General features: G+C 50.6%; 37 protein-coding genes and 5 pseudogenes. 22 read left to right on the forward strand and 20 right to left on the reverse strand.

Annotated features, from left to right (window positions below; translation table 11 throughout):
- The first annotated feature begins 7 nt into the window (after positions 1–7).
- The 3 genes and pseudogenes from GA0061070_RS17415 to GA0061070_RS17435 form a co-directional block, all read left to right on the forward strand.
- A complete protein-coding gene (locus tag GA0061070_RS17415; protein WP_090137323.1) occupies positions 8–1030 on the forward strand; it encodes an IS110-like element ISSm1 family transposase in 1023 nt (340 codons plus the stop codon).
- Between the two features lie 1203 nt (positions 1031–2233).
- On the forward strand, positions 2234–2479 hold the full coding sequence (locus GA0061070_RS17425) for a hypothetical protein (RefSeq protein ID WP_244153163.1): 246 nt from the start codon (positions 2234–2236) through the stop codon (positions 2477–2479).
- Positions 2480–2729: 250 nt separating this feature from the next.
- Positions 2730–2954: pseudogene (locus tag GA0061070_RS17435) on the forward strand (Tn3 family transposase); the annotation flags it as partial.
- A gap of 198 nt (positions 2955–3152) precedes the next feature.
- Here GA0061070_RS17435 and GA0061070_RS17440 read toward each other — a convergent pair.
- From GA0061070_RS17440 to GA0061070_RS17470, 7 genes are all read right to left on the reverse strand, one after another.
- Positions 3153–6893, reverse strand: coding sequence for a bifunctional nitrate reductase/sulfite reductase flavoprotein subunit alpha (locus GA0061070_RS17440; RefSeq protein WP_090137290.1), 3741 nt, complete (start codon positions 6891–6893; stop codon positions 3153–3155).
- 18 nt (positions 6894–6911) lie between these two features.
- The gene (nirB, locus tag GA0061070_RS17445) at positions 6912–9824 is read right to left on the reverse strand and encodes a nitrite reductase large subunit NirB (protein ID WP_090137291.1); all 2913 of its coding nucleotides are present in this window, start codon (positions 9822–9824) and stop codon (positions 6912–6914) included.
- Positions 9825–9858: 34 nt separating this feature from the next.
- Positions 9859–10653, reverse strand: a complete 795-nt coding sequence (locus GA0061070_RS17450) for an ABC transporter ATP-binding protein (protein WP_090137292.1) — start codon at positions 10651–10653, stop codon at positions 9859–9861.
- A gap of 10 nt (positions 10654–10663) precedes the next feature.
- Positions 10664–11548, reverse strand: a complete 885-nt coding sequence (gene ntrB, locus GA0061070_RS17455; RefSeq protein ID WP_090137293.1) for a nitrate ABC transporter permease — start codon at positions 11546–11548, stop codon at positions 10664–10666.
- A 10-nt stretch (positions 11549–11558) separates the two neighbouring features.
- Positions 11559–12815: a CmpA/NrtA family ABC transporter substrate-binding protein gene (locus tag GA0061070_RS17460; RefSeq protein ID WP_090137294.1), complete on the reverse strand. Its 1257-nt coding sequence runs from the start codon at positions 12813–12815 to the stop codon at positions 11559–11561.
- 282 nt (positions 12816–13097) lie between these two features.
- Positions 13098–14357 carry a nitrate regulatory protein gene (locus GA0061070_RS17465; RefSeq protein ID WP_090137295.1) on the reverse strand — a complete coding sequence of 420 codons (1260 nt, stop codon included), beginning with the start codon at positions 14355–14357 and terminating at the stop codon, positions 13098–13100.
- Positions 14358–14421: 64 nt separating this feature from the next.
- Positions 14422–15009: a TetR/AcrR family transcriptional regulator gene (locus tag GA0061070_RS17470; RefSeq protein ID WP_090137296.1), complete on the reverse strand. Its 588-nt coding sequence runs from the start codon at positions 15007–15009 to the stop codon at positions 14422–14424.
- 113 nt (positions 15010–15122) lie between these two features.
- Here GA0061070_RS17470 and GA0061070_RS17475 point away from each other — a divergent pair, with 113 nt between their 5' ends.
- Together GA0061070_RS17475 and GA0061070_RS17480 are read left to right on the forward strand one after the other, a co-directional pair.
- The gene (locus GA0061070_RS17475; protein ID WP_090137297.1) at positions 15123–15710 is read left to right on the forward strand and encodes an NAD(P)H-dependent oxidoreductase; all 588 of its coding nucleotides are present in this window, start codon (positions 15123–15125) and stop codon (positions 15708–15710) included.
- A gap of 479 nt (positions 15711–16189) precedes the next feature.
- A complete protein-coding gene (locus GA0061070_RS17480; protein WP_090137298.1) occupies positions 16190–17335 on the forward strand; it encodes a porin in 1146 nt (381 codons plus the stop codon).
- Between the two features lie 329 nt (positions 17336–17664).
- Here the strand turns inward: GA0061070_RS17480 and GA0061070_RS17485 are convergent, their stop codons facing one another.
- The 3 genes and pseudogenes from GA0061070_RS17485 to GA0061070_RS17490 form a co-directional block, all read right to left on the reverse strand.
- Positions 17665–18141, reverse strand: a complete 477-nt coding sequence (locus GA0061070_RS17485) for a DUF943 family protein (protein WP_090137299.1) — start codon at positions 18139–18141, stop codon at positions 17665–17667.
- A pseudogene (locus GA0061070_RS24840) lies at positions 18125–18217 on the reverse strand (DUF3289 family protein); the annotation flags it as partial. The gene GA0061070_RS17485 and the pseudogene GA0061070_RS24840, both read right to left, overlap by 17 nt.
- Entirely contained in the window at positions 18181–18456 is a 276-nt protein-coding gene (locus GA0061070_RS17490) for a hypothetical protein (protein ID WP_090137300.1), read from the reverse strand. The pseudogene GA0061070_RS24840 and the gene GA0061070_RS17490, both read right to left, overlap by 37 nt.
- A 271-nt stretch (positions 18457–18727) precedes the next feature.
- Here GA0061070_RS17490 and GA0061070_RS17495 point away from each other — a divergent pair, with 271 nt between their 5' ends.
- The 9 genes from GA0061070_RS17495 to GA0061070_RS17535 all read left to right on the forward strand — a co-directional run bounded on the left by GA0061070_RS17495 (position 18728) and on the right by GA0061070_RS17535 (position 30312).
- Complete coding sequence (locus tag GA0061070_RS17495) at positions 18728–19048, forward strand: PTS sugar transporter subunit IIB (protein ID WP_090137325.1); 321 nt, start codon at positions 18728–18730, stop codon at positions 19046–19048.
- 220 nt (positions 19049–19268) lie between these two features.
- Positions 19269–20627 carry a PTS N,N'-diacetylchitobiose transporter subunit IIC gene (chbC, locus tag GA0061070_RS17500; RefSeq protein WP_090137301.1) on the forward strand — a complete coding sequence of 453 codons (1359 nt, stop codon included), beginning with the start codon at positions 19269–19271 and terminating at the stop codon, positions 20625–20627.
- Positions 20628–20703: 76 nt separating this feature from the next.
- Positions 20704–21543: a transcriptional regulator ChbR gene (chbR, locus tag GA0061070_RS17505; RefSeq protein ID WP_090137302.1), complete on the forward strand. Its 840-nt coding sequence runs from the start codon at positions 20704–20706 to the stop codon at positions 21541–21543.
- A gap of 59 nt (positions 21544–21602) precedes the next feature.
- Complete coding sequence (locus GA0061070_RS17510) at positions 21603–22958, forward strand: 6-phospho-beta-glucosidase (protein WP_090137303.1); 1356 nt, start codon at positions 21603–21605, stop codon at positions 22956–22958.
- 9 nt (positions 22959–22967) lie between these two features.
- Entirely contained in the window at positions 22968–23729 is a 762-nt protein-coding gene (gene chbG, locus GA0061070_RS17515; RefSeq protein ID WP_090137304.1) for a chitin disaccharide deacetylase, read from the forward strand.
- Between the two features lie 192 nt (positions 23730–23921).
- Positions 23922–25061, forward strand: a complete 1140-nt coding sequence (locus tag GA0061070_RS17520) for an efflux RND transporter periplasmic adaptor subunit (RefSeq protein ID WP_090137305.1) — start codon at positions 23922–23924, stop codon at positions 25059–25061.
- Positions 25062–25063: 2 nt separating this feature from the next.
- A complete protein-coding gene (locus tag GA0061070_RS17525) occupies positions 25064–28228 on the forward strand; it encodes an efflux RND transporter permease subunit (RefSeq protein WP_090137306.1) in 3165 nt (1054 codons plus the stop codon).
- Position 28229: 1 nt separating this feature from the next.
- Positions 28230–29669, forward strand: a complete 1440-nt coding sequence (locus GA0061070_RS17530; RefSeq protein ID WP_090137307.1) for an efflux transporter outer membrane subunit — start codon at positions 28230–28232, stop codon at positions 29667–29669.
- 58 nt (positions 29670–29727) lie between these two features.
- Entirely contained in the window at positions 29728–30312 is a 585-nt protein-coding gene (locus tag GA0061070_RS17535) for a TetR/AcrR family transcriptional regulator (protein WP_090137308.1), read from the forward strand.
- A gap of 11 nt (positions 30313–30323) precedes the next feature.
- Here GA0061070_RS17535 and GA0061070_RS17540 read toward each other — a convergent pair whose 3' ends face one another.
- Complete coding sequence (locus GA0061070_RS17540) at positions 30324–30941, reverse strand: TetR/AcrR family transcriptional regulator (RefSeq protein ID WP_139109783.1); 618 nt, start codon at positions 30939–30941, stop codon at positions 30324–30326.
- An 86-nt stretch (positions 30942–31027) separates the two neighbouring features.
- Complete coding sequence (hxlB, locus tag GA0061070_RS17545) at positions 31028–31588, reverse strand: 6-phospho-3-hexuloisomerase (protein WP_090137310.1); 561 nt, start codon at positions 31586–31588, stop codon at positions 31028–31030.
- A 391-nt stretch (positions 31589–31979) separates the two neighbouring features.
- Between hxlB and GA0061070_RS17550 the strand changes: the two genes are divergently transcribed.
- Positions 31980–33320 (forward strand): carbohydrate porin, encoded by a 1341-nt coding sequence (locus tag GA0061070_RS17550; protein ID WP_090137311.1) that lies wholly within the window; start codon positions 31980–31982, stop codon positions 33318–33320.
- A 45-nt stretch (positions 33321–33365) separates the two neighbouring features.
- On the opposite strand, the gene GA0061070_RS17555 is transcribed toward GA0061070_RS17550, so the two are convergent.
- A complete protein-coding gene (locus GA0061070_RS17555; RefSeq protein WP_090137312.1) occupies positions 33366–33809 on the reverse strand; it encodes an ester cyclase in 444 nt (147 codons plus the stop codon).
- A gap of 118 nt (positions 33810–33927) precedes the next feature.
- Between GA0061070_RS17555 and GA0061070_RS17560 the strand changes: the two genes are divergently transcribed.
- Positions 33928–34854: a LysR family transcriptional regulator gene (locus GA0061070_RS17560; RefSeq protein ID WP_090137313.1), complete on the forward strand. Its 927-nt coding sequence runs from the start codon at positions 33928–33930 to the stop codon at positions 34852–34854.
- A gap of 209 nt (positions 34855–35063) precedes the next feature.
- Here the strand turns inward: GA0061070_RS17560 and GA0061070_RS17565 are convergent, their stop codons facing one another.
- Entirely contained in the window at positions 35064–35576 is a 513-nt protein-coding gene (locus tag GA0061070_RS17565) for a GNAT family N-acetyltransferase (protein WP_090137314.1), read from the reverse strand.
- A gap of 452 nt (positions 35577–36028) precedes the next feature.
- Between GA0061070_RS17565 and GA0061070_RS24850 the strand changes: the two genes are divergently transcribed.
- Both GA0061070_RS24850 and GA0061070_RS17570 read left to right on the forward strand, forming a co-directional pair.
- Positions 36029–36229, forward strand: a complete 201-nt coding sequence (locus GA0061070_RS24850) for a hypothetical protein (protein ID WP_139109784.1) — start codon at positions 36029–36031, stop codon at positions 36227–36229.
- 318 nt (positions 36230–36547) lie between these two features.
- The gene (locus GA0061070_RS17570) at positions 36548–36922 is read left to right on the forward strand and encodes a cytochrome b562 (protein WP_139109785.1); all 375 of its coding nucleotides are present in this window, start codon (positions 36548–36550) and stop codon (positions 36920–36922) included.
- Between the two features lie 36 nt (positions 36923–36958).
- Here the strand turns inward: GA0061070_RS17570 and GA0061070_RS17575 are convergent, their stop codons facing one another.
- The 3 genes from GA0061070_RS17575 to GA0061070_RS17585 all read right to left on the reverse strand — a co-directional run bounded on the left by GA0061070_RS17575 (position 36959) and on the right by GA0061070_RS17585 (position 41252).
- Positions 36959–37543 (reverse strand): cytochrome b/b6 domain-containing protein, encoded by a 585-nt coding sequence (locus GA0061070_RS17575; RefSeq protein ID WP_090137316.1) that lies wholly within the window; start codon positions 37541–37543, stop codon positions 36959–36961.
- Positions 37544–37691: 148 nt separating this feature from the next.
- Positions 37692–40187, reverse strand: a complete 2496-nt coding sequence (locus GA0061070_RS17580; RefSeq protein WP_090137317.1) for a cation-translocating P-type ATPase — start codon at positions 40185–40187, stop codon at positions 37692–37694.
- 132 nt (positions 40188–40319) lie between these two features.
- Positions 40320–41252, reverse strand: coding sequence for a cation diffusion facilitator family transporter (locus tag GA0061070_RS17585; RefSeq protein ID WP_090137318.1), 933 nt, complete (start codon positions 41250–41252; stop codon positions 40320–40322).
- Between the two features lie 248 nt (positions 41253–41500).
- Between GA0061070_RS17585 and GA0061070_RS25880 the strand changes: the two are divergent.
- From GA0061070_RS25880 to GA0061070_RS17600, 3 genes and pseudogenes are all read left to right on the forward strand, one after another.
- Positions 41501–41980, forward strand: a pseudogene (locus tag GA0061070_RS25880) (integrase core domain-containing protein); the annotation flags it as partial.
- A 629-nt stretch (positions 41981–42609) separates the two neighbouring features.
- Positions 42610–43080: a helix-turn-helix transcriptional regulator gene (locus GA0061070_RS17595; protein WP_090137320.1), complete on the forward strand. Its 471-nt coding sequence runs from the start codon at positions 42610–42612 to the stop codon at positions 43078–43080.
- Positions 43081–43746: 666 nt separating this feature from the next.
- Positions 43747–44202, forward strand: a complete 456-nt coding sequence (locus GA0061070_RS17600; protein ID WP_090137321.1) for a ferritin family protein — start codon at positions 43747–43749, stop codon at positions 44200–44202.
- Between the two features lie 158 nt (positions 44203–44360).
- Here GA0061070_RS17600 and GA0061070_RS17605 read toward each other — a convergent pair whose 3' ends face one another.
- Complete coding sequence (locus tag GA0061070_RS17605; protein ID WP_090137322.1) at positions 44361–44666, reverse strand: hypothetical protein; 306 nt, start codon at positions 44664–44666, stop codon at positions 44361–44363.
- A gap of 88 nt (positions 44667–44754) precedes the next feature.
- A pseudogene (locus GA0061070_RS17610) lies at positions 44755–44934 on the reverse strand (ATP-binding cassette domain-containing protein); the annotation flags it as partial.
- On the opposite strand from GA0061070_RS17610, the pseudogene GA0061070_RS25575 reads away from it, so the two are divergent.
- Positions 44932–45138 (forward strand): annotated as a pseudogene (locus tag GA0061070_RS25575) (integrase core domain-containing protein); the annotation flags it as partial. The pseudogenes GA0061070_RS17610 and GA0061070_RS25575 overlap by 3 nt on opposite strands.
- Positions 45139–45293: 155 nt before the next feature.
- Here GA0061070_RS25575 and GA0061070_RS17620 read toward each other — a convergent pair.
- Positions 45294–45553, reverse strand: a 260-nt coding sequence (locus GA0061070_RS17620) for an ATP-binding protein (protein WP_167353591.1), incomplete at its 5' end; no start/stop codon positions are given.

Below are 45553 nucleotides of genomic sequence, written 5' to 3' on the forward strand. Positions count from 1 at the left end.
ATTCGTTATGACCATCACGACAGTCGGTATAGATCTTGCTAAAAATGTGTTCGCTGTTCACGGTGTTGACCAGAATGGCAAAACCGTTCTGATTAAATCCAGAGTAACCCGCACCGCTCTTCCCGGGCTGATTGCTGGTTTGCCGCCCTGTGTTATCGGAATGGAGGCCTGTTCCGGAGCTCATTACTGGGCAAGACTGTTCCGGCAGTATGGTCATGAGCCCCGTCTGATGGCCGCGAAATTTGTATCGCCTTACCGCATGGCCGGTAAATCAGGGAAAAATGATGCAGCTGATGCTCAGGCTATCTGCGAAGCAGTCTGCCGACCACATATGCGGTTTGTGCCAGTTAAGGATGAAAGCCAGCAGGCGATGCAGTGCCTGCATCGCACTCGTCAGGGATTTATCGAAGAGAAAACAGCAACGTATAATCGTCTGCGAGGATTGATATCTGAATTCGGTGTCATCGCGCCACAAAGTACGGATGCATTGCGACACATGGTGTCTGCACAGAAGAATTCTTTACCACTTCAGGTTCAGCAATGTGTTGATGATTTGCTGGAGCACGTTGCTCGCATCGAAGCCAACATAGCTGAATATGACCGAATTTTGTCCCGAATGGCCAAAACAGATCATCGCAGTCAGCAGCTGATGGAACTGAAAGGCGTTGGCCCCACAACGGCCTGTGCGCTGGTCGCCAGCATCGGTAATGCACATGATTTTAAGAATGGGCGCCAGCTGGCAGCCTGGCTGGGTCTTACGCCATCGCAGTACAGCAGCGGCGGAAAGTCGAAACTTGGCAGGATAACGAAAGCTGGTAATTCGTATCTGAGAACACTTCTGGTTCAGGGTGCCCGCTCGGTACTGATCGGGGCAGAGAAAAGGACTGATTCATTCAGTCGTTGGGTCTGCTCACTGGTCGAACGCAGAGGATACTGGCGCGCTGTTGTTGCCATCGCTGCCAAAAATGCAAGACTATGCTGGGCATCATTGCATTACGGTGATGATTTCAGGCTGTACTCAGCCGGTTAAAGCACAAAGCAGCAGCTTAACCATCTGACCTGCAACTCGTTGATGATAAAGGGTTAGACCCCGTGAGGTATATCTGATTATTGTACAGGATATTCGTATCCGCTTAACGAACAAGAGCCTCACGCGCGTCTTTCATCATGGCCCGAATCGATGACGATTCATCATGGCCGTTTATAGTACCGCAGTCTCTTCCCTTTATTTTTACTGTAGTGCAGACAGAAACCATAAAAACCGGCGTTGACATGCCGGGGAAGCCCTTATAGTACAAAAATTTCCGATCTCCAAACTGACCCCAACTTAGGGTTGTACGCCGGAACCCCAGATTTTCCGCAACCAGTAACGGCGGGTATTGTCACGTAAACGACAGGTTGGGTGACAATGATTAAAACGACGGTTCTAATGCTGAAATCTGTCAAATAACCCGTCATTTATTCAGCGTCATGCAAATCAGATGTTTTTTTGCTTTAGTGACGGAATTTTCTGGGGTTCCGGCGTAGAACCCCAACTTCATTATTTTTTCCCAGGTTCGTACCTGGAAACGATCCAAATTATGACCACTGTAAAAACCGCAGTTGTTCCCCATGCAGAGTCCGGCCAAAATGTAACAGCCAGACAACCAAACGTAATAACTGATACACCGATTACCAGGAGGCTAAAGAAAAAGCGAATTTGCCATTTCATCCATTTTCTTAAGAAACTCATCTTATTATCCGCATAATTGCTTCTGCTATCGCTTCGTCTGAGGACAAGAGCCGTATTAATGCCGGGTTCCGGCCTATAATGGGTTCTACTAAGAAATACATCATTTCCATCTGTTCAGAGTACAGTGCATGATAATACATCCCGTTTTGCTGCTTAAGGCGGTTAGCAACACATCATATCAGCGATGATGTTTTTCCTCTTGTAGACCTCATATATGCACTTTATGAATCGTTGGTCTTCAGTTGATAGTTCTGTGCAGACATCCTTATACTTATCGAAAAGACATGAACTGTACCATGAAGCTCTTTCTACCCCAGAGCGCACATCTTCCAGAGTGCTCCCACTGTTTTGCTTAACGCCGTTTACTGCACGGTCAAGAGCTACGGCTGCACTCCTGTCTGTTTCTAACCTGGATTTAATTATCGAAGATATAGACATTGTCGGTTTTCCTTTTCCATGTTAAATATTGCATTAAATGTACTATATCATGAGGGATTTATTTTGAAAAAATGGATTTTATCTATCATCTCACTTGTCGTTTCCTTTGTTTTATTTGTTTTTGTTATCTTTGAATTTTCATTCCGCTTTTTGACTGCTGATAATGTTATTGCTTTTATGGGGAAGTTGGGATTTTTAGGGTTTAGAGTTTCATTTGATTCTTGGGTTATTTTTTTGATTTTATTGTCCATCTTGGGATCTTTGTTTGTTTCTGGTTTTGTTTTCTATAAACTTAATAAGGATAAGTAATGCGTTTTCTTTCGTCCTTTTTTAAGGAAATACTAGAGGATTTAACTGTCTACACAGTGATTATATTCCTTTTTATTTTTTACTATTTTGTTGTTCCCGATTTTTGGTTTTTATGTAGTTTGCTAACAATATTAATTGCCGGTGCTATTAAGGTTTATCGTGCACATAAGAAAAATAGTTTTAAAAATAATCGATAATTATCATTTCCAGGGAGGTTTGCAAAAATCTAAACAGGCCTTACCTGATGAAAACTAACGCAGTGGTGCTGTGGAACACGCTTTATATGCAGGAAGCCCTGAGCTGGATGCGCACTAATGGAGAAGAAACCGGGGATGAAAATATCGCCCGGTTATCTCCACTGATGCACGGGCATATCGATATGCTGGGGCATTATACGTTCACGCTACCGGAGGATATTTTGAAGGGAGAACTGAAAGCGTTAAATTTCAATTTAAACAATGAATTAGCTTCTTAGCGTACGTTTTCGTTCCATTGGTCCTCAAACCCCATAGAGCGCGATCATTTTGCGAATGGTCAGTTTCTCCCGCAGGATCCGAGGGCCAGACATATACAATACTCATCAATTAAGATGCATTTATAATACATCTTAAAATTACTCCGTTGCACCTCATTTTTCGGACGAGATCCAGCACCTGGCTCCTCTGAACGGCCACTAATAAACATCCCTCTGGTAGCGTTTTTCTCGTGCCAGTGCTGCCACCCAGTCGTTGGCCTCATCGGCGCACATACCGCCAAAAGTTTGCGCCACCTGCTTTAACGCCGTATCGACATCTTTCGCCATGTGGCTGGCATCGCCACAGACATAAAAACAGGCACCGTCGCACAGCCAGCGCCACAGCTCCGCCCCCTCTTCTACCATGCGATGCTGGACATAGATTTTTTCCGCCTGATCGCGGGAAAACGCCGTGCTCAAGCGGTGCAGAACGCCGTCGCGCTGCCAGGCTTCCAGTTCATCCTGATACCAGAAATCCGTCGCTGCATGCTGCTCGCCAAAGAATAACCAGTTGCGCCCTGCGGCAGCAGTGGCCTGTCGTTCCTGTAAGAAACCGCGAAACGGCGCGATACCGGTGCCCGCCCCCACCATAATCACCGCCGTTTGCGGGTTGGCAGGCAGACGGAAGTGTGGTGACGAGTGAATAAACACCGCCGCACTGGCCGCGCGATCAGCAAGAAACGTAGAGCAGACACCGCCACGCTGATTTCCTTCGCCATAACGCACCGTCGCGACCGTCAGCGCTACTTGCTGCGGTGAAACCTGCGGGCTGGAGGAGATAGAATAGAAGCGCGGCTGTAAACGGCGCAGCACTGACAACCACGCCTGTGCCGGGGCGCGAACCGGGGACATAAGCAGCAGATCGCTAAGCTGGTGTTTCCACAGCCACTGCGGCAGCGCGGTCGGGTTGTCGAGCACTGTCTTGAGCGCTGCGTTGCCGGTTTGTTCGCAGACAAACCGCATGATTTCCGGGGTGATGCGCGTGATATCAATCTCGTTGGTCAGCGCTTCACGCAGTGTCATTTCGCCCTTATCGCTTAGTTGCACTGGCGTTTGCGCGTCCAGCTCCAGCAGGCGCAGTACCTTATCAACCTGCTGTGGGCAGTTGATCGGCCAGACGCCGAGCGCATCGCCCGCTTCGTAGTGCATACCGCTACCTTGCAAATCAAAAACAAGCTGGCGGATCTCTTTTTGCGCCAGCGGCGCATTCAGCCGCTGGTTTACCACCAGCGGAACGGTTAACGGATGATGGCGGCTAAAGCCGGGTTTTTGTTGCGTTTCGCTGGCTTCCGCGCTTACTTCACCGAGCAGCGCGCGCTGCACCGCATTCAGCCACTGCTGCGCTGGCGCATTATCGCCTGCATCGCATTCATGACGCGCCACCAGCCGCTGTGCCCCCAGCGCTGCCAGTCGGGCATCAAGCTTACGGCCAAAGCCGCAAAACCGGTCGTAGCTGGCGTCGCCAAAGGCCAGCACGGAAAAAGCGGTACCGGTGAGTTCAGGCGCGCTGTCGCTGTCCAGTGCCGTCCATAGCGCCGCGCCGTTGTCCGGCGGATCGCCATCGCCAAAAGTACTGACAACCAATAACACATGCGAGGCAGCGGTAATATCAGTCACGCCGACGCTCTCCATCCCACGCAGTTTTACCGCCTGTCCGGCATCGAGAAAATGCCCGGCGCAGCGGCGGGCAAAGGCCTGCGCATTGCCAGTCATCGACGCCCACAGCACCAGCAGCACACCCGGCGTGGCTTGCGCTGTTACGGTGGTTTTTTCGCTCACCACCGGCTGCTGCACGCTGCGCGTCAGTGCGACGGCGGCATGTTTCAGTTCCGGTTGCAGTGAAATGGGATCGACGGCGTCGCTGGTCACCGCGTTGATCGCCAGCTTGTCGCCAAACAGATCATTCCAGTGAAACGGCGCAAAACAGTTGCCAGGGCTGACCCGATCGGTGATCACCGCAGGCAACGTCGCCAACCCGCGTCGGGAGCGAATATCCACAAGCTCGCCCGCACGGATATTAAGCCGTTCGGCATCCTGTGGTGCGATTTCAACAAACGGACCAGGGTTGAGCTGGTTGAGCATCGGGATCTTGCCGGTTTTCGTCAGAGTATGCCATTGGTGCTGGACGCGCCCGGTATTCAGCACCAACGGAAATTCGTCGTCCGGCATCTCCACTGGTGCCAGATCCGGGCGGGCGAAGAATTGTGCCTTGCCGCTGGCGGTGGCGAAACGCACCCGCGCCGTGGTGGAGTGCTGAAGATAACGAATCGGGTGGCGTTGCTCTGTGTCACCCGGCGGGCACGGCCATTGCAGCGGCATGTCACGCAGCCGCGCATGGCTGGCGCCGCGAATGTCATAGCCGGTATCCGGGTTATACGACTGGCGGATCTCGTCGAAGACGTCGGCGGCGCTGGTATAGGCAAATCCATTGGCATAACCCATTTCACAGGCCACGCGGGCAATAATTTGCCAGTCGGCCAGCGCCTCGCCCGGCGGCAAAACCACCTGCTGCATCAGCGTCATGGTGCGTTCAGAGTTGATCATTACTCCTTCGGCTTCCGCCCACAGTGCGCCCGGCAGCAAAATATCGGCATAGCGGTTGGTTTCGGTATCGAGAAACACATCCTGGGTGATCACCAGTTCCGCCTGTTGCAGCGCGGCAATCACCCTCTGGCGATTGGGCACCGTGGCAACTGGATTGGTGCAGATTATCCAGCAGGCTTTAATTTTCCCGGCGCGCATCTCGTCGAACATCGACACCGTGCCGTGGCCGCTGTCGCTGCGCAGTGAACCCGGCGGACGCTGCCAGAGCTGCTCGACAAAAGCCCTGTCTTTTTCCACCAGCAGCGAGCGCTGGCCTGGCAATCCGGCTCCCATATAGCCTACTTCGCGCCCGCCCATCGCGTTTGGCTGCCCGGTCAGCGAGAACGGACCGCTGCCGGGGCGGCAAATCGCCCCCGTCGCCAGATGCAGATTGCACAGCGCATTGGTACTCCATGTGCCGTGGGTGCTCTGGTTCAGCCCCATTGTCCAGCAACTCATCCACTCGGTGGCTTCGCCAATCCACTGCGCCGCCTGGCAAATGTCCGCCTCCGCAAGCCCGGTACGTTCAGCCACCTGCTGCGGTAAATAGTCCTGCAAGAAATCCGGCATCGCCTGCCAGCCTTCGGTGCAATGTTCAATAAACGCCTCGTCGATCTGGCCGTTCTGCACCAACAAGCCGAGTAAACCGTTCAGCAAAGCGAGGTCGGTGCCGGGTTTGATCTGTAAAAATAGCGAGGCTTTCTCCGCCGTGGCGGTACGGCGGGGATCGACGACAATCAGCTTTGCGCCTGCTTTGACCCTGTCCATCATGCGCAGGAACAGGATCGGGTGGCAGTCGGCCATGTTAGCGCCGATCACCAGAAAGAGATCGGCACGATCAAAATCGTCATAAGATCCTGGTGGCCCGTCAGCCCCCAGCGACAGTTTATAGCCGCTGGCGGCGCTGGCCATGCACAGGCGCGAATTGGACTCGATATGTTGCGTGCCGATAAACCCCTTTGCCAGCTTGTTCGCCAGATACTGCGCTTCCAGTGACATTTGCCCGGACACATACAGCGCCAGCGCATCAGGGCCGTGATTATCGATAATGGCGCGCAGCCGTTGGGCGGTTTGCGTGATGGCGCTGTCGATGCCGACCGGCACCGGCTCCTGCTGGCGCGACGTACGCAGCCATGCACGATCCAGCCTGCCCGCCGCAGTAATCGCCTGCGCGCAGCTTTTGCCTTTGGTGCATAAACGCCCCTGATTGGTGGGGTGCGTTTTATCCCCCACCACATTGATAATGCGCTGGTTTTCCACTTTCATAACCAGCCCGCAGCCTACCCCGCAATAAGGGCATACACTTTTTAGCTCCATTTTTGCCCCCGTTGCGGCTTATGACGCTTCGGCAATCGCCGGGAAAGTGCTCGCAGTCAGCGGCTGGCGATGAACCCAGATATGCCCGTCGATAATGTTGACCGGCCAGACCCGTACCCGCAGCGAGTCATCGTCGAGGCTAATGCCGTCACATAGCCGGAAACGCTGTTTGTAGAGCGGCGAAATCACGATTGGCTCGCCCTCTTTATCGCCGACCAAACCGCGCGCCAGCACATTGGCTTCGCTGCCCGGCTCGCGGTTATCCAGCGCAAAAATCTGCATGTCGCTGGCGGGCAGATGGAACAGTGCAATCTGCTGCTGCCCAAGGCGCGCGGCAACCCCGCTATTGGCCGGAATATCCGCCACCGCGCCAACATGAACCCATTCGGCTTCGGCATGCGGTAGCGTTGTCGCCTGCACGGGTTTTTCCTCGCTTCTGGCCGGGCGGATCTGCCCGCGCTCCGGCACCATCACCACCGCTTCATCCGGGCTCTCACTGTTGAGGAAGCCCCGGAACAACAGACGGTTTTCTGCACTATCCAGCGTGGTTTTCCATTCGCACTGGTAAGCGTCCACTACCTGTTGCATTTCACGCTCCAGCTCCGCGCCAATCTCCAGGCTGTCATGCAGGATCACTTGTTGTAAGTACGCAAGCCCACCTTCCATATTGTCGAGCCAGGTGCTGGTACGTTGCAGGCGATCGGCGGTGCGGATATAGAACATCAATACGCGGTCGATGGTGCGGATCAGCGCCTCGCTGTCGAGATCGCTGACGAACAAGTCCGCATGGCGCGGCTTCATGCCGCCATTGCCGCAAACATACAGATTCCAGCCTTTATCGGTAGCGATCACGCCAATGTCTTTGCCCTGCGCTTCAGCGCATTCGCGGGTACAACCAGAAACAGCCATTTTTATTTTGTGTGGCGAGCGCAGTCCCTTGTAGCGGTTCTCCAGTGTAATCGCCATGCCGGTGGAATCCTGTACGCCATAGCGGCACCAGGTGGAACCGACGCAGGATTTCACCGTGCGCAGGGATTTGCCGTACGCGTGGCCGGTTTCAAACCCGGCGGCGATTAGCGTCTCCCAGATAGCTGGCAGTTGCTCCAGCCGCGCGCCAAACAGATCCACCCGCTGGCCACCGGTGATTTTGGTGTAGAGGTTATAGCGCTGCGCCACTTCGCCAATGGCGATCAAGCCCTGCGGCGTGATTTCGCCTGCCGGAATACGTGGCACCACCGAATAAGTGCCATCTTTCTGGATATTGGCGAAGAAGCGGTCGTTGGTATCCTGCAACGGCAGATGCTGCGGTTTGAGTAGGTAATCATTCCAGCAGGAGGCCAGCAGGGAACCAACCAGCGGTTTGCACACTTCACAGCCGTGGCCTTTACCAAAGCGGCTAATCAGCTCATCGAAGCTGCGGATCTCGTGCAGGCGGATCAGGTGATAAAGCTCCTGGCGCGACCAGGCAAAATGCTCGCAGAGATCTTTTTTCACCTCGACGCCAAGCTGTTGCAGCTCGTACTCCATCACCTGTTTCAGCAACGGCACGCAGCCGCCGCAGCCGGTTCCGGCTTTGGTACAGCTTTTTATCGCCCCCAGTTCGGTGCAGCCGCTGGCGACCGCCGCGGCAATGTCGCCTTTACTGACGTTGTGGCAGGAGCAGATTTGCGCACTGGCTGCCAGCGCCGCCACACCAAGGCCTTTCGGCGCATCGCCGGAACGGGCGGGTAAAATCAGCGTTTCCGGCTGCGCAGGCAGCGCCATACCGTTGAGCATCATTTGTAGCAGCATGCTGTAATCGGCGCTGTCGCCAATCAATACCGCGCCGAGCAGCCGTTTGCCGTCGGCGGAAACGACAATTTTCTTGTAGATCTCACGCGGGCCATCGGTCCACTGATAACTCTGGCAGCCTTCCGTTTTACCGTGCGCATCGCCGAGCGATGCCACTTCAACACCGAGCAACTTCAGTTTGGTGCTCATGTCCGCGCCGGTAAACGGCGTGTTGCGCGCGGCCAGCGTGTCCGCCACGCTGCGCGCCATCTGGTAACCGGGCGCCACAAGGCCGAAAATTTGCCCGTTCCACAATGCGCACTCGCCAATGGCGAAAATAGACTCGTCGGAAGTGCGGCACTGGTCATCAATCACGATGCCACCACGCGGCCCTTTTTGCAGTTGTGCGCTCTCCGCCAGCTCATCGCGCGGGCGAATACCGGCCGAGAAGAGCAGCAGATCGGTTTCCAGCCAGCTACCGTCGGCAAAGCAGAGGCGATGCTGCGCCTGCTCGCCATCAACGATCTCCCGCGTCTCTTTACGGGTATGCACCTGCACGCCAAGTGCTTCAATCTTGCGTTGCAGCATCATTGCGCCGCCGTCATCAAGCTGTACCGCCATCAGGCGCGGAGCAAACTCTACAACGTGGGTTTCCAGCCCTAACTGACGCAGCGCGTTGGCCGCTTCCAGTCCCAGCAATCCGCCGCCGATCACCACGCCGCGTGTAGCCTTTTTCGCCTGCACGGCAATAGCGTCCAGATCGTCAAGAGTGCGGTAAACCAGGCAGCCAGGACGGTTATTGCCGCTGATCGGCGGTACGAAAGCGTAAGAACCGGTGGCGAGCACCAGCGTATCGTAATGCGTTTCTCCACCCTGTTCATCGCTCAAACAGCGACGTTCGCGATCGATAGCGACAATTTTACAGCCGCTGCGCAGGGTGATGCCGCTGTCGGCAAAAAAACAGTCACTGACCAGCGAGAGCGATTCGGCGCTGCGCCCGGCGAAGTATTCCGAGAGGTGGACACGGTCATAAGCGGGCAGACGCTCTTCGCCGAACACCACAATGTCGTAGTGCTGATGCAGCTCGCGTTCCACCAGTTGTTGCAGAAAATAGTGGCTGACCATGCCGTGCCCAATGACGGCTAAAACCGGCTTTTTCATCATCTGAATCCTTATCGAACGAGTGACAGAGACATCAGGCCGCTTTCGGCTGCTTCTCGTACAGAAATTGCAAAACCTGCTGGCGGTAGCGCTGATACTGTGCGTCATCGGCCAGCGCCACGCGCGAACGCGGATGTTCCAGCGCCACTTCCATAATTTCGCCGACCGTTGCCGCCGGGCCGTTGGTCATCATCATTACCCGATCGGAGAGCAGTACCGCTTCGTCGACGTCATGCGTGATCAGCACAATGGTGGTGCGCAGACGCTGCTGGATCTCCATCACCGCATCCTGCAAATGGGCGCGGGTTAAGGCGTCCAGCGCGCCAAAGGGTTCGTCCATCAGTAATACAGCGGGTTTCATCGCCAGCGCGCGGGCGATGCCGACGCGCTGCTTCATGCCACCGGAGATTTCGTGCGGGCGCTTGTCCCAGGCGTGGCTCATCTGTACCAGATCGAGGTTGTGCATGATCCACTCGTGCATTTCGGCTTTGCTCATTTCGCCGTGAAAAACCTGGCGAACGGCCAGCGCTACGTTGTCATAGGTGGTGAGCCACGGCAGCAGCGAGTGGTTCTGAAACACCACGCCGCGCTCCGGCCCTGGACCGTCGATTTCGCGGTTATTGCACAGCAGGCCACCGTTGGTCGGCCGCGTCAGACCGGCAATCAGGTTTAATAACGTTGATTTTCCACAACCGGAGTGGCCAATCAGGCTCAGGGTTTCACCGGCGTGGATATCAAAGCTGACACTATCCAGCGCGAGAAACTCGCCGCTGCTGGTGTTGAATCGCTGGCTGACCTGCTGAACCTGAATAATCGGATTGGTACGCATCGTGGCCTCCTTAGCGGCTGGTATAGTTAAAACGGCTGGCAATCCACATCAGCCCCTGCTCCAGCAGCAGGCCGATCACGCCAATCACCACGATGGCAATAATGATGTTTTGCACATTGAGGTTGTTCCATTCGTTCCAGATCCAGAAACCGATACCGATGCCGCCGGTCAGCATTTCTGCTGCCACAATCACCAGCCAGGCAATGCCAATGGATAAACGCATGCCGGTGAGAATGCCGGGCAGCGCGGCGGGCAGCAGAATTTTGCGCATAATGGCGAACTCCGAAAGCTTCAGTACCCGCGCTACGTTCAGGTAATCCTGCGGGATCTGTCGCACGCCTTCGGCGGTGTTGAGGATCATCGGCCAGATCGAGCAGATAAAAATCGTCCAGCTTGAGGCCGGTTCCGCGCGCTGAAACAGCAGCAAACCAATCGGCAGCCAGGCCAGCGGACTGACCGGACGCAACAGTGAGATCAGCGGGTTGAGCATGTTGGCGACAAAACGGAAACGGCCAATCAAAAAGCCCGCCGGAATGCCAACCAGCGCCGCGAGCCCAAAACCTACCGCCACGCGCTGCAACGAGGCCAGCACGTTCCAGCCAATGCCCTGATCGTTCGGCCCGGCGATATAAAACGGATCGGCAAAGATCGCCAGCGCCGCCTGCCAGGTTTGCCACGGTGTGGGAAAGTTTTTGCTGTTGAGCGCCGCCACCTGCCACAGGCAAATCAACAGGCCAATTCCGAGCAGCCCCGGCAGTACGCGCTGCATTAGCGGGCGTAACAGCGGTGAATGGCGTACTACCGGTTTAGTGGGCAGCGTTACAATTTCGGCTTCCACACGTGGCTGCGCCGTCTCTTCGCGGGGAATGGGGATAATTTGCGCCTGGTTTTTCATTAGCGACCTCCTATTTCTTTACGCTAAAGCCGCTGGCATAAGCAGCAGGGTTGCTACCATCCCAGCGAATGCCATCGATCAGGACGCTGCTGCGCATGTCGCTGTCCGGCAGCGGGACGTTGCCGACAGCGGCAGCAGCCTGTTTGTAGATGTCGATACGGTTAACCTTACGGGCGACACCGAGGTAATCCGGGTCGCTGGCGAGCAGCCCCCAGCGCTTATGCTGAGTGAGGAACCACATGCCGTCGGAGAGCCACGGATAGTTGACGGAGCCGTCGTGGAAGAAGCGCATCGCGTGTTCATCCTTCCAGCTTTTACCCAGGCCGTTTTCGTACTGCCCGAGCATGCGCCCGAGAATGGTTTCCTCTTTGGTGTTGAGGTAAGCGCGCTCGGCAATCACCTGCGCCGTTTCACGGCGGTTATCGTCGGAGGCGTCAATCCAGCGCGAAGCCTCAAGAATGGCAGCGGTCAGCGCGCGGGCGCTGTTGGGGTTTTTAGCTACCCAGTCTGCGCGGGTACCAAGCACTTTTTCCGGATGATCAGGCCAAATATCCTGCGTGGTGGCGGCAGTAAAACCGATGTCATCACTGATGGCGCGCTGGTTCCACGGTTCGCCCACGCAGTAGCCGACCATGTTGCCGATCTTCATGTTCATCACCATTTGCGGCGGTGGCACCACCACGCTGCGAATGTCGTTGAGCGGATTGATGCCCGCGCTGGCTAGCCAGTAGTTGAGCCACATGGCGTGCGTGCCGGTGGGAAAGGTCTGGGCAAAGGTGTAAGTGCCCGCCGGGCTGGCGGTGATATATTTTTGCAGCGAGGCTAAGTCGTTAACGCCCGCCTCGTGCAACTGGTTCGCCAGCGTGATCCCCTGCCCGTTCTGGTTGATGGTCATCAGCGCCGCCATCTCGGTTTGCGGCCCGGAAAGCCCCATTTGCAGGCCATAAAGCTGGCCGTAGAGAATGTGCGACGCGTTCAGTTCTCCGGAAACCAACTTGTCGCGTACGGCGGCCCAACTGGCTTCTTTGCTCGGCACAATGGTGATGCCATATTTTTTGTCGAAACCTTTAACGGCGGCCATTACCACCGAGGCGCAATCCGTCAGCGGGATAAAACCGACACGAATTTCAGTCAGTTCCGGCGCATCCGAGCCTGCGGCCCATGCGCGATTGATCCCCCCTGGCAGTAACAGGCTGCTGCCCAGCGCCGCGCTGCCCAGTAAAAACTGCCGACGGGAAACCGTCATACCTTTGTTGCCATCGCTCATTGCCACCCTCTTGCTCACCGTTGCGGATGCAAAAAAAAACGGCGTCCATAAGCCGGTGCAAAGCTGCACGCTTATGGACGCCGTTGTCCGGTTGACGCGGCACCGACCGCCGTTGGCCGATAGTGCGTCTATGTTAATTTCTCAATAAATAAAGCAAACGCTGTGCCAGAATAAGTGGTATCGCTTCAACAGGCGTAATTCCACACTTTGTGTAAAATTCACTCGTTTGCCGGGCGCGTTTTCGCACTGCCGGAGAGCATATTTCGCACCCCGGATGTGCAGCTACTCCTTAGGTGGTAGCGGGAAAACATCCGCGACCGCCAGCATCGCACCAGCTATCTCCACCAGCTTTTTGTTCTGATTCATCGCCATGCTGCGCAGGGTTTTATAGGCCTCTTCTTCACTGAGCTGGCGATGCTGCATCAGCAGGCTTTTGGCGCGCTCAATCTGTTTGCGTTCGTTGAGCGTTTCCCGCAGCGCCGCCAGTTCGGTATCCAGCGCCTGTAAGCGGCGAGACTGCTGCTGCACCAGCGTTAAGAGTGAACGCCCGAGCTGTGGGCGTACGCCGCCGCTCTCCAGCCAGCCATGATTGTCGATAAACACCGAATAGCGGCTCTCTTCTTCCGGCTGCGGCATCAGGCTTTCGATATCGGCCTGTTGTTGATGGCTGGCCTGTTCAGCGGCAGCAATGCGTGCGCGGCAGTGCGCCATCAGCGTCTCCGCCAGCGTATCTTCCTCCTGCTTCATTGCATCAATACGTTGAGTGGCGAGCGCAAACCAACGCAAACCGCTGTCCGCTGCAAATCCTTCGCGCCCGCTACAGGCAATGCGCCGCAGACGCTCAAACTGGCTGTCGGTCTGCACCTGTTGCCAGCGCAACCGGTGTTGCTCATCGGCAAAATCCGCAAAGGTGGCGAAGCAGCGCTCCTGGCGCTCAATCAGATCGAGTAACTTTTGCCGAGTTTCTTCGCTGAATTGACCGGCGGCAAAGGCGGCGGCGGCAATGGCCCGCTCTTGCCCGGCAAACTCCTTCCCCTGCATAAAACTGAACATGGCGATCAGCGCGCGCGAGATGTCCGGTTCGGCGGCGGTATCGGTGAGTTCAAACACCAGCGACAGCAAATGGCGAATGATGTCGTTAAAGAAGCTCATCGCCTGCGGCAGCGGCAGTTTGCGTTGGCGAATTTGCTGGCGCAGTGCGGGCAGCAGGCTGAGCGCGTAGATCACGCTGGCAACGTGGCTGAACAGGCGGCTGGCCTGCGGGCTGGCTGCAATCTGGCTCTCCAGCGTGTCGAGTTGCGCCAGCAACGGCGCCTGTGCCCCGGCAACATCGCGCTCGCGCAGGGAAAGCTCATCAGCAAACTGCCCTTCGCCCGCGCAAAGAAACATATTCGAGGTGCCGCGCTCGCGTTGCAGCATATGCACCAACTGGCTGATTTTGCCTACCAGTTCACCGCGTTGCAGCAGATAACGCAGGCTGTTCAGTTCACACTGGCGTGATGCCAGCAAAAAACGAATGGTGGTTGATGAGTTGGCAATCATGCGCGTGCTCCCCGGAAGTCATGCCGGATTAATGCAAGCAACGCGCCAGGACGGAAAGTACAGGTTATACGCTTGCCTGAACCATCGCTATAATCACCGCTTTCAGTTCATCTTTAGCTTGCGCTTCGGTTATTGCACCCTGTACCGCCGCCCATGACACCCCTTCCGCCGCGCCGAGCATGGCCCACAATGCCGCATCACGTAATGGTTGCGCGCAAAATGGCGCGAACAGTGCGCGGCACTTCTCAATGAAATCGGCGGCATATTCCCGGCGGATTTTCTCCAGCTCCGGCGTGCCCGCAAGCGCCGCCAGTACACTGGGCATTTCACGCCCTTGCAGCAGTACGCATTCGATATAGGCGGTGGCGATCACCGCCGCCCGTGGCGCCAGTTCAGCTTTGGCAGTGCGCAGTGCATCGTCCATTTTTTGGTTCTGCCGCTGATCGTATTCACGATACAACGCGGCCAGCAGGCCGGAGCGGCTGGTGAAATGGTCGTAAACCACGGGCTTGGTGACACCGGCGAGTTCAGCAAGATGGCTGAGTGTCAGCGCTTCCGTGCCTTTATCGTGAATGATTTGCCAGGCCACCGCCACCAGTTGGCTAAAACGTGCTTCCCGCGTGAGTCGCTGACGTGTACCAGTTGCGGTCATCCTCTTTCTCCGTTGACAAGGTTATATACCAAAGGTAACTTACCATGAGTAGGTTACCAATGGTATATAAGATTACGTCCGTTCATCGCCGATGGCAACTGAGGAGGTTTCGTATGCACGCTTTGATCGTGGTATCGCACCCGCTGGAGAGTTCATTAACACACGCTCTGGCGCAGGCGGTCGCCGAAGGTATTCGCCAACAGGGACAACACAGCGTTGAAATCGCCGACCTGGCACGAGAAGGGTTTGACCCGCGCTTTTCACCAGCGGATGTCGCTGCCTTCAACCAAACCGCGCCGCTGCCCGCCGATGTGCTCGCCGAACAGGCGCGTATTGCTGGCGCCGATGCGCTGGTGCTGGTGTTTCCCATTTACTGGTGGACGATGCCGGGGCTGTTAAAGGGCTGGATCGATCGCGTCTTTAGCAACGGTTGGGCCTATGCCGATAGCGGCGAAGGCAAAGTGATGAAAAAGCTCGGCCATTTGCCGATTCACCTCGTGGCGCTGGGTGGTGCCGATCGCCAAACCTTCGAAAAGCATGGTTATGCCCAATCCTGGAACACGCAAATTGCGCACGGTATTTTTGATTACTGCGGCGCACCGGTGCTGACCAATGCCACGCTGATGCTGCCGGATCCCCGCTGCGCGGAAGCGGCTTTGCAGCAGGCAAGGGAGATTGGCCGCAACGTCTTTAACCGCTGAGTTTTAGCCGCCGCTCTCCGGCGGCTAAATATTTATTTCAGTATTGATGGTGTTGATTTAACAGAACGCTGCGTAATAAACGGGGACGAATAATTATTCCACCAGCTCCACTGCGAAATTTTTCAGGCAAAAAAAACCGAACATGACTGTTCGGCAACATATTTCAAGCGCGTTAGTACTAGCAGATCTCATTATTGTCCGCACGTTTTACTCTCAGTCAGGAACAAAACGCTTAACAATCTGTGCCTTTTTTATGGGTGAATATCATTATTAGCAAAATGAGCTTTTTTGCCTTAAAACGATAAAAATTACCGCCAGACATGTATTTAGACAAATATAAAGAAAAGAAACCAGGCGTTACGTTTATATACATTTAAATAAATTAAGCGCACAAATCCATAATTTTTAAAACAGAACTGTCATATTCGCAAATTATTATGCCCGCGCTAATAGTGAGTAGCATTCCCGAGGAAAAATAAATGAATATTAAATTAAAAATGCTGACAGCCTCGATCGGTGCAGCAGTGGCAATGATGTCTTTCGCAGCACAAGCAGAAATTACTCTGCTGAAACAGGATCCACAGGCTGGCGACCCGCTGAGCCGACTGAACTTTACCGTCGGTGGCTCGATCCGCCCGCAGTTCGACAACGCCATGGGCAACAGTGACAAAGGCTCGTACAAACGTAACGGCTATGATGGCGGTACCCGTTTTCGTTTCGCCTCCGACTACTATCTGTTTGATGATATTAGCTGGATTAACTATTACGAACTCGGCGTGAACATTCCGGCGCTTTTTGACTGGGATAATCACTATGCCACAGGCACACGGAATACGACCCGCCGTATGCTCTACACCGGACTGAAAAGCAAAACCTGGGGTACGCTCACCTACGGTCAGCAGAACAGTATCTATTACGATGTCGTGGGTGTGAAAACCGATGTCTGGGATTACGACATGAAGGCCCAGGCACCGGGCAATGGTATCAACGGCGACTACGATGGCTCTTATCGCTCACGTAATATGCTCAAATATAAGAAGACCGTTGGCGACGTGGATATTTATGCTGCTTATCTGTTCGATGATTCAGACTATCTGCCAGGCAACGGCACGCGTTACAAACGTAGAGGCGGCGGTTCGCTGGGTGTCGATTATCATCTGACCGACACCCTGACATGGGGTACGGCGTGGAACTACACCCGTGCGGAAATGCGCCTGCCATCAACGGACGACAGCAAAACCTACGATCAGAATATCCTCGGTACCGCATTGAGCTGGACGCCGGATAACTGGACCTTCTCCTTTGGCGGCGGCTGGTACCAGAACTTCCTGCTGACCAAAAAATCCGACGTGCAAAACTACTTCGCGGGCGATGCGTGGGGGATTGAATACTTTGCCGGTTATAAAATCCCGGTTGGCCAGTACGCGCTTAAATATATTCAGCCGTACGTAATGGGCGACCGTCTGCAATATACCACTGGCCGCGACTATCAACGTATTGATAACGGCGTCGGTGTGACTTTCCAACTGGATTATGGTTTCCGTGTCGATTATGAACACGTGTTTACCTCCAGCACCGACAACCTGAGCGATATGAATATCGTGCGTCTGCGCTACGACTTTTGATCCTCGCCCCCGCGCGCCAGTGCGGGGGTTTTCCCCATCAACATTTTTCCGCATACAGGTGTACTCGCCTCGCGCATTGACCTCCTCTCATGTACTTCCCCTGTCGCAAATTTTCCGGCCGATAATTCCTCAAACTGTGAAGGTGAATATAGCACCAGGTAAACCACAGACAATTTTAGTAAGCAGCGCAATACCCCAGAACAGAAGCGTGCCGTATACTTGCTTCCGACACAGAAAAAAAGTCCTCCCGCTTCGCGGGACAGTTATTGCAGGAAGCACTAAGAGCCTATCCCAGTAGTTGGGAATTTTACTATATTTCAGACAGGGGATTATTTAAACTCGAATTCATCTGTGAATTTAACTATATCGCCGTTTTTTTGTAGCTGATATTTGCCATCATATGTTGTGAAGATCACACCCAAATTCTTGCTATTGCTGACAGAGAAAGTCGCATCTTTATCAATACAGTTTAGCGGTGGCGGCATATCATCAAAGCATAGTCTGTTATAACCATCAGTTTCTTTATATCCCTCACCAAATAGCCAGAAAATAATAGTAAAAGAACCAGAGGATGATGGTTTGGGGATATTATACTTCCCTTTCAGGATAGATTTATTTTCAAGCCACCAGTTAATTTTTCCTTTATCTGTTGGCGGGAAACTCCTGACTAAAACATAGCTATGATTACCATTGTCATGAACTGCGACAATCTCCACTGGACGTAGTAATAGCCAAATCCAGTAACTAGCCAATACACAGCCAGCCAGAGTGATAAAAGCAATAATTTTATTAGTTTTTACTTTCATTACGACCTCCTATAATTTCCATAGTGGCTTCCATATTGGTCATGAATGGCCTGAAACCAAACTGATTGTAACGCCTGCGCCGTCCCATAGCAGGGCATCCAGCAGTTCACCTTTAAGATTGTCGAGGAATTGCAGCGGATCGGTGAACAACATCACAAACGCATCCCACAGTGCTAACACTTCCTCTTTCGACGCCTGGAAGAATTTATTCAGTTCGGGGAATTTTTGCGCCAGGCGCCCGGTTATGCTGATCCACCCCGAAACCTTGTTCCAGGCATGAGCCTGTACATAAATTTGTGGAATTATTCCGTGCACAATATTCCCAAAGCGCCCGACAGCGACACTATTTCCCCTGCCGCAAATTTTCCGGCCGCTAATTCCTCAAAATGTGAAGGTGAACATAGCGCAAGGTCAACCACAGACAATTTTAGTGAGTAGAGAAATATCCCCAGCCAGACGCGTACCGTATACTTGTTTCGTGCACGGAAAAAAATCCTCCCGCTTCGCGGGGTAGCCATTGCAGGAAGCGCTAACGCAGCCTGAATCCGATCTGGCCTACAAAGAATCGCATTTTGAGGGACGCATGATGGAAAAAAAACGTATTTATCTGTTTTGTTCAGCGGGTATGTCAACGTCGCTGCTGGTGTCTAAGATGCGTGCGCAGGCGGAAAAGTATGAAGTACCGGTCATTATTGAAGCATTTTCTGAATCACTGGCCGGGGAAAAGGGACCACAGGCGGATGTTGTATTGCTCGGCCCGCAAATTGCGTGGAAGTTAGCGGACATTCAACAGTTGCTGCCAAATAAACCAGTCGAAGTGATTGACTCGCTGCTGTACGGCAAAGTCGATGGTCTGGGCGTGCTGAAAGCGGCCGTCGCCGCCATTAAACAAGCCGCCAATAGTTAAACTCACTTATTACTGAGTTCTTTTCTCACACTGCGCCGCAATAACCTGTTGCGGTATTTAAGGGCCTGGCCCAGTAGGCGTATATTGTTGCAGCCAGTTTGGACACGGACAGCGCGCAACAACCGGAGCGTACACGCAGTACGTGAGGATGTGAGTACTGCCCAGGACCAAAATGGCAAATAAAATAGCCTAATGGGCCAGGCTCTAAAGGTATTTTTCTATGAGTCATGCGATTACTTCACTTGAAAAGATACTTCTTCCTTTTGCGGTTAAATTAGGCAAACAGCCTCACGTTAATGCAATTAAAAATGGCTTTATTCGCTTAATGCCATTAACGCTCACGGGTGCGATGTTTGTATTAATTAATAACGTATTTTTAAGTTTTGGCGAAGGATCCTTTTTCTATTCGTTAGGTATCCGCCTAGATGCCTCCACCATTGAAACGCTCAACGGTTTAAAAGGCATTGGCGGCAACGTCTATAACGGCACGCTGGGCATTATGTCGTTAATGGCACCGTTCTTTATTGGTATGGCGCTGGCGGAAGAACGCAAGGTCGATGCGCTGGCTGCCGGATTATTATCCATTGCCGCTTTTATGACCGTCACACCTTATAGCGTCGGCGAAGCTTATGCCGTTGGCGCAAACTGGTTAGGTGGGGCGAATATTATTTCCGGGATGATTATTGGCCTGGTGGTCGCCGAATTGTTTACTTTTATTGTGCGCCGTAACTGGGTGATAACCTTGCCGGAGAGCGTGCCCGCTTCAGTGGCTCGTTCATTTTCCGCGCTGATCCCAGGCTTTATTATTCTGTCGCTGATGGGCATTGTCGCCTGGGCGCTGACGCATTTCGGCACCAACTTCCACCAACTGATTATGAATACCATCTCCACGCCGCTGGCGTCACTCGGCAGTATTGTCGGCTGGGTGTACGTGCTGTTTGTGCCGCTGCTGTGGTTCTTTGGTATTCACGGTTCGCTGGCGCTGACCGCACTGGACAGCGGCATTATGACGCCGTGGGCGCTGGAAAATATCGCTATTTATCAGCAGTACGGCTCCGTCGATGCGGCGCTGGCCGCCGGCAAAACGTTCCATGTCTGGGCCAAGCCGATGCTGGATTCGTATATCTTTCTGGGCGGTAGCGGCGCGACGCTCGGGCTGATTATCGCCATCTTCTTAGCCTCCCGGCGAGCGGACTATCGCCAGGTGGCGAAACTGGCGCTACCTTCCGGCCTGTTCCAGATTAACGAACCGATACTGTTCGGCCTGCCGATTATCATGAACCCGGTAATGTTTATCCCGTTTATTCTGGTACAGCCGATCCTCGCCGCCATCACCCTGTTGGCCTATTACAGCGGCATTATTCCCCCCATCACCAACATCGCACCGTGGACGATGCCAACCGGGCTGGGTGCTTTCTTCAATACCAACGGCAGTATTGCCGCATTACTGCTCGCACTCTTCAACTTAGTGATTGCCACGCTGGTGTATCTGCCTTTTGTGGTGGTCGCCAACAAAGCGCAGAATGTGATTGATCAGCAAGAGAGCGAAGAAGATATCACCGCAGCGCTGAAGTTCTGAAGCCTGGGCGGTGGCTTGAGGAAAGTGCGCTTATCCTTAAGGCACCGCCCGTTGTAAAACGCGTAAGGAGTTAACAATGCAGCCACAGATCAACACCCAGGGAATTAAAACGGTTCACGAGCAACAGCTCTTCAACGGTAAAAATTTCCATGTGTTTATCTACAACAAAACGGAGAGCGCAAGTGGCCTGCATCAGCATGATTACTATGAGTTTACGCTGGTTCTCACCGGCCGTTACTATCAGGTGATCAACGGAAAACGCGTGCTGCTGGAGCGCGGCGATTTTGTATTTATCCCGCTCGGCTCGCATCACCAGAGTTTTTACGCGTTCGGTGCGACGCGCATTCTGAATGTCGGCATCAGCAAGCAGTTCTTTGAACAGCACTATCTGGCGCTGCTACCCTTCTGCTTTGTCGCTTCGCAGGCCTATCGTACCAGCAATGCCTTTATGGCCTATGTCGAAACGGTCATCGCCTCGCTGAATTTCCGCGAAAACGGGCTGGATGAGTTTATCGAATCTGTCACCTTTTACGTGATTAACCGACTGCGCCACTACCGTGAAGAGCCGGTTATTGATGACGTTCCGCAATGGCTGAAAACCACCGTTGAAACAATGCATGATAAAACGCAGTTTGGCGAAAATGCGCTGGAAAATATGATCCAGTTGGCCAGCAAATCCCAGGAGTATCTGACCCGCGCCACCCGCCGCTATTACCGCAAAACGCCGATGCAGATTATTAATGAAATCCGCATCGATTTTGCGAAAAAACAGTTGGAAATGACCAACTATTCGGTGACGGATATTGCCTGGGAGGCTGGCTACAGCAGCCCCAGCTTGTTTATTAAAACCTTTAAGAAAATGACCTCATTTACGCCCAATAACTATCGCAAGCGATTAACGGAAATCAATCAGTAACGATGACGGGCGCTTTTCATTGCCCGCTGTCATTTATGACCGAATTCAAGGGAGGATTTATGAGCCAGAAATTAAAAGTCGTCACCATTGGCGGTGGGAGCAGCTACACCCCGGAATTACTGGAAGGTTTTATTAAGCGCTACCATGAATTACCAGTGTCTGAATTATGGCTGGTCGATGTTGAAGAGGGGCAAGAGAAGCTGGATATTATTTTTGCTCTCTGCCAACGCATGGTAAAAAAGGCGGGTGTACCGCTGAAAGTTTATAAAACGCTGAACCGCCGGGAAGCGTTGCGGGACGCGGATTTTGTCACCACGCAGCTACGCGTCGGCCAGTTGAAAGCGCGCGAACTCGATGAGCGCATTCCGCTCAGCCACGGTTATCTGGGGCAGGAGACCAACGGCGCAGGCGGTTTGTTTAAAGGGCTGCGCACCATTCCGGTGATCTTCGACATTATTAAAGATGTGGAAGCGATTTGCCCGAACGCGTGGGTTATCAATTTCACCAACCCGGCAGGAATGGTCACCGAAGCCGTTTATCGCCATACCGGTTTTAAACGTTTTATTGGTGTATGCAATATCCCCATCAGCATGAAAATGTTTATCCGCGACGTGCTGGGCCTTACCGACAGCGATGCGCTGGCGATCGATCTGTTTGGCCTTAACCATATGGTGTTTATCAAAGATGTGCTGGTCAACGGCACGTCGCGCTTTGCCGAACTGCTCGACGGTGTGGCTTCCGGCAGGTTGAAAGCCTCGACGGTGAAAAACATTTTCGACCTGCCGTTTAGCGAAGGGTTGATCCGCGCACTCAATCTGCTGCCCTGCTCTTACCTGCTCTATTACTTCAAGCAGAAAGAGATGCTGGCAATTGAGATGGGTGAATATTACAAAGGTGGCGTACGGGCGCAGGTGGTGCAGCAGGTTGAGAAGCAACTATTTGAGCTTTATAAAGATCCTGCCCTCAAAGACAAACCGAAGGAGCTGGAGCAGCGCGGCGGCGCATACTACTCCGATGCTGCCTGTGAAGTGATCAACGCCATCTATAACGATAAGCAGGCCGAGCACTATGTAAACATTCCACATCACGGGCACGTAAAAAATATCCCGCCGGAGTGGGCAGTCGAGATGACCTGCATTCTCGGGCGCAATGGCGCGATGCCCCATCCGCGCGTGACGCAATTTGACGAAAAAGTGCTTGGGCTGATTCATACCATTAAAGGTTTCGAAGTGGCAGCCAGCAAGGCGGCGCTGAGCGGTGAGTTTAACGATGTGCTGTTGGCGCTCAATCTCAGCCCGCTGGTGCATTCAGATCGCGATGCGGAACTACTGGCACGTGAAATGCTGCTGGCGCATGAAAAGTGGCTACCCAATTTTGCAGAGTGCATCGGCAAACTGAAAACATCACAGTATTAAGGGACGGCTATGGAACGCTTATTGATTGTTAACGCGGATGATTTTGGTCTCAGCAAAGGACAAAACTACGGCATTGTCGAAAGCTTTCGTCACGGTGTAGTGACATCCACTACCGCCCTGGTCAACGCCGCAGCAATTGAGCATGCGGCGCAACTGAGCCGTGAATTGCCGACGCTTGCGGTAGGTATGCACTTTGTACTGACGTTGGGCCAGCCTTTAACGCCAATGCCCGGCCTTGCCCGACAGGGCGAATTGGGGAAATGGATCTGGCAGATGGCCGAAGCCGATACGCTACCGCACGCAGAAATCGCCGAAGAACTTGAGAGCCAGTACCAGCGCTTTGTCGCGCTTTTTGGCCGCGAACCGACGCATCTGGACAGCCATCATCATGTGCATATGATCCCGCAGATCTTCCCAATTGTGGCGCAGTTTGCCGCTGCGCATGGGCTGCCGCTGCGCCTCGATCGCCCGGCGTTATCACTGTTCAGTGATTTATCGGCCAGGCTTCATAGTACAGCGGGTTTCAGCAGTGGCTTTTATGGCGAGTCGATTTCTGACGCGCTCTTTTTGCAGGAGCTGGATGCCTCGGCAGCACGCGGAGAGGATTCGCTGGAGATAATGTGCCATCCGTCGTTTGTCGATAACATCATCCGTCAGAGCAGCTATTGCTTTCCGCGTTTAACCGAACTGGAGGTGCTGACCTCGCTATCGCTGAAATATGCCATTGCCGAACGCGGCTACCGGCTCGGCAACTTTCGCGATCTGGCATAACGCCCTTTGCGGCGCGCGCTGCGCCGCATTTTCCCGCGTATTGCTGGCGCTTGCATGCCGCACCCACGGCATGCAAGCGTATCTGTCTGTAAGCAAATATCCTTTATATCTTCACTTTTCCTCGTATATTTTTTTGCCTTCGTTTTGCTATCCTCCAGAATGAGAATGAACGTTCATTACCGAGGTTTGCAAATGGCATTGAAAAGAATAATGGTGGCCGTGCTGGCATGTCTGATTGTCGCCTGTGACCAAAAACCGGAAACAAATGTGGGTGCGATGGCTACGCAGGTTGGCGTGGTCACGCTGAAGGCCGAGCCGGTAACGCTATTCAGTGACCTGACAGGGCGCGTCACCGGCACCATGGTTTCTGATGTTCGCCCGCAAGTCGAAGGCATCATCAAAAAACGGTTATTTAAAGAAGGAGATGATGTCGTTGCGGGCCAGGTGCTATACGAGATTGATCCGGCAACGTACCAGGCAAGCTACGATGAAGCCGTCGCTCAGTTGCAGAATGCATTGGCGATTGTTAACAGCAGCAAACTGAAAGCTGAGCGTTACGCCGCACTGGTGAAAGAGAATGGCGTATCGCGTCAGGATGCAGACGACGCCATGGCAACCTACAAACAAAACGTGGCTTCCGTTGCGCAGTATCGCGCCGCCGTGGAGAGCGCCAAAATCAACCTCGATTACACCAAAGTCAGAGCGCCGATTTCCGGTCGCATCGGTATTTCCTCTGTTACGCCTGGCGCACTGGTCACCGCCAGCCAGACCACGGCGTTGGCAACTATTCGTACCCTCGATCCGATTTACGTCGATTTGACGCAATCGAGCACGCAACTGCTGAAACTGAAAAAACAGCAGTTGCAGAACAGCGATAACACGGTTCCCGTTACCGTGACGCTGGAAGACGGTAGTCAGTATCAGCATCCCGGTAAACTGGAGCTGACCGAAGTCTCTGTTGATGAGTCCACCGGCAGCGTGACACTGCGTGCCGTCTTCCCGAACCCGGAACACGATTTGCTGCCGGGCATGTTTGTGCGCGCCACCGTCAGTAACGGCGTGCGCAGCGAAGCGATCCTTGCGCCACAGCAAGGGATCACGCGTGATGCCAAAGGCAACGGCACTGCGCTGGTGGTGAATAAAGAGAATAAAGTGGAAAGCCGCGAGGTAGTTACCGACCGGGTGATAGGCAATAAATGGCTGATAACTCAAGGGCTACAGAGCGGCGACCGGTTAATTACTGAAGGCACCAGCAAAGTGCAGGCCGGTATGACAGTGAAAGCGGTGGAAGTCGGCGCTACCGAATCCAGTGATGGAAACGGAGGGAAGTAATTATGCTGGCTCAGTTTTTCATCCGTCGCCCGGTCTTTGCCTGGGTTATCTCGATCGTCATTATGCTGCTTGGCATTATCAGCATTAATAACCTGCCGATTGCGCAGTACCCCGATGTTGCGCCACCGCAGGTCAGTATCTCAGCCACCTATACTGGTGCGTCTGCGGAAACGCTGGAAAACAGTGTAACACAGGTGATTGAGCAACAACTGACCGGTCTGGACGGCATGCTCTATTTCTCCTCCACCAGTACTGCGTCTACAGGCCAGGTCAAAATCACCGTCACCTTCCAGCAGGGTACCGACCCGGATATTGCGCAGGTGCAGGTGCAGAACAAAGTCCAGCAGGCGGAAAGCCGCTTACCGAACGCGGTTACCTCGCAAGGCGTGACCGTGGAAAAAGCGCAAAGCGACTTTCTGCTGGTAATGGCGCTGTATGACAAGAGCAACAAAAGTACTTCCTCGGATGTCTCTGACTACCTGGTGAGCAATTTACAGGATGTGTTGGCGCGTGTTAATGGCGTGGGCCGCGTGCAGGTGTTTGGCTCGGAATATGCCATGCGTATCTGGATGGATCCGAACAAGCTGGCCGCTTACACGCTGATGCCTTCCGATGTGGAAAGCGCGCTGGAAAACCAGAATACCCAGGTCTCATCCGGGCAGTTAGGCGCGCAACCGGCAAGCGGCGAGCAGCAACTGGTCGCTACCGTGCGTTCGCGTTCGCGTCTGCAAACGCCGGAACAGTTCCGCAATATTGTGTTGAAAACCGAAACCGATGGTTCCGTTGTCCGCTTAAGTGATGTCGCCCGGGTTGAAATGGGCAGCGAGGATTACAGTGCCAACGTGCTGGCCAACGGCCACCCGGCCGCGGGTATCGCCATTCAGTTGGCCTCCGGCGCGAACGCTTTATCAACCGCTGAACGGGTTAAAAACACCATCAATGAGTTCCGCAGTTCTATGCCTGCCGGTTATGCCATCGACTACCCACTCGACAGCACCGACTTCGTCAAAATTTCCATTGAGGAAGTGGTGAAAACCCTCGCCGAAGCGATCGCCCTTGTGGTGGTGGTGATGTTCCTGTTCCTGCAAAACCTGCGCACCACCTTGATCCCGGCGATTGCCGTACCGGTGGTTCTGCTGGGAACCTTCGGCGTGCTGGCGGCCTTCGGCTATTCCATCAACACCCTGACGATGTTCGGGATAGTGCTCGCCATCGGCTTGTTGGTCGATGACGCCATCGTGGTGGTGGAAAACGTCGAGCGTGTGATGCGAGTGGAAGGGCTGCCGCCACGGCAAGCGACAGAAAAATCGATGAAGGAGATCACGGCGGCACTGATTGGTATTGCTATGGTGCTCTCCGCCGTGTTCCTGCCGATGACCTTCTTCAGCGGTTCCACGGGGGTGATTTACCGCCAGTTCTCTATCACCATCGTCTCGTCAATGGTGCTGTCGGTGATCATCGCGTTAACACTCACCCCAGCCCTGTGCGCCACGCTGTTGAAACCGCACAATCATGAAAATGCCGGTAAAGGTTTCTTCGGCTGGTTCAACCGCAACTATGAGAAATTACAGGAACGTTACCACCAGCGCGTAGCGAAAGTCCTGCATGGCCCCGGCCGTTATCTGGCGCTGTACAGTGTGCTGTTAATCGGCTGCGCAGTGATGTACGTGCGTCTGCCGACAGGCTTCCTGCCGACCGAGGATCAGGGCTACATCATGGTGCAGTACATGCTGGCTCCCGGTGCGACAGAGAACCGTACTCTCGAAGTGCGTAAACAGATCCAGAACTACTTCCAGACCAAAGAGAAAAATAACGTTAACGTCAGCATGCTGGTTGATGGCTTCAGCTTTGCGGGTAGCGGGCAGAACACCGGGGTGGGCTTTATCTCGCTCAAAAGCTGGGATCTGCGTAAAGGCGCAGAGAACAGCGCCGATGCGATCGCCAAGCGGGCAATGATGAATCTCTCCTCGATCCGTGATGCACAGATCTTTGTGCTGACACCGCCGTCGGTAAGAGGCCTGGGCCAGTCGAACGGTTTCACCTTTGAGTTGCAGGCACGCGGCGGCACCGACCGCGATACGTTGCTGAAACTGCGTAACCAGTTGCTGGCCGAAGCGGCGAAGGAGCCGACGCTATCCAGCGTACGCCCGAACTCACTGCCGGACTTACCGCAAGTGCAGGTTGACGTGGATGACGTGAAAGCGCAGTCGTTGGGTGTCTCTATCAGCGATATCAACAGTACTCTCAGTTCGGCTATTGGCGGAACGTATGTGAATGACTTCTCGGATCGTGGACGGGTGAAAAAAGTCTACATCCAGGGAGATTCAGCCTTCCGCAGCAAACCAGAGGATATCGATAGTTGGTTCGTTCGCGGCACCGACAGCGATGGCAACAGCACCATGGTGCCGTTCTCGTCGTTTGCTTCTGCACACTGGATTTATGGCGCGGATGCGCTCTCTCGCTATAACGGCCTCTCTTCCTATGAGATTCAGGGGCAGGCCTCGCCCGGCAGCAGTTCCGGGGAAGCGATGAACACCATGGAAAAACTGGCCAACGCCCTGCCAGGCGGGGCCACCACCTATGCATGGAGCGACCTCTCCTACCAGGAACGCCTGGCCGGGAATCAGGCGATGTCGCTGTATGGTATTTCGCTGATTGTCGTCTTCCTCTGCCTGGCAGCGCTGTATGAAAGCTGGTCAGTGCCCTTCTCCGTCATGATGGTCGTTCCGCTCGGGGTGTTTGGTTCTCTGTTAGCCATCACGCTGCGTGGGCTGGAGAACGATGTCTACTTCCAGGTGGGGCTACTGACCATCATCGGCTTGTCGGCGAAGAACGCCATTCTGATCGTGGAATTCGCGGAGGAAAACTACCGGCGAGGCGAAAATCTGATGGCAGCAGCGATTCACGCGGCCACCACACGTTTACGCCCGATCATCATGACATCGCTGGCGTTCACTGCGGGTGTTTTGCCGCTGGCTATCTCAACCGGGGCTGGCGCTAACAGCCGAATCGCTATCGGGACGGGGATAATCGGGGGGACAATCGCCGCCACCTTGTTGGCTATTTTCCTTGTTCTTCTGTTCTTCGTGCTGGTCAGACGCGTATTCCCTTCCGTGCCGGAGGAGTACAAAGCAGTGCGCGAAACAACAGAAAAATCAGGAGAATAAGATGTCAGCAAGAATTTTGGCAGCATGCGTACCGTTTCTGTTGGCGGGCTGTATTTCGCTGGATCCCCACTATGACAGGCCAACTGCGCCAGTCAGCGGCCGGCTTCCTGCCGGGGAGGCCTATGCCTCCCTGAAAGACACCCAGGGGAATAGCTATCGTGATATCGACTGGCAGCAGTACATTCTTGATGCCCGCCTGCGCCAGGTGGTGGCGATGGCGCTCGACAGCAGTCGCGACCTGCGGGAAGCGGTCGCCAGCGTGAAATCCGCGCGAGCGCAGTATGGCGAAGAGCGTTCTTATCTCTTCCCGACCATTAATGCCGGGCTGAGCGGCACCCGTTCCCGTTCGCTCAACAACAGCGGCACCGGGAATCAGACCGCCCTGACTTCCAGTTATGAAGGCAATGCCAGCACCAGTTCCTTTGAAGTGGATCTGTTTGGCAAAAACCAGAGCCTGACGCGCGAGCAGTATGAAACCTGGCTGGGTACTGTCGAAGGGGCGCGCAGCACGCGCCTGACGGTGCTCTACAACACGGTGGATTACTGGCTGACGCTGGCGGCGGATAAAAGCAACCTGGTGATTGCGAAAGAGACAGCCGAAAGCGCGCGGCAATCGATGGAAGTCACCCAGACGCAACTTCGTCACGGCACTGCGTCAATGGTAGATGTCTCTTCCGCCGCCACGACATATCATTCTGCGCTCGCCGATGTGGCGAAATATCAGACCAGCGTGGCGCAGGATAAAAACGCCCTTGATCTGGTGGTTGGGCAGACCGTGCCGGATAACCTGATCCCGGAAAACATCGATGCGGTGGCGAATGCGTTCAAAGAGATCCCGGCGGGCATCTCTTCCGACGTGCTGCTTAATCGTCCGGACGTGCTGGAAGCCGAGCATAATCTGAAATCAGCCAATGCCAGCATTGGCGCGGCACGGGCGAATTTCTTCCCGAGCATCTCGCTGACCGTCAGCGGCGGCGCGGCAAGCAGCGATCTGTCGTCGCTGTTTAAACGCGGCGCCGGGGTGTGGTCTTTCTCGCCAAGTATTTCGCTGCCCATTTTTACCGGCGGCTATAACATTTCGCAGTTGAACTACACCAAAGCGCAGAAGGAGTACTATGTAGCGGCCTATGAGAAATCAGTACAGACGGCCTTCCAGGAAGTGGCTGATGCGCTGGCGCGTCGCGGCACAATTAACGATCAACTTACCGCGCAGAAAAATAATACCAAAGCGGCCGAAGAGTATTATCGGCTGGCGTATCTTCGCTACCGCAATGGTGTGGACACCTGGTTGAACGCACTTGATGCGCAGCGCACGTTATACACGGCCAGAACCTCACTGGTCAGCGTACAGCAGGAGTATTACACCAATCTGATTACGCTGTATAAAGTGATGGGCGGCGGTACTGCGTTGAAGGAAAAAACGGCAGAACTACAACAGTAAAAGCCTCCCCCGCCAGGCTCTAAACTGTCGGGGGCATTCTATTAACCGGAGCAGGAAGATGGATCAAGGGACGAATCAACAACACAACTGCACGCGCAAGCAGCAGATCATTGAAGCGGCAAAGGTGTGTTTCAGCGAGCACGGCTTTCATGGATGCAGTATGGCCGAGTTATTCAGCCAGTCGGGTTATGGTGCTGGTCAACTTTATCGTGATTTTCACAGTAAAGAGGCGCTGATTAATGAGGTGGTAAAAAGTGTCGCTACGGAATGGCGAGCGTTTTTATTTCGCCAGCTACGGTCTGATACGACGCTGAGCGATCTTCTTAATATTGACTCCGCTTTCTGGTCCGGCTGGAGTCAGCGCGAACACTCGCTGTTGCTGGAAAGTTATTCGGAAGCATCAAGAAATGAACAGGTGCGAAAAATATTAACAGACGAAGAAGAACAGACTATTAATTCTCTGGCCGGGAACAGTGAGATCCTGAATAGCGAAACGCAGCAACCGTTTAGTCGGGCGCAAATTCGCCTTCTGCTGACTATTATCGATGGTTTTATTTGTCGTGTGGTTTACGATCAGCAACTCAATGAAAATGAGCTGCTGCGTCTTAATGCGCTGATTTTTGATAGCCAGCCGATCGCCTGAAAGAAATGGATTTATTTCGCATGTATCAACTTATGTACAATTGCATTAATCATCTGGCGTAATTCATCATCGATGACATAGCCTTTTCTGCCGCACTGCACTATGACGCCATCCAGCAGTAGTGTGATGACATAATGTCGGGTACGAATAATCGACTCATCCATCTCTGGATGTTGCTGTTTTTCACGCCGAACAATATCATCCTGCAAGGCGTTGTGAGCCTGCACTACCAGTTTTTTATAACGCGGGTTGCGGGTTGCAGCGGATGCAATATCCATCAACATGAAGATATTGTCCTGCAAATCAGCAAAAAAATCTGACGTCTGGAATATATCCAGCGGCTGATTCTCATCACGCCTGGGTTTGTCATCCATATGACTTTTCATATTATTAACAATATCGCTCACCAACGCTTCAATGATGCTGTCTTTATTTTCAAAATAGCGATAGATAAGCCCGGCACTGACATTAGCACAGGCGGCGATATTTTTAATAGAGGCATTGTGAAAGCCTTTTTCTATCATGCAGGTTCTGGCGGCACGGAGTATAAGTTCGTGACGATTCATTGTCTGGCTCCGAAAATAAATACCATCATATAATGAAATACTAATAACGCCAAGCCAGCGCAAAACAAGACCATGAAATTACGACAGTCATCACGCAAATAATCGGAAGCGGAAAAATGAATTAACGAAGCGCAACGCGCTCCGTGACATTATTCAAAATCAGCATGCCGTTTAAACATACTGTGGCTGGATTCGCCAAGCTGCGCCATCAGTTCAAGAATAATCGCGTCACAGGTGATGAAACAGAGCTGCTCGAAAGCGGAACCCATCGGCTGAGAAAACGCGCCTTCAGCGCGAGCATTCTCCGTCTTTGCTGTGCCCGGCAAGGCCAGTACGCAGGTTGCCAGACGGCCAATGGAAGAGTCGGCCTTCAGGGTGATCAGCGCCACATCAACCCCGCTTTCCACCGCTTTTTGCGCCAGGCTTTTCAGGCTACCGGTTTCACCGCTGCCGGAAGCAAGAATCAATAAATCCCCCGCTTTACTGTGAGGCGAGGAAATTTCCCCTACTACGCTGACGGAAAAACCAAGGTGCAAAAGCCGATTAGCGAAACCACGGATAGCAATGCCGCTCCGCCCGGCGCCCTGCAAAAAGATATGACCCGCTTTTCTGATATGCGCGATGAGCCGATCAGCTTGCGCGTTATCAATGCCCTGCGCGTTTTGCGCCAGTTCATTTAAAATATTGCGGATGTTTTGCTGCACGCCCACTTTCTTGCCTCCTGAAGCCGATGCAATACCTCACCACGGCAAAGAGCATAGCGGGATTTACGCAGAAAATAAGCAGCGAAGCGTAAATCTTCCGCTACCTTGATGCCATCGTGGTTATTTTTCTGCCCTCGAAAAATATCATCTGATTTAATGATATGCCGGACAGAAGGCGCGTTATTTCTCTTTTTCCGCCAGGTTGAGGGCTATTTCGGTAGCACCTCCGAAAAGTCATTCACTAAAAACTGCAAATGAAAATACTGTGAAGTTAATTTTGTGCTGACGATCATGTTTTTTTGGCAAGATTATTTTACTCGCACAAATTTATAAAATTCAGAATTTTCAGTTATTACACTCAAAACTCCTGACAACCTCCTTGCCTAAGAATAAAACCATGAAATATATAAAAACAGTGGTGAAACAACCCGTAATATCCGCTTTATCCGGAGCCTTATTCCTTTGTATGCAGCCCAGCCTTGCTCATGCTGCTGACGCCTTCAGCGCCGATTCCCCGTGGATGTTTGGCGACTGGGGCGGCACCCGCAGCGAGTTACAGAAAGAGGGTGTCGATTTCCAGGTGAATTACACCATGGAAGCTGCATCAAACCTGGCTGGTGGCTATAACACCTCAACGACGGCGCACTACAGCGATCAGCAGGCGTTCGGCGTTAATCTCGATCTGCAAAAACTACTCAACTGGCAGGATACCGAGTTCCAGTTAACCATCACCAACCGTGACGGGCAGAATATCGCCGATCAGGTGGCCGATCCGCGTACCGGCATGCTCTCTTCCCCGCAGGAAGTGTATGGACGTGGGCAGACCTGGCGTCTGACACAGTTCTGGCTACGTAAAGGCTTCTTTGACGATGTACTGGATGTGAAAGCCGGCCGCGTGACCGTTGGCGAAGATTTCGATAATTTCGACAGTAAGTTCCAGAACCTGGCGTTCGGCAGCGGCCAGGCGGGTAACTGGCGCGGCGATCACTGGTACAACTGGCCGGTATCCCAGTGGGGCGGCCGCGTGCGTATTAATTTCACGCCGGAAGTCTTTATGCAGGTCGGTTTCTACAACCAGAACCCGTATAACTACGATCGCGGCGACGGTTTCCGTTTTGAATTCAGCCCGACAGAAGGCAACCTTGTTCCGGTAGAATTGGGCTGGAAACCGCTACTCGGCGCGGACAAACTGCCGGGGAATTACCGTATTGGTTACTACTACTCTTCGACCAACGATAATGTTTACGGCTCATGGCGCGATGGCAGTTATCAGGATACCGCCCACTCTTACGGCGGCTATATCCTCGCCCAGCAACAACTGACCGCGCAGGGCGGCTCCAGCGATCGCGGTATTACGCTAACCGTTCAGGCGGTAATGAACGACCACAAAACATCAAAAACTGACAACTATCAGTCGATTGCACTGACGTGGAAAGGGCCGTTTGACGCGCGTCCGCAGGATGAAATTGGTGTCGGCGCAGGCCGTATCCATATCAACTCCTCTTACACCCGCATGCTCGGCGACCAGAACCACTTCAATGGTGAGACGGACTATAACAGCTTGGCCTACCTGCCGGTTCAGGACGGTTCCGAGTACAACTACGAAATCTATTACAACATTCAGGCGACGAAATGGCTACAAATTCGCCCGAACTTGCAATACATTTCCGCCCCGGGAGCAGTTAGCCAGGTTGATGACGCCTTTGTTGGCGGCGTTACGGCTAACATCAACTTCTGATCGCCATAAAGCAAAATCCACGCTCCGGCGTGGATTTTCTTGCGCTTAAGGCAGAGAAGAATACTTGCCCAACTGCATAAACAGCCCGAACCAGTCTTCCATATGCCAGGTTTTTGTTACGCGCTCACCGTTAAGTTCGTGCATTTCATGCAAACGGATGCGGACAAATTTCCCCGTCGCTTCCACCCCCATAAACGTTCCCTGATGTGTCCCGGTAATCTCCGCGCGAACGGCAATCTTACCGGGAAGCTGCATCAAATCCTGAATGACAATCTGCACATCGGGAAAAGCAGCGATAAAGCTTCTGATAATGGGTTTTAACCCTTGCGGCCCGTTAGCCTGGCCGGGAGCCAGCGGAATATCCTGCCAGTCTGGCGTTACTGCTTCATCGAGCAGATCGGGGTTTTGCAGGCTAAACGCCTGATAGATTTTTTCCACGGCCTCGCGCTCGCGCATAAGACGATTTGCCGCTTCATTATGGTCTGACATCACTACCTACCTCGCAGGCTGACGATTTTACATTGGTTTATTTGTCGTACGTCGCTAGTATCACATTGGCGATATCAATAAATAAAACAAATATAAGATATAGAGGAGTATTCGTTTTATGGATTTTAAAGGGCTTGATCTGAATCTTCTCGTCGCCTTTAACGCGCTGATGGAGGAACAGAATGTTACCCGCGCCGCCGGTAAAGCGGCGGTCAGCCAACCGGCAATGAGCGCCGCGCTTTCGCGTCTGCGTACGCATTTTGCCGATCCACTGTTTATTCGCAGCGCCAGCGGATTACTGCCCACGGCGAGAGCGAAAGAGATCCATGTGCATGTCGACCGCGCGCTGGGCGAAATAACCCATCTACTGGCACCGGAAGAAGCGTTCAGTCCGCAGAATCGAAGCATGTCCTTCACGCTTGGCATGTCGGAATACCCGTTGATGGTGTTAATGCCGACGATCTTGCGCACAGTCAGCCAACTGGCACCGGACGTAACAATCCATGTGCGCACGTTTGTCGATCGCGATCAGTCCGTGGCGATGCTTGATAGCGGCGAGGTCGATCTGGTGATCGGTATTGCGCCAACTCAGGCGGAAAAACGCATCCTGTCGCAGCCATTGCTCCGCGATGAGTTTGTCACCCTCGTACGTCGGGACAGTGACGCCGCCCGTAACGGCATGACGCTGGAACGTTATCTCGCCATGAAGCACATTCTGGTCTCGCCCGAAGGCAACCACTACGGTCTGGTGGATGAGCAGCTCCGCAAGCTGGGGTTCAGCAGAACGGTATGCCTGACGCTGCCGACAATGTCGGCTGTATCGCGGATTATTGCGCAGACCAGCTATGTCGCGACGGTGCTTCGGCGCAGCGTGCTGGCGGATGAAGCCAATGACGATGTTGTACTGCTCAAGCCGCCGCTGGCGCTGCCAGAGATTGCGTTTCACCTGTTGTGGCACCGCCGCTCGGATGGCGGTAATGCGCACCAGTGGCTGCGGAAATTAATCAATGCACAATTCAGTGAAGGCTGCACGCGTGCTGAGTGAAACGCCGCCCTGATCGGAGCAGCCAACAGAGAACTATTGGGTTTCCCTTTGTGCCATTAATGAATGAAATTTCCGCGCGTTGTGACGGCAAAAGCCGATGATCTCATCTGCGTGATGGCTTAAGAGTTCCCGCAACCGTTGCTGGTTAAGGAAATTCGCTATGTTTTTACCCGGTAACAGGCTCCGCAATCAGAGTTTGAGAAAATGGCTCAATACACCAGTTGCATAGCAACCCGGCGCAGCGGTGCCAGCCCGAAGCTCGTTTCTGCGGCCAGTAACGCTTTTAGCCGTGGCGAGAGGGCTTCTTCTTGCAGAATTTCGAACCCCAAAGAGGCATAAAAAGGAGCGTTAAAAGGGGCATAACGATCGGTTGTTAACGAAGCACCGATTAAACCGCGAGCTTTGCCTTCAGCCAGAAGCGCATTGATCAACCGCCGACCAATTCCCTGCCGCTGCCAGTTCGGGTGAACATCTGCTTCCGCTATATGCAGCCAGTTATCCGTAATATAAGCCCCGGCGAAACCAACAGGGATCTCTTCGGCTGTGAATGCCGCGAAGAGGATCCCTTCCTCGCTTAGCCTGTTGAAATCGTCCAGGCTGGCCGCAACCGGAGCACCTGTTACCGCGCCCGTGCCACGCAATGTTTCAAACGAAGCGAGTTCAATCGTCCTCAATGCCGCCAGGTGCTCGCTTTGTGCCGGTTTGATAGTGATATCTGTCATCGGGTGGCCCTTAATCTGAACATTACAGCCGGGAGCGGCTGGCGATGTTACCCTCTCCTTTCAGCAAGGTAACCTTAAGCGTCCCCACATAGTATCTTGCGCCATTTCCGAACTAACTGACTTCAACACTATGATTCGCACACAAACGGCATGAATAATTTATTACAGGATCACTGCCAGAGAAATAGTAGCTCTTTTTATCTCTATTCTCTGTGAGTGCTTTTTATTAAGAGAATTTAACCTCGGAAATTAAGAAAAATTAATATTGGATTAAGGGTAACATTAAGAAATATTAACTTTAAGAAATCAAAAGTGAATATTTATTAAACGGAATTATGTTTTTGCTGTTTTTTTGTAGAAATCCATTGAAACAATAAATCGTCTGATATTATCATTTTTTACGTCGATAGCATCTGTGTGCCAGAGTACCCAGGCTAACCGAGGAGCTTAGAATGTCTATAAACAGTATTGGAAGCAATTTAGCAAACACACGCTACCAGGCAGATAGTGTGCGTGAAAAAAGTGAATCAAAATCCCTTCCTGATAACGATCGTGATTCCGATGATGCAGTAAAATCAGTAAGTAAGGTGAGTACCCCATCAGTCAATTCCAGCGGAAGTGTTGTCGGCAGTGTTGTGAACGTTAAAGCTTGATTTTTAATAAAGCCCATAGATCTTAGAGCCTATCCCAGTAGGCATATATTGTTGCAGCTAGTTTGAGCACTGCCCAGAGTCAAAATGGCAAATAAAAGAGCCTAATGTGATAGACTCTTAATACAGACTTTATTTTGATCATGTTACGGCATGATTTTTATACGATGTAGGATGCTATTCATCATAAACATCAATCATTATCATATCCGTTTAACGCTAAATTATTTCATCTCAAGAGTGACTTTAGCGCTTTTTATTGACTGTTTTTTTTGTTAGTGTGATAACTCATTCTTTATTTTTTTAGTGACGGTGAAAATTGTGAAAATAACTGTACCAGTGTTGATTGCTCTGAGTTCTGTGTTTTTTGTGAGCGGGAATGCTATGGCAAACTCACCCACAGTAAAAGACTCAATGAAGTTAATGAGTAAAAGTTATCGAGCAGTGATGAAAGACAAAAATATTGATTCTTTTAAAAAGGATTTGTCTTCTTTTAAACAATCTGCTCAGGAGGCTCAACGCACTTCTGTTACGGGGAATGATAAAGCCACGTTTGATTCTGGAATGAAACAGTTGTTAGATGAAGTAAATGTGGTTGAGGCAACAGCAGAGCAGAAAGGGCTTGCACCAGCACAGCAGGAAGCAAAGAAATTACGTGATATTATGGCGCAGTTCCATACTAAACTGGGTGTTTGATTTATAGTGAGAGGCGCTTCTGCCTCTCACTTCATTTTATTTACTTTTCTTATATCCTGATATCATGGTGCGTACCAGGTTTTCTTTCGTCAAATAGCTGATAACCAATACTGCAGTTATATGAATACCTGCACCCAGCATCGTTAAATTAGCAAAAAAGCTGTGGATGTCTCCCCAGGGAACAATATCGGTGGCACTGGCAATAGCTGCCTGCCAGCCATCAATACTGTCTGATATGCTCGCAAGCCAACCAGTCACTCCGGTGATAAGTAATCCGGCGAGCAGACATACAATCATTACCGCACCTGCGGGGTTATGCCCTTCGTAGTATGGATGTTCTCCACTAAGTAGTTTTTTTGTGTACTCTTTGAATTCTGTATAGGATGGGATAAAGGATGAAAATCGTGCATTTTTACTACCAATCACACCCCATATCAGCCGTGCAAGCACAAAGCAGATAATAATGTACCCGGCATAAATATGAAGTGTACTGCCTCGCTGAAATAGCTGTCCTCTGTCGGATAACAGATAGTTGCAGAAAAATAGTATAACAACCGTCCAGTGAAAAACTCTTATAAAGAGATCCCAAACCTTAATTTGCTTGTTGTGCATGTTCATCATAACTCCTGTTTGTTTTCCTTTGTACTATGATTAACCTGTAAAGATTAGTTTATCCTTAGGAAAAGTGTTTTTATTATTTCTTATAAAAATCAGTGCATTGCAAAGTAATCCCGCCAGAAATCTCTGCCAGAGATTAGGTTACAGATATTTATGTTTTCATGCGGAATTTCTTCAATATATTGTTATTTAAGAAAAATGCGACGGGTAGAACGGCGATAGCTGCAATGATGGCGATGAGTATCTGGGGGAAAGTGGGGGGAGAAAACCCGAACAGAGTTGAAACCCATGGGATTTCTATGATTACAGATAGCATGGCTAATGTTCCTGCGCAAATCCATAGGGTGATGACGGGAACATGAAGAAAAATAGTTCTCCATGTTGCATTCTCATCACGGCAGGCGAAAATTAAAAGAAGGTTGGTAATAACAAGAGCAATAAATGCCAGCGTCCTTGCCTGCTCGATAGTATCACCGGCGGAAAGACTTAAGTAATACAGCAGGAACACTACTGTTGTAACAACACCACCAAGAAGCAGGCTCTGTACAATATTGTAACCCGAGATCAGTTTTTCTTTCGCCGGACGTGGTTTGTCCATCATCAGTGCCGTTCCCCCTCGTTCTGCTTCAAATACAACAGAACAGGCAGGGTCAATAACCAGTTCGAGGAATGCGATATGGACAGGGGCAAGTAATAAGGGATGCCCAAATAAAACAGGAACAATGGATAAACCAATAATAGGTATATGGACTGCCAGAGTGTAAACCATTGCTTGTCTGAGATTTGAGTAGATCCGTCTTCCCAGATGTATAGCATCGATGATAGAAGTAAAGCTGTCTTCCAGCAGAACAAGCGAAGCAGCTTCTCTTGCCACATCGGTACCTCGTTTACCCATGGCGATGCCTATATGGGCCGCTTTTAATGCCGGAGCATCATTCACACCATCTCCGGTCATTGCCACAACTTCACCCTGAGCTTTTAGCGCTTCAACAATTGACAATTTCTGTTGAGGAGTGACCCGGGCAAAGACGTTCACGGAAGAATGCTTTTCCCATGTCCCGGGTAATAAGAGATCAGCACCCGTGACTATGGCTTCAGAATAAATTCCAGCCTGTGCAGCGATTGAGCCAGCAGTGCCGGGATGATCTCCTGTAATCATGACGACCCTAATCCCGGCCTGGTGACATTGGGCAATTGCGGCGAAAATTTCTGGGCGCAGCGGGTCTATGAATCCGATCAAACCAACAAATTCAAAATTAAAACCCTGCTGCCGTTCAGGCCAGGGTTGTGAGGCATCATGTGTTGCCCGGGCCACGCCCAGTACCCGTAAGCCTTTTTTAGTCAGTTGCTCTGCTTTGCTAAGTATAGCGATGCGTTTCTCGTCAGGAAGCCGGCACAATGATGTGATTGCCTCAGGTGCTCCTTTGGAGGCAACACAATCCTGTGTAGCATCGTCAGATCGCCATACATGGGTCATGGCAAACAGCGCTGGTGATAATTCATATTCTTTGACCAGAGACCATGTCGGGTGTAAATATTCTCTGCTGTTGATAAAAGTGGCTGCAATTTTATGAACAGCTTTCTCCATAGGATCGTGTGGTGAGATTTCGCAGGCGAGAACCGAATATTCAAGGGTCTGATAAAATTTGTCTGGCAGGGATTGCTTGTCATTTCCCTCAAAAAACATAAGATCCTGCTCTGTGGCCAGAGCTGAAACAACCATGTTGTTCTGTGTCAACGTGCCAGTCTTGTCAACACAAAGAATGGTTGTTTCCCCCAGTGTCTCTATCGCATTGAGGTGTCGTGTTAATACCCCATGAGCGGCAATACGTCTGGCTCCCATAGCCAGAAATATAATCATGATAACCGGGAATTCTTGCGGCAGTATTCCCATCGCCAGTGTTATACCGGCAAGCAGAGCATTCTGCCAGTCACTGTTTAAAATCCAGTATCCCCCTGAAAGAAGGGCACAAAGTGCTACTCCGATATAAGCCAGACGGCGAGTCAGATGCCCAATTTCATCCTGAAGGGGCGATTGCTTGGTAATAATATTCTGTAGCGATTTACCAATACGCCCCAGTTCAGTGTTGTTACCAACAGCGGTAACCTGTATTAATCCTTGACCTCTGACTACCATGGTTCCGGCAAAAAGTCGGGCCGGTAAATATTTGGAAACAGCATCTGACTCGCCGGTCAGCATTGATTCATCGGTTGCCAGCTCATGCGCCTGGAGGAGTATACCATCAGCCGGTATCCGCTCCCCTTCAGATATAATGACAAGATCATCACGAACCACATCTTTGCCTGGAACAGAAGAGATCTTGCTATCGCGAATAACCAGCGCTCGTGGGTTGGACAGATCTTTTAATACCTCCAGAGCCTTTTCGGTTCTGCGCTCCTGAAGAATAGTTACAGACATAATGATCACAACAAAACCCAGAAGGATTATCGCTTCGTGAGGATCCCCCATTGCCAGATAGATTGCACCTGCGCCAATAAGCAACAGAAACATTGGTTCACGACAGACATCGCAGGCAATCACCCAAAATGTCCGCCGTTGGCTTACGTTCAGCTCATTCAGTCCATCTTCCTGCTGGCGATGCTCTACCTCTGACATCGTCAGCCCTCGAGGCAGCTCTTTATCCATATTTCTGAACCTCTGCTCAATCTGTGCTTATTGAGTTATTATCTCGCCATCATAAGTATCATCAGACTTATGCTAAGTAAGCGAAACATAAGGGTGGCTCATTATTATTCAAAAAGCCTCTGAATAATATTTTTATTGATTCTGACAATTGTCCTTGTATGGGTCTACGTGTGTCATTACATTTAATACATTATATTTTTCCAGCACTGACTTCCTGGCATTAACCGCTATGTCATGGCCTTCTCTAACAGAAAGGTCACCATTAACCTCCAAATGAACATCAACAATAACTGAATCAGCCATTTTTCTTGTTTTTAAATTATGCAGGCCAAGAACGCCATTGGTTTCCAGTAAGGTTTGCCTTATTTTCTCTTCTGTTTCAGCATCAGCGGATCTGTCCATCAGGTCATGTAAAGCATCTGCTAAGAATGAATATCCCATCTTAGTAATAATAAGACCAACAATTAATGCTGCGATTGGGTCAAGAAGTTTGAACCCTGAAATATTCCCAATAATGCCTAAGGCTACAACGAGCGAGGATGCTGCGTCTGAGCGAGCATGCCACGCATTCGCTATCAGCATGCTTGATTTTACGCGAGTTGCTACGGATAACATGTAGCGGAAAAGCAACTCTTTAAACACAATGGCAAGTAAGGCAATCCAGAGGGCAGCGATATGAACCTGTGGAATGCTATCCGGAGCATGGATTTTATTGGCTGATGACCATAGCATCCCAATACCAACCACCATCAAAAGAGCACCAAGTATCAATGATGCTCCATTTTCATATCTGTGGTGTCCATAATGGTGATCTTCGTCAGGCTCTTTCTTGCTTTTTTGATTTGCGATCAGCACGACAAAATCTGCAATCAAATCTGATAGTGAATGGATACCATCAGCAATCAACCCCTGCGAGCCCGAAAAAATACCTGTAACAACCTGAACCAATGTCAACAGGCAGTTAACGACTACACTAACCCAGGTGCTTTTTCTCGCAGCCTGAAAACGTTCATGCGAGTCATTATCATGTTCATCATTAATATTAATGAAATTATTATCTGCCATTTATGGCTCCTGCTGATCGTAACTAAAAACATTCACATTTTATACATGACATTTATCATGAGCATGGCAATTAAATACTTTTTATTAAAAATGAGCAAGCTTTGATTATAATTATTTCCTCACACTTAACTTAGCCATTGCTATATTACTGGGTCTTTCTTTTATTATTTTTAACGAAAGAATTGTTAGGATCTAATTTATGAGCAGCCACCATTGCCGCGGTCTACGTCTGAAGCGCAGGATCAGAGCAGAGCTGGTCGGTTGATTTCACGCATGATGCCCAGATTTGTAGTCGCCGTTTTCGAACATTTAACATTATTGATGGCGCTAATGGCGAAGCGTTATCGATCGAACCTGGCCTGAACCTGTCGGCCAAGCGAGTGGCACGGATACTTGACAGGATCGCAGCAAACCGGGGATACCCGGCCGTGCTTCGCATGAACAATGGTACTGTATGTATCTCTCTGATACTGGCGAATGATCAGAAAACATGCAGTAAAGCCTGGGCCTATCAGGCCAGGCAACCGACTCAGAATGCTTTCTTTGCACGCTTTAACCGAACATATGTACTGAAATGCTGGTTTTTTTGCCTGTTCAGGATACTGAATGAAGTGCGGGCGGTAATGGGAAAATGGTAGTCGGGATATAACTGCGGATGTCCACGTGAATCCCTGAATTATCTGGCACCGGAAGAATATTGTATGAAGCACCATTTGGCCGGGATCTAAAAAAACGAGTATGCTTACAAATCCTATACGGGTTATATGCAACACATCTTAGTATAAATTTCGAACAACTACGTTTGACATATATATTTTTTGGCACTTAATGCTGCTACGCAAATTATATACTTAAGGTCATATGCAAGAAAGCACACTTTTTGTAAAGTATATAAACATGCATTTTAAATGAAATTAATTTTAAACAGTATAGGCAGCAATGAATCGCGTGTGATTTTTTACTTTCTTTTCTTCTGTGTTCCAATCTTCCTTGAACTCATCAATTTAATATGCCTGTAGAAAGAAAAGAATATGATAACTAGTAAAACAATTATCATCAATACATAGATCAGAAGCATGTTACACCCACTCTAAAATAAATTACAAATAAAATCCAGGTGAAGTTAAAGCAGGTAGGTGGAATTTGTCAATAGACCTTATTAATTTAGGACTTACCTCGTTTCACGCATGTCAATTCACTGAGGTAAATCCCAAATTTCAATAAGTTAGTATAAAAACATAATTTATACATAATTGTATATGACATTTGTAAAGACATATCTCTTTATTTATCTTTTTAACATTACCGCCATTAATTAACTTATCGAAATCATTACTACCACTACTGAGCAAATGTGATGCTAAAAAACATAAATGTTATTATTAAAAACTACAATTGTAAATATTTTGAAGCGGGTATTCATACCCTCATTGATACAATCTACAATAAATTTAAACTGCAAAGTGAGTATATTGACAGAGTTCATGGCTTTAACGTCATTTTCACACAGGGTCATTTCAATCCCTTCCGAATTAGAAACAAAAATGTAATCATAATGCCAGTGACCGTTGATATTCAAACAGTAGAACTTTTATTCAGGAACTTACGTGAAGGGAGTCCGATCGATTTGAAAGAAGTATCACTGAGCAACTGCGAGAGGAAAATTTTAGTTCTTTTCATCCTTGGGAAAAAAGATAATGAAATTTCATCCACCCTTTCCATTAACATAAAAACAGTTTCATCGCACAAAGCTAATATTAAAAATAAAATATCAGCAAACACACGCATTGATTTATTTTATGCTTTTAATGAGTATTTTGATCATTAGTAATGATGTATTTGAAAAATGATATGATTAGAGAACTGCCGCTGTTATAGAAACCCCGGCGAAGATAAGACATTGTGCTGCCTTCGCCGAATCAGAGCCGGGCTACACGGATGGGTTTCCGCTGGTATGACAATATGGCCGACTGAATGGGGCGCGTATACCTCACGTGATGCCGGAATTAGTATGCATATCCCGCCGGGCGACCCATAGTCTCCGTGACGGTCAATGATTATGTATTGATGGTGTCACTCGCTTGTTTCAGCATTGTAACTGATGTGCAATGTTATACTACTTATGCATTACATCCTTCCCTTTTATACCAACAGAAATCAACCTTGCCGAAAGTTCCAAATTAAAATCATTAAATTAAGACGAATAGCAGCATTGAAGATATTTTATATATTCAAATTTGATATTAAAGCATGAAAAATATCAACATTTTATTTGATGACATTTTGATTTAAATCATTTTTAGCATATATTGTTATATTTATAACTATCATAGCTATAAATTAATAAAGTAAGATGTGACTAAACATTAAATATGCAAGTTGAATCGTATCTCTGCCGAGATATCTTTGTTCTTTAAGTAAATACGTTTATTGACAAGTGTTTGATTAGGTTTGAATTTTAAATAGATGCTATGTTCAAGCATGGATGGTGCCTATGTTACCTTGCGAACTGACTTATAAATTAAACCAGCAGATGAACAGGGAATTCCGCTATGCGGGTATTTGTCTGGCAAGAAGTTCCTGGTTTTTAGAGTCTCATCACGATGATATTGCATATTTTTTCCGCCTTCTGGCACAATCCTCAATTACGAGAACTATGAAATTTTATAATTTCCTGAGTAAGTGTCAGGAAACACCTTTTATCATCCCCAATGTACCAGTTACTGATGATAATGAATTATCTTTGTCGGTCATCATTAACGAAATATTGTTAGATTTTAAAATGCGAAATGAGAACATCTCAACGATAGAAAAAATTTCCGCAAAGAGATCAAATATTAAAACGAGTTTGTTTATAGCTAACATAAGAATACTTTATCGCGATGAAGCACAATTATTGCTATCAACTATTGAAACCCATGGACTAAAAGAAAACATAGCCATTATGTAACCCCACAAGGATTAGATGTCGAGCGCTATTTATATTCTCTCAACAGCTAATGATAAGTATTTACTCTCAGCAACCTAAGTAAAATCACGCTTAAAATATTATATTCGAAAAAATTGACAGGTATTTAAAGCAAACACCTGTCATAGACATTTTAATTCTCAAAAAAGAGTTCCACTAATATTTATTTCATCAACATTGATAATGTCAGACATATTGAATCCAGACATATCATTACTAAACTCCTTACTCCGCATATAGTTCTGATTCACCAAGTTGATATCACAATCATCAGGAAATGTGACAACTGCGATTACCTGATTCTCTTGCTCATTACCACCTATATATACATTATTAACGAATATTCCAAACTTCGGTAAACTTACCATATGTTTTGGCCAGCATTCCCGGAAATATTTTGCAGCACTTTGTTTATTTTTTAACGTATAAATTCTTAATTGTTTCATCAGACTTCCTCTTATGGGTTGAGCAAAGCATGGGGTGTTTAACGAGCATACCAAAGAAGACAGGAGTATTTTATACAAAAAAACATATAGTAGCCTCATCCATAAATAAAATGTTTGGCTTTTGATAAAGTGCACGTGCGATGAGCAGTCGTTGCTTCTGACCACCAGAAATGCCCGTGCCCAGCTCGCCAATAATCGTCTCATATCCCATAGGCATGCGCATGATTTCCTCATGTATGTTGCACTTTCTTGCACATTCGATAATGAATTTTACCTGTTCAGGACACTGAATGAAGCACGGGAAATAACAGAGCGCTGGCTGACGGAATATAACAGAGGACGGCCTCATGAATCCCTGAATAACCTGACACTGGAAGGAGAGCAAAGAATCATTGAATCACTACATTCCTGCAACGACACCGTTGCTAGCACGAATCATGTCCAGGTCAATCGATTTTTAACCAATCGCTGAACAAATAACTATCCCAGGGAAGAAGGGGAACCCTGCCCTTACGAGGTAGTGGATAAGCCAGGTGCGTATTCTGGCGAAGTTGAACGGTTATTCCGGGGGAACGTGAACGCGTTATTTCCTAACGCGCCCTAACTTCTTTTTATTACACCGACCGTTCACTTTCCGTCAACCTGTGCCAGTCGTTTTCTCATCGACTCACCTTTCATTTCCAGCCGGTGGGAGTTATGCATCAGACGATCAAGGATCGCGTCTGCCAGCGTGTTATCTCCAACGCAACCGTACCACTCATCCGTTGGCAACTGGCTTATCATCACCGTAGCGTTCTTTCCGTATCTGTCATCCATCAGTTCCAGCAGATCGTTACGCTGCGCGGGCAGTAGCGGCTCAAGACCCCAGTCATCCAGGATAAGCAGTT

Origin of the sequence: Kosakonia oryziphila, assembly GCF_900094795.1 — a bacterium.
GTDB lineage: Bacteria > Pseudomonadota > Gammaproteobacteria > Enterobacterales > Enterobacteriaceae > Kosakonia > Kosakonia oryziphila.

Bases quoted from the DNA above. Each gene is read 5' to 3' on its own strand.
- GA0061070_RS17470 (WP_090137296.1), bottom strand. From the start codon at position 15,009: ATGACCGCAACTGGTACACGTCAGCGACTCACGCGGGAAGCACGTTTT.
- chbC (WP_090137301.1), top strand. From the start codon at position 19,269: ATGAGTCATGCGATTACTTCACTTGAAAAGATACTTCTTCCTTTTGCG.
- GA0061070_RS17440 (WP_090137290.1), bottom strand. From the start codon at position 6,893: ATGGAGCTAAAAAGTGTATGCCCTTATTGCGGGGTAGGCTGCGGGCTG.
- GA0061070_RS17565 (WP_090137314.1), bottom strand. From the start codon at position 35,576: ATGACAGATATCACTATCAAACCGGCACAAAGCGAGCACCTGGCGGCA.
- GA0061070_RS17600 (WP_090137321.1), top strand. From the start codon at position 43,747: ATGTTACCTTGCGAACTGACTTATAAATTAAACCAGCAGATGAACAGG.
- GA0061070_RS17475 (WP_090137297.1), top strand. From the start codon at position 15,123: ATGCACGCTTTGATCGTGGTATCGCACCCGCTGGAGAGTTCATTAACA.
- ntrB (WP_090137293.1), bottom strand. From the start codon at position 11,548: ATGAAAAACCAGGCGCAAATTATCCCCATTCCCCGCGAAGAGACGGCG.
- GA0061070_RS17585 (WP_090137318.1), bottom strand. From the start codon at position 41,252: ATGGCAGATAATAATTTCATTAATATTAATGATGAACATGATAATGAC.
- chbG (WP_090137304.1), top strand. From the start codon at position 22,968: ATGGAACGCTTATTGATTGTTAACGCGGATGATTTTGGTCTCAGCAAA.
- GA0061070_RS17560 (WP_090137313.1), top strand. From the start codon at position 33,928: ATGGATTTTAAAGGGCTTGATCTGAATCTTCTCGTCGCCTTTAACGCG.
- GA0061070_RS17550 (WP_090137311.1), top strand. From the start codon at position 31,980: ATGAAATATATAAAAACAGTGGTGAAACAACCCGTAATATCCGCTTTA.
- GA0061070_RS17575 (WP_090137316.1), bottom strand. From the start codon at position 37,543: ATGATGAACATGCACAACAAGCAAATTAAGGTTTGGGATCTCTTTATA.
- GA0061070_RS17480 (WP_090137298.1), top strand. From the start codon at position 16,190: ATGAATATTAAATTAAAAATGCTGACAGCCTCGATCGGTGCAGCAGTG.
- GA0061070_RS17510 (WP_090137303.1), top strand. From the start codon at position 21,603: ATGAGCCAGAAATTAAAAGTCGTCACCATTGGCGGTGGGAGCAGCTAC.
- GA0061070_RS17415 (WP_090137323.1), top strand. From the start codon at position 8: ATGACCATCACGACAGTCGGTATAGATCTTGCTAAAAATGTGTTCGCT.
- GA0061070_RS17525 (WP_090137306.1), top strand. From the start codon at position 25,064: ATGCTGGCTCAGTTTTTCATCCGTCGCCCGGTCTTTGCCTGGGTTATC.
- GA0061070_RS17555 (WP_090137312.1), bottom strand. From the start codon at position 33,809: ATGTCAGACCATAATGAAGCGGCAAATCGTCTTATGCGCGAGCGCGAG.
- GA0061070_RS17595 (WP_090137320.1), top strand. From the start codon at position 42,610: ATGCTAAAAAACATAAATGTTATTATTAAAAACTACAATTGTAAATAT.
- GA0061070_RS24850 (WP_139109784.1), top strand. From the start codon at position 36,029: ATGTCTATAAACAGTATTGGAAGCAATTTAGCAAACACACGCTACCAG.
- GA0061070_RS17485 (WP_090137299.1), bottom strand. From the start codon at position 18,141: ATGAAAGTAAAAACTAATAAAATTATTGCTTTTATCACTCTGGCTGGC.
- nirB (WP_090137291.1), bottom strand. From the start codon at position 9,824: ATGAAAAAGCCGGTTTTAGCCGTCATTGGGCACGGCATGGTCAGCCAC.
- GA0061070_RS17495 (WP_090137325.1), top strand. From the start codon at position 18,728: ATGGAAAAAAAACGTATTTATCTGTTTTGTTCAGCGGGTATGTCAACG.
- GA0061070_RS17450 (WP_090137292.1), bottom strand. From the start codon at position 10,653: ATGCGTACCAATCCGATTATTCAGGTTCAGCAGGTCAGCCAGCGATTC.
- GA0061070_RS17535 (WP_090137308.1), top strand. From the start codon at position 29,728: ATGGATCAAGGGACGAATCAACAACACAACTGCACGCGCAAGCAGCAG.
- chbR (WP_090137302.1), top strand. From the start codon at position 20,704: ATGCAGCCACAGATCAACACCCAGGGAATTAAAACGGTTCACGAGCAA.
- GA0061070_RS17520 (WP_090137305.1), top strand. From the start codon at position 23,922: ATGGCATTGAAAAGAATAATGGTGGCCGTGCTGGCATGTCTGATTGTC.
- GA0061070_RS17605 (WP_090137322.1), bottom strand. From the start codon at position 44,666: ATGAAACAATTAAGAATTTATACGTTAAAAAATAAACAAAGTGCTGCA.
- GA0061070_RS17580 (WP_090137317.1), bottom strand. From the start codon at position 40,187: ATGGATAAAGAGCTGCCTCGAGGGCTGACGATGTCAGAGGTAGAGCAT.
- GA0061070_RS17460 (WP_090137294.1), bottom strand. From the start codon at position 12,815: ATGAGCGATGGCAACAAAGGTATGACGGTTTCCCGTCGGCAGTTTTTA.
- GA0061070_RS17530 (WP_090137307.1), top strand. From the start codon at position 28,230: ATGTCAGCAAGAATTTTGGCAGCATGCGTACCGTTTCTGTTGGCGGGC.
- GA0061070_RS17465 (WP_090137295.1), bottom strand. From the start codon at position 14,357: ATGATTGCCAACTCATCAACCACCATTCGTTTTTTGCTGGCATCACGC.